The organism is Corynebacterium sp. UD i78 (genome assembly GCF_056280545.1).
In genome coordinates, this window is record NZ_JBWCED010000001.1 from 57,672 (window position 1) to 115,342 (window position 57,671).

The 57,671-nt window shown below is 65.1% G+C and carries 45 protein-coding genes, 5 tRNA genes, 3 rRNA genes and 1 pseudogene (2 of these 54 cut by a window edge); 30 read left to right on the plus strand and 24 right to left on the minus strand.

The window, feature by feature from the left end; translation table 11 throughout:
- Window positions 1–237, minus strand: partial view of an LmeA family phospholipid-binding protein gene (locus tag ACZ9GM_RS00240; RefSeq protein ID WP_291476161.1) — the start only. Its footprint begins 705 nt before the window's first position; the window shows 237 of its 942 coding nt (coding positions 1–237); the start codon lies at window positions 235–237; its stop codon lies off the left edge, out of view.
- Window positions 238–422: 185 nt separating this feature from the next.
- Between ACZ9GM_RS00240 and ACZ9GM_RS00245 the strand changes: the two genes are divergently transcribed.
- The 9 genes from ACZ9GM_RS00245 to ACZ9GM_RS00285 all read left to right on the plus strand — a co-directional run bounded on the left by ACZ9GM_RS00245 (window position 423) and on the right by ACZ9GM_RS00285 (window position 6,867).
- A complete protein-coding gene (locus tag ACZ9GM_RS00245; protein ID WP_291476160.1) occupies window positions 423–1,109 on the plus strand; it encodes a response regulator transcription factor in 687 nt (228 codons plus the stop codon).
- Between the two features lie 2 nt (window positions 1,110–1,111).
- Window positions 1,112–1,909, plus strand: coding sequence for a mycothiol synthase (gene mshD, locus ACZ9GM_RS00250; protein ID WP_476036947.1), 798 nt, complete (start codon window positions 1,112–1,114; stop codon window positions 1,907–1,909).
- Window positions 1,906–2,106, plus strand: a complete 201-nt coding sequence (locus ACZ9GM_RS00255; RefSeq protein ID WP_476036948.1) for a GNAT family N-acetyltransferase — start codon at window positions 1,906–1,908, stop codon at window positions 2,104–2,106. Before mshD ends, ACZ9GM_RS00255 begins: the two co-directional genes overlap by 4 nt.
- Before the next feature lie 140 nt (window positions 2,107–2,246).
- Window positions 2,247–2,387: a hypothetical protein gene (locus ACZ9GM_RS00260; RefSeq protein WP_476036949.1), complete on the plus strand. Its 141-nt coding sequence runs from the start codon at window positions 2,247–2,249 to the stop codon at window positions 2,385–2,387.
- Window positions 2,388–2,424: 37 nt separating this feature from the next.
- The gene (gene pstS / locus ACZ9GM_RS00265; RefSeq protein WP_476036950.1) at window positions 2,425–3,378 is read left to right on the plus strand and encodes a phosphate ABC transporter substrate-binding protein PstS; all 954 of its coding nucleotides are present in this window, start codon (window positions 2,425–2,427) and stop codon (window positions 3,376–3,378) included.
- Between the two features lie 20 nt (window positions 3,379–3,398).
- Window positions 3,399–4,523: a phosphate ABC transporter permease subunit PstC gene (pstC, locus tag ACZ9GM_RS00270; protein ID WP_291476157.1), complete on the plus strand. Its 1,125-nt coding sequence runs from the start codon at window positions 3,399–3,401 to the stop codon at window positions 4,521–4,523.
- A gap of 6 nt (window positions 4,524–4,529) precedes the next feature.
- On the plus strand, window positions 4,530–5,456 hold the full coding sequence (gene pstA / locus ACZ9GM_RS00275) for a phosphate ABC transporter permease PstA (RefSeq protein ID WP_291476156.1): 927 nt from the start codon (window positions 4,530–4,532) through the stop codon (window positions 5,454–5,456).
- 24 nt (window positions 5,457–5,480) lie between these two features.
- A complete protein-coding gene (pstB, locus tag ACZ9GM_RS00280) occupies window positions 5,481–6,257 on the plus strand; it encodes a phosphate ABC transporter ATP-binding protein PstB (protein WP_291476155.1) in 777 nt (258 codons plus the stop codon).
- 73 nt (window positions 6,258–6,330) lie between these two features.
- Window positions 6,331–6,867, plus strand: coding sequence for an AAA family ATPase (locus tag ACZ9GM_RS00285; RefSeq protein WP_291476154.1), 537 nt, complete (start codon window positions 6,331–6,333; stop codon window positions 6,865–6,867).
- Here ACZ9GM_RS00285 and phoU read toward each other — a convergent pair.
- Both phoU and dusB read right to left on the minus strand, forming a co-directional pair.
- The gene (gene phoU / locus ACZ9GM_RS00290) at window positions 6,864–7,601 is read right to left on the minus strand and encodes a phosphate signaling complex protein PhoU (protein ID WP_291476153.1); all 738 of its coding nucleotides are present in this window, start codon (window positions 7,599–7,601) and stop codon (window positions 6,864–6,866) included. The two genes, ACZ9GM_RS00285 and phoU, sit on opposite strands and share 4 nt — an antisense overlap.
- 117 nt (window positions 7,602–7,718) lie before the next feature.
- Window positions 7,719–8,927 (minus strand): tRNA dihydrouridine synthase DusB, encoded by a 1,209-nt coding sequence (gene dusB / locus ACZ9GM_RS00295; protein ID WP_476036951.1) that lies wholly within the window; start codon window positions 8,925–8,927, stop codon window positions 7,719–7,721.
- 311 nt (window positions 8,928–9,238) lie between these two features.
- Between dusB and ACZ9GM_RS00300 the strand changes: the two genes are divergently transcribed.
- From ACZ9GM_RS00300 to ACZ9GM_RS00310, 3 genes are all read left to right on the plus strand, one after another.
- Complete coding sequence (locus ACZ9GM_RS00300) at window positions 9,239–10,741, plus strand: succinate CoA transferase (protein WP_291476151.1); 1,503 nt, start codon at window positions 9,239–9,241, stop codon at window positions 10,739–10,741.
- Between the two features lie 238 nt (window positions 10,742–10,979).
- Entirely contained in the window at window positions 10,980–12,482 is a 1,503-nt protein-coding gene (locus ACZ9GM_RS00305) for an acetyl-CoA hydrolase/transferase family protein (RefSeq protein ID WP_291476150.1), read from the plus strand.
- A gap of 211 nt (window positions 12,483–12,693) precedes the next feature.
- Window positions 12,694–12,766 (plus strand) — tRNA-Lys (locus ACZ9GM_RS00310).
- A gap of 52 nt (window positions 12,767–12,818) precedes the next feature.
- On the opposite strand, the gene ACZ9GM_RS00315 is transcribed toward ACZ9GM_RS00310, so the two are convergent.
- The 8 genes from ACZ9GM_RS00315 to ACZ9GM_RS00350 all read right to left on the minus strand — a co-directional run bounded on the left by ACZ9GM_RS00315 (window position 12,819) and on the right by ACZ9GM_RS00350 (window position 20,470).
- Window positions 12,819–13,307, minus strand: coding sequence for a tyrosine-type recombinase/integrase (locus ACZ9GM_RS00315; RefSeq protein WP_476036952.1), 489 nt, complete (start codon window positions 13,305–13,307; stop codon window positions 12,819–12,821).
- Window positions 13,282–14,025, minus strand: a complete 744-nt coding sequence (locus ACZ9GM_RS00320) for a tyrosine-type recombinase/integrase (protein WP_476036953.1) — start codon at window positions 14,023–14,025, stop codon at window positions 13,282–13,284. Before ACZ9GM_RS00320 ends, ACZ9GM_RS00315 begins: the two co-directional genes overlap by 26 nt.
- A gap of 727 nt (window positions 14,026–14,752) precedes the next feature.
- A complete protein-coding gene (locus tag ACZ9GM_RS00325) occupies window positions 14,753–16,345 on the minus strand; it encodes a hypothetical protein (protein WP_476036954.1) in 1,593 nt (530 codons plus the stop codon).
- Window positions 16,345–17,019 (minus strand): hypothetical protein, encoded by a 675-nt coding sequence (locus tag ACZ9GM_RS00330; RefSeq protein WP_476036955.1) that lies wholly within the window; start codon window positions 17,017–17,019, stop codon window positions 16,345–16,347. Before ACZ9GM_RS00330 ends, ACZ9GM_RS00325 begins: the two co-directional genes overlap by 1 nt.
- Before the next feature lie 40 nt (window positions 17,020–17,059).
- Window positions 17,060–17,533, minus strand: coding sequence for a hypothetical protein (locus tag ACZ9GM_RS00335; RefSeq protein WP_476036956.1), 474 nt, complete (start codon window positions 17,531–17,533; stop codon window positions 17,060–17,062).
- Between the two features lie 783 nt (window positions 17,534–18,316).
- Window positions 18,317–18,655 carry a hypothetical protein gene (locus ACZ9GM_RS00340; protein WP_476036957.1) on the minus strand — a complete coding sequence of 113 codons (339 nt, stop codon included), beginning with the start codon at window positions 18,653–18,655 and terminating at the stop codon, window positions 18,317–18,319.
- Between the two features lie 397 nt (window positions 18,656–19,052).
- Window positions 19,053–19,361, minus strand: a complete 309-nt coding sequence (locus ACZ9GM_RS00345) for a hypothetical protein (RefSeq protein ID WP_476036958.1) — start codon at window positions 19,359–19,361, stop codon at window positions 19,053–19,055.
- Between the two features lie 128 nt (window positions 19,362–19,489).
- Window positions 19,490–20,470 (minus strand): hypothetical protein, encoded by a 981-nt coding sequence (locus ACZ9GM_RS00350; RefSeq protein ID WP_476036959.1) that lies wholly within the window; start codon window positions 20,468–20,470, stop codon window positions 19,490–19,492.
- A gap of 1,075 nt (window positions 20,471–21,545) precedes the next feature.
- Between ACZ9GM_RS00350 and ACZ9GM_RS00355 the strand changes: the two genes are divergently transcribed.
- Together ACZ9GM_RS00355 and ppsA are read left to right on the plus strand one after the other, a co-directional pair.
- Window positions 21,546–22,370: a pyruvate, water dikinase regulatory protein gene (locus ACZ9GM_RS00355; protein WP_291476149.1), complete on the plus strand. Its 825-nt coding sequence runs from the start codon at window positions 21,546–21,548 to the stop codon at window positions 22,368–22,370.
- A 22-nt stretch (window positions 22,371–22,392) separates the two neighbouring features.
- On the plus strand, window positions 22,393–24,819 hold the full coding sequence (gene ppsA, locus ACZ9GM_RS00360) for a phosphoenolpyruvate synthase (protein WP_291476148.1): 2,427 nt from the start codon (window positions 22,393–22,395) through the stop codon (window positions 24,817–24,819).
- A 151-nt stretch (window positions 24,820–24,970) separates the two neighbouring features.
- Here the strand turns inward: ppsA and ACZ9GM_RS00365 are convergent, their stop codons facing one another.
- Complete coding sequence (locus tag ACZ9GM_RS00365; protein WP_291476147.1) at window positions 24,971–25,735, minus strand: DUF3592 domain-containing protein; 765 nt, start codon at window positions 25,733–25,735, stop codon at window positions 24,971–24,973.
- Window positions 25,736–25,788: 53 nt separating this feature from the next.
- On the opposite strand from ACZ9GM_RS00365, the gene pabB reads away from it, so the two are divergent.
- The 6 genes from pabB (at window position 25,789) to ACZ9GM_RS00395 (ending at window position 29,582) form a co-directional block, all read left to right on the plus strand.
- Window positions 25,789–27,963, plus strand: a complete 2,175-nt coding sequence (gene pabB / locus ACZ9GM_RS00370) for an aminodeoxychorismate synthase component I (RefSeq protein ID WP_476036960.1) — start codon at window positions 25,789–25,791, stop codon at window positions 27,961–27,963.
- Between the two features lie 5 nt (window positions 27,964–27,968).
- A complete protein-coding gene (locus tag ACZ9GM_RS00375; protein WP_291476145.1) occupies window positions 27,969–28,757 on the plus strand; it encodes a YggS family pyridoxal phosphate-dependent enzyme in 789 nt (262 codons plus the stop codon).
- Window positions 28,758–28,874: 117 nt separating this feature from the next.
- Window positions 28,875–28,947 (plus strand) — tRNA-Glu (locus ACZ9GM_RS00380).
- A gap of 30 nt (window positions 28,948–28,977) precedes the next feature.
- Window positions 28,978–29,051 (plus strand) — tRNA-Asp (locus ACZ9GM_RS00385).
- A gap of 359 nt (window positions 29,052–29,410) precedes the next feature.
- Window positions 29,411–29,484 (plus strand) — tRNA-Asp (locus ACZ9GM_RS00390).
- A 25-nt stretch (window positions 29,485–29,509) separates the two neighbouring features.
- Window positions 29,510–29,582: transfer RNA gene (locus ACZ9GM_RS00395), tRNA-Phe, on the plus strand.
- A 92-nt stretch (window positions 29,583–29,674) separates the two neighbouring features.
- Here ACZ9GM_RS00395 and epsC read toward each other — a convergent pair.
- A complete protein-coding gene (epsC, locus tag ACZ9GM_RS00400; RefSeq protein WP_291476144.1) occupies window positions 29,675–30,259 on the minus strand; it encodes a serine O-acetyltransferase EpsC in 585 nt (194 codons plus the stop codon).
- Between the two features lie 189 nt (window positions 30,260–30,448).
- On the minus strand, window positions 30,449–31,384 hold the full coding sequence (gene cysK / locus ACZ9GM_RS00405) for a cysteine synthase A (RefSeq protein WP_291476143.1): 936 nt from the start codon (window positions 31,382–31,384) through the stop codon (window positions 30,449–30,451).
- Between the two features lie 111 nt (window positions 31,385–31,495).
- Here cysK and ACZ9GM_RS00410 point away from each other — a divergent pair, with 111 nt between their 5' ends.
- From ACZ9GM_RS00410 to ACZ9GM_RS00445, 8 genes are all read left to right on the plus strand, one after another.
- Entirely contained in the window at window positions 31,496–32,293 is a 798-nt protein-coding gene (locus ACZ9GM_RS00410) for an enoyl-CoA hydratase-related protein (RefSeq protein ID WP_291476142.1), read from the plus strand.
- 3 nt (window positions 32,294–32,296) lie between these two features.
- The gene (locus ACZ9GM_RS00415; protein WP_476036961.1) at window positions 32,297–32,773 is read left to right on the plus strand and encodes a DUF2505 family protein; all 477 of its coding nucleotides are present in this window, start codon (window positions 32,297–32,299) and stop codon (window positions 32,771–32,773) included.
- 215 nt (window positions 32,774–32,988) lie between these two features.
- On the plus strand, window positions 32,989–33,834 hold the full coding sequence (gene ramA / locus ACZ9GM_RS00420) for an acetate metabolism transcriptional regulator RamA (protein WP_014009136.1): 846 nt from the start codon (window positions 32,989–32,991) through the stop codon (window positions 33,832–33,834).
- 27 nt (window positions 33,835–33,861) lie between these two features.
- Entirely contained in the window at window positions 33,862–35,124 is a 1,263-nt protein-coding gene (murA, locus tag ACZ9GM_RS00425) for a UDP-N-acetylglucosamine 1-carboxyvinyltransferase (RefSeq protein ID WP_476036962.1), read from the plus strand.
- A gap of 373 nt (window positions 35,125–35,497) precedes the next feature.
- Window positions 35,498–37,013, plus strand: a 16S ribosomal RNA gene (locus ACZ9GM_RS00430).
- Between the two features lie 362 nt (window positions 37,014–37,375).
- Window positions 37,376–40,472: ribosomal RNA gene (locus ACZ9GM_RS00435) — 23S ribosomal RNA — on the plus strand.
- 116 nt (window positions 40,473–40,588) lie between these two features.
- Window positions 40,589–40,705, plus strand: a 5S ribosomal RNA gene (gene rrf, locus ACZ9GM_RS00440).
- Together the 16S, 23S and 5S rRNA genes form the textbook arrangement of a ribosomal RNA operon.
- Before the next feature lie 525 nt (window positions 40,706–41,230).
- Window positions 41,231–43,786, plus strand: coding sequence for an ABC transporter permease (locus tag ACZ9GM_RS00445; protein ID WP_476036963.1), 2,556 nt, complete (start codon window positions 41,231–41,233; stop codon window positions 43,784–43,786).
- Between the two features lie 447 nt (window positions 43,787–44,233).
- Here ACZ9GM_RS00445 and ACZ9GM_RS00450 read toward each other — a convergent pair whose 3' ends face one another.
- The 3 genes and pseudogenes from ACZ9GM_RS00450 to ACZ9GM_RS00460 all read right to left on the minus strand — a co-directional run bounded on the left by ACZ9GM_RS00450 (window position 44,234) and on the right by ACZ9GM_RS00460 (window position 48,103).
- Entirely contained in the window at window positions 44,234–45,445 is a 1,212-nt protein-coding gene (locus ACZ9GM_RS00450) for a cobalamin-independent methionine synthase II family protein (protein WP_291473713.1), read from the minus strand.
- A 63-nt stretch (window positions 45,446–45,508) separates the two neighbouring features.
- Entirely contained in the window at window positions 45,509–46,714 is a 1,206-nt protein-coding gene (locus ACZ9GM_RS00455) for a cobalamin-independent methionine synthase II family protein (protein WP_291473714.1), read from the minus strand.
- An 88-nt stretch (window positions 46,715–46,802) separates the two neighbouring features.
- Window positions 46,803–48,103 (minus strand): annotated as a pseudogene (locus tag ACZ9GM_RS00460) (aminotransferase class I/II-fold pyridoxal phosphate-dependent enzyme).
- Window positions 48,104–48,124: 21 nt separating this feature from the next.
- On the opposite strand from ACZ9GM_RS00460, the gene ACZ9GM_RS00465 reads away from it, so the two are divergent.
- Together ACZ9GM_RS00465 and ACZ9GM_RS00470 are read left to right on the plus strand one after the other, a co-directional pair.
- Complete coding sequence (locus ACZ9GM_RS00465; RefSeq protein ID WP_291473716.1) at window positions 48,125–49,177, plus strand: alpha/beta hydrolase family protein; 1,053 nt, start codon at window positions 48,125–48,127, stop codon at window positions 49,175–49,177.
- Window positions 49,178–49,183: 6 nt separating this feature from the next.
- A complete protein-coding gene (locus ACZ9GM_RS00470; RefSeq protein WP_291473717.1) occupies window positions 49,184–50,302 on the plus strand; it encodes a PLP-dependent cysteine synthase family protein in 1,119 nt (372 codons plus the stop codon).
- Here ACZ9GM_RS00470 and ACZ9GM_RS00475 read toward each other — a convergent pair.
- From ACZ9GM_RS00475 to ACZ9GM_RS00505, 7 genes are all read right to left on the minus strand, one after another.
- A complete protein-coding gene (locus tag ACZ9GM_RS00475; protein WP_291473718.1) occupies window positions 50,292–50,930 on the minus strand; it encodes a GntR family transcriptional regulator in 639 nt (212 codons plus the stop codon). The genes ACZ9GM_RS00470 and ACZ9GM_RS00475 overlap by 11 nt on opposite strands.
- Window positions 50,931–50,940: 10 nt before the next feature.
- Window positions 50,941–51,243: a hypothetical protein gene (locus ACZ9GM_RS00480; RefSeq protein WP_291473719.1), complete on the minus strand. Its 303-nt coding sequence runs from the start codon at window positions 51,241–51,243 to the stop codon at window positions 50,941–50,943.
- A gap of 67 nt (window positions 51,244–51,310) precedes the next feature.
- The gene (locus ACZ9GM_RS00485; protein WP_291473720.1) at window positions 51,311–53,092 is read right to left on the minus strand and encodes an acetyl/propionyl/methylcrotonyl-CoA carboxylase subunit alpha; all 1,782 of its coding nucleotides are present in this window, start codon (window positions 53,090–53,092) and stop codon (window positions 51,311–51,313) included.
- The gene (locus ACZ9GM_RS00490; protein WP_476036964.1) at window positions 53,089–54,624 is read right to left on the minus strand and encodes a 5-oxoprolinase subunit B/C family protein; all 1,536 of its coding nucleotides are present in this window, start codon (window positions 54,622–54,624) and stop codon (window positions 53,089–53,091) included. Before ACZ9GM_RS00490 ends, ACZ9GM_RS00485 begins: the two co-directional genes overlap by 4 nt.
- Entirely contained in the window at window positions 54,621–55,379 is a 759-nt protein-coding gene (locus ACZ9GM_RS00495; RefSeq protein ID WP_476036965.1) for a LamB/YcsF family protein, read from the minus strand. Before ACZ9GM_RS00495 ends, ACZ9GM_RS00490 begins: the two co-directional genes overlap by 4 nt.
- A 164-nt stretch (window positions 55,380–55,543) precedes the next feature.
- Complete coding sequence (locus tag ACZ9GM_RS00500) at window positions 55,544–56,182, minus strand: DUF3239 domain-containing protein (RefSeq protein WP_476036966.1); 639 nt, start codon at window positions 56,180–56,182, stop codon at window positions 55,544–55,546.
- A gap of 28 nt (window positions 56,183–56,210) precedes the next feature.
- Window positions 56,211–57,671: the 3' portion of a DNA repair helicase XPB gene (locus ACZ9GM_RS00505; protein WP_476036967.1), read on the minus strand. 186 nt of this gene lie beyond the right edge of the window; 1,461 of the gene's 1,647 nt are visible here — the last part of the coding sequence; its start codon lies off the right edge, out of view; the stop codon is at window positions 56,211–56,213.

Here is a 57,671-nt window from a genome sequence, read left to right on the forward strand (position 1 = left end):
AGAGGCGAGCTTTGAGTCATGGAGGATGCGCTGCGAGATCTCGCGCTCCACCTTCGCGGCGAAGAGACTGTCGCCGACCACGGCCACCCCGGCCAGGGCCAGGACCACCACGACGACGGTCACCAGGACACGCACCGGGCGGTGGGGGCGGCGCGTGCTGTCCGTGCTTCCCTTGCCGCCCTCGCTGTCCCGGCTGCGGCGGGGCTCGGCCTGCTCTGGCTCAACGGTCTCGGTCACCGGTCCAGCATAGAGGAGTGGCGGGTGTGGACGGGTGTGCCGGTGGACCGGGTGGCGCGAGTGCAGTGTTACGGGGACGTTTCCGGAGTTTTTCGCCTCGCCTCTCGATGGGAGAGCCACTTTCCACCCGTGTAATCTCGTGGTGGTCACAGAGAAATCGACGTGAAGTGGGAAGGACGCCGGCCGTGAAACTGACCGTGCTCTCGGAGAAGGACGACATCGCGCAGGTCCTGCCTTCACTGGCTCTGCTGTCCCATGAGACCGTGCTGTTGGATTCGTCCGCGGCCTCCGTCCGCGAGGTGGGGGACGCGGAGATCGTCCTCATCGACGTCACCGGCCGGAACCTGCTGGGTATCCGCGACCTCTGCCGCTCCGTCGCCGCCGCGTACCCCACCCTCCCGGTGGCCGTCGCGATCGAGGAGACCAGCGTCATCGCCCTCGACGGGTCCTGGGCGGTGGACGATTTCATCCTCCCCAGCGCCACCCCCACCGAGGTGGATGCCCGGCTGCGGATGCTCATGACGCGTCGCCCCGTCCCCGTCGAAGAAGCCGAGGACAGTCAGGTCGCCTCCATCGGCGGGCTCATCGTCGACGAGGTCACCTACGTCGCCCGCGTGGAGGGACGCCCCCTCGACCTCACCTACAAGGAGTTCGAGCTCCTCTACTTCCTCGTCAAGCATGCCGGCCGCGTCTTCAGCCGTGAACAGCTGCTCCAGGACGTCTGGGGCTACGACTACTTCGGCGGCACCCGTACCGTCGACGTGCATGTCCGCCGGCTGCGTGCCAAGCTCGGTCACGACTACGAGAAGGTCATCGCCACCGTGCGTAATGTGGGGTACAAGGCCGTGGACATCAGCGCAGACGGGAGATAGCGGTGGACAGTTACCGGTGGCTCGAGGACGGGCCCGCAGGACAGCAGAGGACCTGGCGTGAGGAGCTCGCCGAGCTGCTCGACGCGGTCTCCGCGGCAGACGGCGTGCCTGCGCTCTCCGAGGAGTTCGTCCGGGCGCTCGAGGAGGGGACCGGACACCGACATCTCCTCGCCGTCGACAGCGGCAGTGGCGCGGAGCGCGTCATCGGGGTCCTGGCCGTGGACGTCCCCGACGTGACCGATGCCGGTGGTACCGCCGAGATCGCCGTGCACCCGGATTTCCGCCGACGCGGCACGGCCGCCGGCCTGCTGCGTGAGGCGGGAAGGGGCCTGGACCCAGAGTCGCAGTTCAGCATCTGGGCCCACGGCAACCTCGACCCTGCCCGGGGGCTCGCCGCCGACCGGGGCGCTCGCACCGTACGCGAACTGCTGAAGATGACCGTGTACTGCGGTGTCGACGATCCGGCCCGCACACCGCTGGTGGAAGGGGCCGCCGCCGCGCCGACCGCCGTGACGGACGCGGGACTGGAACTCCTCGACTACCCGGCGGCCTGTGAGGAGTTCGGGGCCGACCTGGTCGACGCCGAGTGGCTCCGCGTCAACAACGAGGCTTTCGCCTGGCACCCGGAACAGGGCGGTTGGGATGTCGACCGGCTGCGGCGGGCGCGGGAAACCGACTGGTTCGATCCCCACGGTGTCCTCATGCTGTGGAGCCGCGACGACACAACCAGGGACCGCAGTGTGCCGGGGTGCACTGGACGAAACTTCCGGCAGACGACACCCACGGCGAGGTCTACGTGATCTGTCTCGCCGACGCCGTCCGCGGTCAGGGCCTCGGTGGCCCGTTCACCCTGCTGGGCATCGGGTACCTCATCGACGCAGGCGCACAGGCCGTCGACCTCTACGTCGAGGGCGACAACACCCCGGCCGTCGCGACCTACCGGCGGCTGGGTTTCGAGATCGTCCACCGGGACGTCGTCTACCGCGGCATGGTGTAGCGGGGTCTCCCCACAGCAGTTCACGGAGAGTTCATCCGGGTGGTGGTTGGCGTCCACCTCGGGCAGTTAGGGTCAACGGTGACCATCACGACGACCAGTCACGACGACGAGTCGAGAACCGTTGAAAGAGGAACCATTCCGTGAAGACCGTGAAGTACACCGCTGCCCTGGCCGCAGTGGCCGCCGGCTCGCTCCTGCTCACCTCCTGCTCCAACTCCGGCAACCGGGGATTCCAGTGCGGACGCCACCTCCACCTTCGATCTCACGGGCACCACCGGTGAACTCCAGGGTGAAGGCGCCAGCTCCCAGCAGAAGGCCATGGAGCAGTTCGGTGTGGCCTACCAGTCCGCCGTCCCGGGGGCGTCGCTGTCCTACAACGCCACCGGGTCCGGTGCCGGTCAGAAGCAGTTCATCGCCGGCCAGGTCGACTTCGGCGGCTCCGACTCCCCGCTGAAGGACGACCAGGTCGCCGATGCGGCGAAGCGTTGCGGCGGGAACGACGCCTGGCACCTTCCGCTCGTCGTTGGCCCGGTCGCCGTCGCCTTCCACATCGACGGCATCGACGAGCTCAACCTCTCTGTCGACACCGTCGCCAAGATCTTCAAGGGTGAGATCAGCAACTGGAACGACCCGGCTATCGCCGCAGAGAACGAGGGCGTCGACCTGCCCGACCTTCCGGTCAGCGTCCTGTACCGGGCGGAGGAGTCCGGCACCTCCGACAACTTCCAGGACTTCCTCAAAACCGCCACCGACGGCTACTGGGACACCGAGGGCAAGACCTTCCCGACCAAGGTCGGTTCCGGTGCCCAGGGCTCCTCCGGTGTCGCGGACCAGGTGAAGGCCACCAACGGCGCCGTCACCTACGTGGAGTCCGGCTACGCCGACGCCGCGGGCCTGGGCATCGCGGCCCTCGACTTCGGCGCCGGCCCGGTCGAGCTGAACACGGAGAGCGTCAACAAGGCCCTGGCCGATGTCTCCTTCACCGGTGAGGGCAACGACCTGATCGTCGACTCCGAGGCACTGTTCGCCTCCAAGGAGGCCGGTGCCTACCCGCTGGCCCTGACCACCTACGAGATCGTCTGCTCCGACGGCTACGACGACGAGACCACGTCCCGGGTGAAGGACTTCCTCCACACCATCCTCGACAACCAGAACGATGCTCTCGAGGAGGCCGGCTACGTGCCGCTGTCCGGCACCTTCCGCGACAAGCTGGTCACCGCCGTCGACGCGATCGGCGGGTCCGACTCCGACTCCGCCGGCACCACCGAGTAACCGACAGGACTGCAACCTCCATGTCCAGCACTGAACGTGACGGCCGTGACGGCCGTGACGCCGAGGACGTCGTAGTCGACGGAACCGTCGCCACCGACGCCACCGGTACCGACGACGGGCCCCCGACCGGGGACGCCGCCGAGGCCGCGCCCGAGTCGTCCGACCGGCCCGGCACCGCCGGACTCGCCACGAGGCGATCACGACGGGCCGGTGACCGGATCTTCGAGAGCCTCACGACGGGCTCCGCGGTCCTGATCACCGTCTTCATCGCCGCCATCGCGATCTTCCTCATCGTCCAGGCGGTCCCCGCCCTGGCGAAGGAACGCGACGGTATCGGCGCTTTCTTCACCTATTCCGGCGCCTGGAACCTCAACTACACGTCCAACGACGGCGGGTGGATGGAGTTCGGCATCCCGAACCTCTTCTTCACCACTGTCCTGGTGTCCGCCCTCGCCCTGGCGATCGCCATGCCGGTGGCCCTGGGTATCGCGATCTTCCTGTCGAACTACTGCCCGAAGCGGCTGGTCCGTCCCCTCGGTTTCATGGTCGACCTGCTCGCCGCTGTGCCGTCCATCGTCTTCGGCATCTGGGGCATGCAGGTGCTCGGCCCGTCACTCGGCGGCATCTTCGAGTGGATCCACGGCTGGGCCGGGGGTTTCTTCCTCTTCCAGTGGGACCAGCAGACCTCCCCGGCCTTCTCCACCAGCCGGAATGTCTTCACCGGTGGCGTGGTCCTGGCGATCATGATCCTGCCGATCATCGCTGCGACCACACGTGAGGTCTTCATTCAGACACCCCGCGGGCACATCGAGGCGGCACTCGCCCTCGGCGCGACTCGGTGGGAGGTCGTCCGACTGACGGTTTTGCCCTTCGGACGCTCCGGTTACGTCTCCGGTGCGATGCTCGGCCTCGGCCGGGCCCTGGGCGAGACGATGGCACTCTACATGGTCATCGCGTCCGCCCCGGGATTCCGATGGTCGTTGTTCGACGGAGGCACGACCTTCGCCACCGCCATCGCCAACGCCGCGCCGGAATTCAACGACGACACCAAGGCCGGCGCCTACATCGCCGCAGGCCTGGTCCTCTTCGCCCTGACCTTCATCGTCAACGCGGCGGCCCGCACGGTCGTCAACAACAGGAAGTAGGACGCCATGTCCCTCGGAACGGCATCCCGCAACTCGCCGCACGCCGACCTGGCGCCCAGCGGCTTCACCGACATCGCGGCGTCCCGCAAGCGCAAGGACCGCGCCGCCACCGTCATCGTCTACTCGATGATGGGCGTGGCCCTCATCCCGTTGGTCTGGGTGCTCGTCGTCCTCGTCGCCAAGGGGCTGCCGGCCGTCCTCGACGTCGGCTGGTGGTCTTTCGACATGGCCGGACAGCTGTCCAACCAGGCCGGTGGCGGCATCAGCCACGCCATCATCGGCACCCTGACCCAGGCCCTGGTCACCACCGTCATCTCCGTGCCGGTGGGTGTGCTCACCGCCGTGTACCTCGTGGAGTACTCCCGCGGTGGGTGGCTGGGCAGGGTCACGACCTTCATGGTCGACATCCTCACCGGTGTGCCCTCCATCGTCGCCGCACTGTTCGTCTACGCGCTGTGGATCGCCCTGTTCGGGTTCTCCCGCTCCGGATTCGCCGTGTCCCTGGCTCTGGTGCTGCTGATGGTCCCGGTGATCGTCCGCAACACCGAGGAGATGCTGCGCATCGTGCCCATGGACCTGCGCGAGGCCGCGTACGCCCTGGGTGTGCCGAAATGGAAGACGATCGTGAGGATCGTGCTGCCCACCGCCCTGTCCGGCATCATCACCGGCATCATGCTCGCCGTGGCCCGCATCATGGGCGAATCCGCTCCGGTCCTGATCCTCGTGGGCGCGACGCCGGTGATCAACTGGAACGTCATGGAGGGCAACCAGAACTCCCTGCCGCTGTTCATGTTGGAGATGTACAAACTGCAGGCCAATGATCAGGTGCTCGCCCGCCTCTGGGGCGCGGCACTGACCCTGGTGCTCATCATCGCCGGACTGAACCTCGCCGCCCGGTTCATCTCCCACCGCTTCTCCGTCAAGACCGACTGACCTCCACCGACTAAGGAACACACCATGGCCAAGCGACTCGATCTCAGAGACGTCAACATCCACTACGGCGACTTCCACGCGGTGCAGAACGTGGACCTGCAGGTCCCGCCCCGGTCCGTGACCGCCTTCATCGGCCCCTCCGGTTGCGGCAAGTCGACCGTGCTCCGCTCGCTCAACCGGATGCACGAGGTCATCCCGGGCGCGTACGTCGAAGGGGAGATCCTGCTCGACGGGGAGAACATCTACGACCGGCGGATCGATCCCGTCGCCGTGCGCAACACCATCGGCATGGTCTTTCAGAAGGCGAACCCGTTCCCCACGATGTCCATCGAGGAGAATGTCGTCGCCGGCCTGAAGCTGTCGGGGGTGAAGAACCGGAAGAAGCTCGCCGAGGTCGCCGAGAAGTCCCTGCGCGGGGCCAACCTGTGGGAGGAGGTCAAGGACCGCCTCGACAAGCCCGGTGGCGGACTCTCCGGCGGTCAGCAGCAGCGACTGTGCATCGCCCGGGCCATCGCCGTCGAGCCCGAGGTGCTGCTCATGGACGAGCCGTGCTCCGCCCTGGACCCGATCTCGACCCTGGCGGTGGAGGACCTCATCCACGAGCTGAAGGAGGACTTCACCATCGTCATCGTCACCCACAACATGCAGCAGGCCGCACGCGTCTCCGACCAGACCGCGTTCTTCTCGCTGGAGGCGGCAGGACGCCCCGGGCAGCTCGTCGAGGTCGGCCCGACCAAGAAGATCTTCGAGTCCCCGGAGCGTCAGGAGACCGAGGACTACATCTCCGGCCGCTTCGGCTGATCCGGCGGTGCCGGCAGGGGACCACCCCCGTCCGCTTTTCGTGCCACACTTGAGGCGTCGAAAGGAGTATGTGATGGAACCGGTACACATCGTTCTCATGGGGGTCAGCGGCAGCGGCAAGGCGGCGCTGGCCGAGGAGCTGCAGCGGCGCACGGGGTACACCGGCGCAACCGCCGAGGAACTGCAGCCCGAGGAGGTCCGCCGGAAGATGGCGGAGGGAGGCTTCGTCTCCCCGGACGACCGCCTGCCCTGGGCGTACGCCATCCGTGACTGGCTCACCGGGCAGGCGCAGCAGGGGAACTCGACGGTGGTGGTGAGCCTGGGGCTGGGACGCCGGGCCCGCGACATCTTCCGCGAGGCGGAGGGGTTCGTCTTCTTCGTCCACGTTGAGGGGACCCAGGACGTCATCCGTGAACGCATCCGCCGGAATACCGGGAAACTCCCGGATGCGGCCGAGGACGAGGTGCTGCGGCGTCAGTATGTCGAGCTGGAGCGGCTGCGGGCGGACGAGCCCGGCGTCCGGGTGGATGCCACCCGCGAACCCGAGGTGCTGGCGGACGCTGCACTGGTCGCACTCTCGGTGGCACGCAAGGCCGGCGCCGACACCTAGAAGGCGTCGGAACCGTAGCGGCGGCGGATCTCGTCGAACTGCTCCCGCATGGTCTCCTGCTGTTCCTCGGTCCGCAGGGCGGTCTCGTACTCCTCCGGCTGCTTGCCGGTTGCCAGGTAGACCACCCGGGTACCGATGTTCACGGCGTGGTCCGAGTACCTCTCGAAGAACCGGGAAAGCAGGGTGACGTCCACCGCGACTGACACGGGGAAGGGCCATTCGCGCTTCGTGGTGAGCTGGAACATATGCTCGTGGAGGTCATCGACCGCGTCATCGTCGAGTGCGAGTTCCATCGCCTTCTCCGGGTCATAGGTGACCAGGACGTCGTGGAGCTTCGCGCCGATCTCGTCGGTCAGCCGGGCCATCTCCCGGAAGTAGGGTTCGATCTGCTCCGGCAGGGTGTGGTCGGGGTGGTGACGCCGCGCGGTCCGCGCGACATGCACCGCCAGCGCCGCCATCCGGGCGAGATCCTCGACGATGTAGGTTCCCGAGACGACCTGGCGAAGGTCACGCGCGACCGGGCCCTCCAGGGCCAGTAGCTCGAAAGAGGTCTGCTCCGCCTTCTTCCGCAGCTCCTCGACCCCGTCGATGGAGCTGAGGACCGTCTCGGCCTTCTCGATGTCGGCCTCGAAGAGGGCCAGGCAGGCCTCCGACATCATTGTGCGGACCCGGTCCGACATCACGGAGAGGTCGTGGGCGAAGGCCCGCATCTGTTCCTGGTACACGGTGCGCATGGCGGACAGTCTACGTGGATCGGACGCGCTCGGCCCGCACGACGCGGAAACTTCACGCTCCGTTCATGTAGGAGACGCCGATGGTGGGAATGGCCCACATATGTCGGCGTTCGCCCACTACCCGCCGTTGTTGGCGGCATCCTCCACGTCTTCGGTGACGCCGGCGCAGTCCTCCCACGGATCCTGGAGCCAGTCATGCGGCAGGGAGACCTTACCGGGTGATCCCTGTCGGCCGCGGGCGCTGTCCGCCTCCGCGGCCAGCGCGTCGGACTCCCAGATCGGGTCGAGCACCTCGCGCAGGTCAGCGAGGCTGTTGATGCTCCCCAGCTGACGCCGCATCTCGCCACCGGCCGGGAAACCGCGCAGGTACCAGGCGATGTGCTTGCGGATGTCTCGGCTGGCGTACTTCTCGCCGTCATGGTCGGCGAGCAGCTCGGCGTGACGGAGGATGATGTGCGCGACCTCGCCGAGAGTCGGCTCCGCGGGAATCTCCTCGCCGCGCAGGTGGGCGGAGAGTTCGGCGAACAGCCAGGGCCGGCCCAGGCAGCCGCGTCCCACGACGACGCCGTCGCATCCGGTCTGCTCCATCATCGCTGCGGCGTCCGTGGCCTTGAAGACGTCACCGTTGCCAAGCACCGGGATGCCGGTGCCGTCCATGTGCTCCACGAGGCGGGCGATCTCACCCCAGTCCGCGGTGCCGGAGTAGCGCTGCGCGGCGGTACGTCCGTGCAGGGTGACGGCGGCCGCGCCCTGGTCGGCGGCGATGCGGCCGGCGTCCAGGTGGGTGTGGTGCTCGTCGTCGATGCCGACGCGGAACTTGACTGTGACGGGGATGGCGTCCGGGCCGGAGGCGCGTCCGGCGTCCGCCACGCCCTTGACCGCTGCACCGACGACCGCGGCGAAGAGCTTCCGTTTGTAGGGCAGGGCCGAACCGCCGCCACGGCGGGTGACCTTGGGGACCGGGCAGCCGAAGTTCATGTCGATGTGGTCGGCCCGGTCCTCCTCGGCGAGCATCCGGGCCGCCTTGTAGGTGTACTCCGGATCGGTCGTGTACAGCTGCAGACTGCGCGGGGACTCGTCGGGTCCGAAGGTCGTCATGTGCAGTGTCTTGGGGTTGCGCTCGACGAGGGCGCGGGCCGTGATCATCTCGCAGACGTAGAGGCCGGACGCGGACCCGGTGCGCTGTTCCTCCTGCTCGCGGCACAGGGTGCGGAAGGCGACATTGGTGACTCCGGCCATGGGTGCCAGGACCACCGGGGACGCCAGTTCGAGAGGTCCGATGGTCAGGGCGGGGGTGGACGTTGTCGCCGTGGTTGCTGCAGTCACCGTCCGATTCTCACACCGTGGGCGTTGCCGGGGCAATTCCCCGGCGCTACGTCTGACCTGAATGCTTGTTCAGGGTTATGGACAACGCGGGTGTAGTACCGGGGGTGGGTAAGGGGAACCTCGTTTTCCAGTGATCTCGCACGCCTAACTAGGGTGGGGGTGGAGCGTGTCACAGTCGGCGTTTTGTCGGCGGAAAACCCTGCCGAATCGCCGACGATGCGGTATCGCGTCCCATCTGCCATACTTGGGCGGCTGAGTACGCGTTTGATCAGAAAACAACGATCACGCAGAGATAAATACAAGGAGAGTCAGTGTCAGAGCGCATCAGGAACCAGTCCCTGAAGTCCAAGGTCATGTCCGCCGACGAGGCGGTGCAGTTCATCGACAACGGTGACATGATCGGGACCTCCGGTTTCACCGGTGCCGGCTACCCCAAGGGCATGCCCGCGGCCATCGCCGCCAAGGCGAACGAGGCGCACGCCCGCGGCGACGAGTGGGCCGTGAAGATCCTCACCGGCGCCTCCACTGCCCCGGAGAACGACGGCGTGCTGGCTGAGGCGGACGCCGTGAGCTTCCGCTCCCCGTTCAACACCGACCCGAAGATGCGGGCCAAGATCAACGAGGGCAAGGTCAAGTACACCGACATCCACCTCTCGGAGCTCGGCATGTACGTCCAGGAGGGCTTCTTCGGTCACATGGACGTCGCCATCATCGAGGCCGTCGCCATCCGTGAGGACGGCTCCATCGTCCCGTCCTCCGCCGTGGGCAACAACGTCGAGTACATGGATGCCGCCGACCGGATCATCATCGAGATCAACGAGTGGCAGGACCTCGAGCTCGAGGGCATGCACGACATCTACCGTATGCCGATGCCGGGTTCCCGCGTCCCGCTGCCGATCTGCAACCCCGGTGACCGCATCGGTGGTACCTCCATCGACGTCGACCCGGAGAAAATCGTCGCGATCGTCCACACCGACGGCCCGGACCGCAACGCCCCCTTCCGTCCCGTCGACGAGACCTCCGAGGCCATCGCCGGTCACCTCCTCGACTTCCTCGACGGTGAGGTCCAGGCCGGTCGTCTGGCCTACGACCGCCTGATCCTGCAGAACGGTGTCGGCAACGTGCCGAACGCCGTCCTCGCCGGCCTGGAGGACTCGAAGTTCGAGAACATCACCGCCTACACAGAGGTGATCCAGGACGGCATGCTGGACCTCATCGACTCCGGCAAGATGTCTTTCGCCTCCGCGACCTCCTTCTGCCTGTCGCCGGACGCCGCCCACCGGATGAACCAGGAGGCCGACCGCTACCGCAACCACATCGTGCTGCGTCCCCAGCAGGTCTCCAACCATCCGGAGGTCATCCGCCGACTCGCCCCGATCGGCATCAACGGCATGATCGAAGCCGACATCTACGGCAACGTGAACTCCACCAACGTCGCCGGCTCGAAGATGATGAACGGCATCGGCGGCTCGGGTGACTTCACCCGCAACGCCTACATCTCCTCCTTCGTCACCCCGTCCGTGGCCAAGGGTGGCGACATCTCCGCCATCGTGCCTTTCGCGTCCCACATCGACCACGCCGAGCATGACGTCAAGCTCGTCGTCACCGAGCAGGGCTACGCCGACCTGCGTGGCCTGTGCCCGCGTGACCGCGTGAAGAAGATGATCGACATCGCCGCACCGGAGTACCGGCCGCTGCTGGAGGAGTACGTGGAGTTCGCCTCCAGGTCCAAGGCCCAGCACACCCCGCACGACCTCACCCGTGCCTTCGAGTTCCACACCCGCTTCCTGGAGACCGGTTCCATGAAGAAGTAGCCCCTCCCGCCGCCTCCTGGCGGTACCGGGCCACGGACCCGCCGACGCCCCCGCGTCCGGCGGGTTTCTGCATGTCCGGGGCCAGCGACAGGGTGACTGCCTCTCCGCCACCCCCGAATGGAGCCGATTCGGAAAGTATGTTTCATGATCCATATAATGGACGTCACGTTGATGGACATATCGTGAGTCCCATCACTATGTACGGTGACCACCGAAAACACCAAGGAGAGAGCACACAATGTCAGACAGGATCGCCCACCCCGGACTGCGCGCAAAAGTCATGACCTCTGATGAGGCGGCCACCTTCGTCAACGACGGAGACCTCGTCGGAATGTCAGGCTTCACCGGTGCCGGCTACCCCAAGGTGCTGCCGACCGCGATCGCCAGGCGGGCCAGGGAGTTCCACGACCGCGGCGACAGTTTCTCCATCTCCCTGCTCACCGGTGCGTCCACCTCCGCCGAGCTCGACGGTGAGCTGGCTGAGGCGGACGCGGTGAAGTTCCGCGCCCCGTACCAGTCCGACCCGATCATGCGTGACAAGATCAACTCCGGTCAGATGAAGTACGCGGACATCCACCTGTCCCACCTGGGCATGATGGTCCAGGAGGGCTTCTTCGGGAAGATGGACGTCGCCATCGTCGAGGTCACCAAGATCCTCGAGGACGGCCGCATCGTCCCCTCCTCCTCGGTGGGCAACAACGTCGAGTACCTCGACGCCGCAGATAAGATCATCCTCGGTGTGAACTCCTGGCAGTCCGAGGATCTCGAGGGGATGCACGACATCTACCGCATCCCGCTGCCAGGGCACCGGCAGCCCATCCCGATCACCGAGGTCGGTGACCGGATCGGCAGCCCGTACATCGACATCGACGTCAACAAGGTCGTCGCCGTCGTCGAGACTGATTCCCCGGACCGCAACGCCCCCTTCAAGCCCGCCGACGAGACCTCCAAGAAGATCGCCGGTCACTTCCTCGACTTCCTCGAGGGTGAGGTCCGGGCAGGTCGCCTATCCTACGACCGCTACATCATGCAGTCCGGTGTCGGTAACGTCCCGAACGCCGTGATGGCGGGCCTACTGGACTCGAAGTTCGAGAACATCACCGCCTACACCGAGGTCATCCAGGACGGCATGCTCGATCTCATCGATGCCGGCAAGATGACGGTGGCCTCGGCGACGTCGTTCTCCCTGTCGCCCGAGTACGCGGAGAAAATGAACCGGGAGGCGAAGCGCTACCGGGAGAACATCATCCTGCGTCCGCAGCAGGTCTCCAACCACCCGGAGGTCATCCGCCGACTAGGCCTCATCGCCACCAACGGCATGATCGAGGCGGACATCTACGGCAACATCAACTCCACCAACGTCATCGGCTCCCGCGTGATGAACGGTATCGGTGGTTCGGGTGACTTCACCCGTAACGCCTACATCTCCTCCTTCATCAGCCCGTCGGTCGCCAAGGGGGGCGCGCTCTCGGCGATCGTGCCCTACGTGACCCACACGGACCACACCGAGCACGATGTCATGGTCGTCATCACCGAGCACGGCTACGCCGATCTGCGTGGTCTGGCACCGCGTGACCGTGCGGAGAAGATGATCGCCATCTCCGCGCCGGAGTACCGGCCGCTGCTGGAGGAGTACGTCGACCGTGCGGGTCAGGGCGAGTTCCTGCAGACCCCGCACGAGCTGGCACACGTCTTCGACTTCCAGAAGCGGTTCGTGGAGACCGGCTCGATGTTGAAGTAGGCTCTTCGGCTCCCCCCCGGGGCGAGCTTCCCGGACAGCCACGGTGCGGCTGCCGTGGCGTCCGTGATGAGGGTGGGACATGTCCACTGTGGCTGGTGGCATGTCCCGGTTTCGTGTTCTACCCGGTGTCCTGCACCGTGTCTGCACTGCGTCGGGGGCAGGCGCACACCTGTGGTGGGGTGTGCGCTACACTCTCTTTCGACAGTGGTACGGGCCTTTAGCTCAGTTGGTAGAGCTACGGACTTTTAATCCGCAGGTCGTGGGTTCGAGCCCCACAGGGCCCACCGTCACAACTAAATACCTGGTCAGCATCGGTTTTCGGTTAGATTCTCACTGTCACTCTGCCGTCAACTGACTGCTCCCGCCCGAATCCTCGGGTAGTGGTAGGGAAGCAGGGCCCGACAGCGCCGCAATCACGGCCTCTGAATTCAACGCTACCGCAACCGCGGCTCGGTCTGCGGGCATTGCCCCCACATAGTGTCGAAGGGTCGTGCTCACAGTGCTGTGTCCGAGGTTCGCGGACAACGCCGCAACGGATACACCAGCGGCCACGGACAAAGACGCGTACGAGTCGCGAAGGGTGTGAGCAGTGGCCGGGGGAGTGATGTTCGCTCGCCTACATGCCGGAGTAAGTACACGGTTCCGGAAGTTCCCGTTGGACAACCTGGTACCAGCTGAAGTCTCGAAGACCAGAGCTTGTCCTTGCTTGCCTCTAGTCGCACTAACTGGCCACTGCAACAGCACAGAACCATCACCGTAGCGATCCGACCACAAGGCCAGCAGGCGAGACCTCACCACATCAGGCAGGAACACCCCGACGCTCATGAGTCTTGGTTGGCCCCAGCTCCACCGGCGTTTCTGCTCCTACCCGGTACGCCTTGTCAACACTCACCACGAAGCCCTCCTGCTGAAAGTCTGACCAGCGCAAAGCAGTTGCTTCACCCCAACGCAGGCCGAGATAGGCCAAGGTGAGGATCAGAACCTTGTCCTGCTCAGTGCCCACCTCATGAACAAGAGCAGCGATCTGCTGATGAGACAAAGGACGAGGCTTGCCTGGTTTCACGCCATGAACCGTGACCTTCGCCACTGGATTGACCGACAACGCCCGATCATCAACCGCGGTAGACACCACCGCCCGAAGAACTCCCAGAGCGAGCCTCGCTGTACTCGGTGACCTACGCTTCGTCAGTTCATTGACCCACTGCTGTACCGCAGCGCGAGAAATCATCTTCACCGGCAAATTGCCGAACTCGGGGAGAACATGATTACGCAGCAGACTATCCTCACGCTTGACAGTGGCAGGTGCCACCTCCGGTCGCAGATCAACATAACGATCCGCCCACCAGGAGACCGGACGACGCGCACCCACAACGTCGAGGAGACCCTCACCACGTTCCAGACGGCGCTTCTGCTCACGCTCAAAGGTGGCTGCGTCCTCACGACGACTGAAGGTCTGGGAGACCGCCGGCTTCCCACCAACCCAGATGATCACTCGCCAGGTGACTCTGCCCGTATGGGCGGACACACGCTTCTCAATGCTCACCGGATCACCACCTCCGGTCCTGATAGCGGGATCTGCGCGGCACCGGATCAGGTGAGGATGGCTGAGAGTGATCAGGGTCGGCCTGACGGGCGATCCGCGCCTCAACATCCGAGAGCCGCCAGCGCAGACGAGCACGACTACCCGTAGACAAGCGCACAGGAGCTGGATCACCGTCCTGACGGTGGGTAATGAACCGACGACGGACGGTCTCAGGGGTTGAACCGAGGAGCTCGGCCACAACACGGGTCGGGACCAAGGACTCCGCTGTCTCAGGTTGACTCTTCATCGCTACTTCCTCTCTACGGCCCGGCTTCCACCGAGCGCTACCGCGCCAGACTCCGTCTGGCTTGCTTCATGGACAAACACCCCGCCAGCGACACCGCCGGCCAACGGGAAACACACCACCGGACACACACCCAACCGACGTTTCCGGGGAATCATCAGGTCGCCTGCACGGGGCACACAAGGGTCGGCCCGCTCCTCTCCTCCGGCCCTGCGCGTGCCCTTTCGCTTCGCACGGGCACGCTCCGGACCATCGGCCCCCGCGGACCTCCGGCAACCCTCCGCTTCGCTCCGGGCCGCCAGCGGCCACACCCGCCTCGTGCACCCCTCACCCGGCCACCACCACGGTCCCCGCCAAGAACCACCCGACGAACACCAGGCACACACGCCCAGTACTGCCACGCACTCGACAGGAACCACGACGACGACCACAACCAGAGACCCCTCAGTCATCCTCACCATCAGGCGAAGAAGGATCAGGAGAACCAGAAGAAGGAGGCTCCCAACCCCAACCAGCATCACCAGCAGAAGAAGAAGCAGGACCAGACTTCGGCCTACCGTACTGAGCAAGAAAAGCCTCGATGTTCTTCTCCGGCATGTAAAACGCACGGGCCTGAATTAAATCACCAGACTCACTGCCAACCACACAGGCCCCGATATTTTCAGCGCTGATTTCCGTCGGAGATGGTGCACCGTCTGGAGTTTCTCCCAGTACCATAAGTGCCTGTTCGCGCGTAGTGCACCTAAAGGCCACCCTCCTGCCGCATAAGTCTCTAATGGCGGTAGGAATCGACGAAGAGTCCGGCTTCTGGCTGGCCAGGAGCACGTGGACTCCAGCCGACCGGCCCCTTTTCACCAGGTCTTTCACCAGCGCAATAACCCGCTCAATAGACTCCTTTTCCTTCTTCGACCTCCCAGAGGATTCGAAAAAAGCCTGACATTCATCGATAACGATAAGTTCAACCGGACGCTCAGAAGTAAGTTCAGAATTCCAAAAATTTGACTGTCCAGTTAGAACCTTATTCGTCTGAACTCTTTCACACATCAGAGACTGTTTACTCTCTAGAATCTCGATAAGAGAATCGAAATCAGTATCGTCATTGAAGAATAGATCTACATCCTTTTCGAGCGACTCATAGTCACTCGCCCCCTTGCCGTCGATGACCGTCACATTAACACGAGGATCGCAGAGTAAAGGTGTCAAAAAGGCAGAAATCATTGCTGATTTCCCCGATCCCGGGAGCCCCGCGACCAGGCTGGCTGCATGTCCTGACAGAGATAGAGGTTGGGACTTGCCGAACTCGTCATAGAACACGTACACGGACATGGTGTCCCAGTCCACCGCAGGGGGCATCGTGATCACCTGAGGTGAATCCAGAGCCGTGACCCTCTTCTCGGTGAAGAAGTCGATCTCCCAGACAGAGTTCGTGACGCGTCGGAGCTGGAAGTCCGCGGCCTGGACAACAGGTAGAGCCAACTCCACCTTCTTGGCGACGTTCTCCTCGGTGGCACCCGCCAAGGGCAGGTCCATCCACAGCATGTTCTTGTCGAAGTCGAAGCGCGCGGGATACTCGCGCTCGTCAGACCAGGAGACGAGGCCCATCTCACGCAGCAGCGCGTTGCCGAACTCCAGTTCCTTGCGGACACGCCGACGGATCAGCAGACGGTGAATGTCACCACCAACCGGTGCTCCGTAGAGCACCCAGCGGATAGCCCGGTTGTCGTACGAGACCTTCAGAAGCTGGCATGCCAACCAGGTGAAGAAGAGGACGACGCCGAGGGTGAACACCCAACCGCCGAGAAGGCCCGCGGCCACCAACCAGATCAAGGTGACGTACGAATGAGTGACCACGTAGACGACGATCTTCAACCACCAGATGAGCCCAAAGTCGGGGTACGGCTGTTCTCGGAGACGAGCACGACGATCAAGATCATCAGCACGGGTACGAGCATCCCGCCACTCCTCACGAGCAGTGGGACGATGCTCCGGACGACGAGCATCATCATCGCCGAACAACCCCTCGAACAACCACGCCATCAGAGTCGTCCCATGAATCCGGCTCGTGCGAAGAACTCCGCAGCATCGGAATGGTGACCCGCACGACGCTCCGAGCGAGTGCGATCAGCCACCGTCCGAGCCACAGCCCCCAGCTCTCCATCGGTCTCCAGGGCGAAATGATAGGTGGCCCGATCCATCTCATCGCCCGACACAATGTCGTCAGCCAAAATATCGTCGGCGCGGAGGATTTCGCTATCGCGAGGCTCACGAATGACGCGCTCAAAAACCCGGGTCAGAGCCTCGCTGCTGATGCGGTGCTCGCCCCCGGTCCGCAACGTCACCATTGCCGGCTGACCGCTCTGCGTCCACACCAGGACACGCAGACGCACCCGAATGGCCTGTTCAACCGGATTTTTCAGCCACCCCGTGTAGTCCGCCTCATAGAAGATCTCATCTGGGATGTGCGCGAGCGCCTCGACACAGTAAGACAGCTGGACGGGACCATCCGCGGTCTCGTACGTGACCTGCCATCCACCACCCACACGCAGCACATCGACATCGACCACACCACTGAGATCAGGGGCAGGAATCTCGCAAGCCGCGTCGTACTCCTCCACGGCCCGCATCGAGGCACGATGCGGCTTTCCGTCAGCAAACACCCGCTCAAAGAAAACGTGGTCACGGGCAGAAACAGGGACATATCCAGAGGTCATAATGTACTCCTAAATAGAATCGTAAAGTGAAAAAATAGATCTAGTCTTCGAGAATCGCCTCAGCGCTGTAGATATACGCCTGAATAAGGTCCTCCTGGACCGCAGTCGTCGCCCACTCGACGAAGACCGGCAGCTCCTCCCCGTCAGTCAAGCCGGCGATCCGCCGAGCCTCCCGATACACCCGCTCAACCAGCCGCGGGAAAGTGTCCGCCTCTACGGCAATGCCCTGCCCCTCGACAGTCCCGATGTACCGGCCCTCGTCGCACATGGCCTGAGCACACACACCACGCCGCGTCACACGCCGCTCCACCGCATCACGCACCGCCAGCGGAGTATCCAGCCACACAGCGGAAGGGATTTCCTGGATGCTAGAGCCGAGACGCATACGCACGGCGTCAGCCCTCTCGTCGTAAGCAGTCTGACGAGCCTCCAGCGCCGCCCGCTCCCGAGCCACAGCAGCAGGATCGACGTCGAAACGCTCCCTGAGCTGGTCGTTCGTCGAGTAGTCGGACATCACGCCGCCTCAATCTCGCCCTCGAACCACATGCCGGTCCGTGCCCGGTCGCCCTGAGCCATGCCCCACGGACGAGCGATGACAGAGTCGCCGACGAATCGCACGCATCGCCCGGAGAGAAGTCCGGCTTGACCTGCGAATATGGCTTGAGATCGAGCTGCGCGAGACCCTCACCCGGGCGCTGCACCAGCAGCGTCAGGAGCCACCGCGGCGTCCCGTCGGATTTCCGCGTCTGCTGGACCGCCTGACCTGCCACGAACTGTGTGACAGGCGTCACATCAGCCACCTGGATACTCCAGTCGTCCGTAGACACGGCGACCGCCTCGATTTTCTGGATAGCCATCAGGGCTCCGATCAGTAGATGTCGTACCCGGCCGGATGACCGGGCACGCACACCACTGTGGCATGCTGCCCCCACTCTACCGCCGCTCCGCACTGTGCTGAACTGGGAAAACGTGTCGACAGGACCAGTTTTCTACCCCCGAAAATACGCCAGATTTTTCTCGTTAGAGTCCCCAATCTCGATCCATGTATAAGAAATTCAAATTCACATGGCGCGATGTATCAAATTCTCCTGTAAGGTTCGGACGCCCTGCCGCCTCCGCCACGACCTCCGCCGTTCAAGGCAGAATCACCCCCGAACACACCAAAAGCCGCCGACAGGCCCCAACGGCCCAAAACCGTCCCAAATTATCTATATTTTTAGAACTAGACCGATAGATACAAGACCTCTCAACCTCGCCCTGGAAGCTCACCCCGAACTCTGGCGAAGTACTGACGACCCTACCCAGACGCTCCGCCCACTCCTGACCCAGCCGAGCCCGGTCCCCCCTCGTCGAACGCCTTCAAGCGCTCCATCAAGCCAGACGCTCCCTCAACCGTCTTCCGAGCTAGCTCATCAAACCGCTCATACGCTTCCCGCTCAGTCTCCATGCGAGGCCCCTCCAGAATCTCAACAAGAATGTCAACCTCATCAGCATCGATGCCTGCCTGGTAGGCAATCGCCTCACGCATCTCCTCAGCCGCACCACTCAAACTCTCGGTCTGAGAAACCGCCCCCACCTCAGCACACTCCAACACCCACACATCACCGGTACCCCGCTGAGCAGTCACAGTGAACACCCGTCGTCCCGTACCCCTAGTCACATCCATCATCCTTCCAACTCACTCCGAGTCCCTCGGTGAATCGAACGTAGTCTCGAAGCACATTTATCACGATGCCGACCCCCTCGATGGAAAGTGTTGCTTTCGTTCAGCTCTTCGCCCAGCAACGACTGATTGTCGTCGAAGAGCCTGTCGACGCCAGACCGCACCAGATCGGTGCAACCTCTTTCGTCTACTTGGATGAAGCGACGTTCTTTTCCAGCATTATTGGTCATATTCATCATCCTCTCCTAGAAAACTGTCCCTGAACAGCCGTGATCTGCTGAGAACTCAGCCCATTGGTGGCGACACGACGGCGCAGCTCTGCCGCTCGCGGAGAGCTGCCGTACCCCCGACGTTCCAGCAGTTCTGCGTCTCAGAACAATGCCACGACAGACATCGCCGCACTACAGGCAAGGGTCAAAGCCAGCACCTTTAAGTACCACTGCCACGTTGTGTCTGTGGCATGAGCGCGGCGGAACAGCGCCGCTATCGGCCAGAGAAACACGATGTGCGCGACGACAGCGACAGCGAGCCAGACCAGCGAAGCTTGGAGCAGGAAGGTTGCCAGAAACGGAAGAACGATGATGGAGTAGAGGATCGCGACAACGCTTTGAAGCACTGGTCCAGACAGAAAAGCATCGAACGCAGCCGACAACTCTTCTCGTGGCGTTCGCTTGCGCATGTGCCTACCCATGTGCGGAACCTACCCTTGCCTGTGAATCGTGGTTGAATTGAAACTTGGTCTCGACCCATATCGAGGGGATCAGATTGCCGTGCTCAAATCAGCTCGTGAGTGATCTTGAATTATTCCTAGAACAACCTGCCCTGAACAGCCGTGGCTTGCCGTGTCAGCACACTCCCTTGCACCAGCTTACGACGAAGACCCTCACGCCAAGCCCGCTCACGCTCCATACGCGACCACACCCGCCGAGAAGTGGTCACCTCACGATCCTCCAGACGCTCATCCACCGCAGATCTGGAGACCATAACCATGGTGTGTTCAATGCCCAACTGGGTCAGCACCTCATGGCTCACCTGCACCGCTTCCTGCGGAGACGACGCGGCGGCCACAGCCTCCACCACCTCCAGGCGCAACGGGACATTCGACTGAATCTTCCGCCACTGATCCGCGGTCACCTCAGCCACCGTCCACGACTCGACCTGCTCCTCACCAGCCTCGACCAGCTCCTCATCGGTCAGATCAGCGATGCCAAGAGCCTCCTTCGCCCTCTTAGACCAAGCCATCTGCCGACGACCCCTACTACCCTGCTCCCACTCCCGCCACAACGCCACATCCTCCCGATCAGGCCGCTGACCAGCACGACGAGCCTCACCAATGTCGAGCAGAATCTGAAACGGCGTCCTGGACTTCTTCCTACCGACCTTGCCAAGACCACCTGACATCTCAGCACCCAGAGACTGAGCCATGCCCTTAGCGACATACCCAGCCACATCCTCAGCATCTTGACCAGTACCCGCCTGACGAAGATCAACACCATGCTCATCAGAAGGAGCATCCAATCCCTTGCGCTCAGCCGCCGCTGACCACCGGTCGAAGAGTCTCTGGCGCAGCTGGACCAGCTCCAGGTCGCGGAGCCGGCGGTCAGTCAGAAGCAGAGCATGAATATGCACATGCCAACCATGCCTACCGATTGTCGCTTCTACCGACTTGATGAAGTGAACAATCCCGAAGAGAGCTTTGTCGCCCTGAGACCGAGCACCACCACGCCATGCCGCAGTACCGGTCACTCCACGCCAGCAGTAAGAGAGAGCATCCCAGAGAGTCTTCAACGACTGAGCCTTCCTATGACGAAGAGTGAGAGTAAGAAACTGGACACTGTGACCAGGTGTTTTAGTCCAGTTCTGAACAGCAGCGGTGGTTTCAGCAGTACGCAGAGACGCAATGTTCGCCGCGGACACCGGAGAGGCCCACACAGAGTGAGAGTCCTGAAGAGAGGCCCACCGGGCAGACCCCTCACCCCGCCACTGCAAACTCGCCTGAGCAGCACCAGGGGCACGCCACCGGTGACACCCAGCGAGCGTCTTGTTCTTGGTGACCGACCACATCGCCTCCTGAGCCAGCCACAGACGACGGCGATAGTCACCGGCAGCGACCTGCTGCTGCTCCGCTGTTTCAGAGGTACCTAGGCGGCGCTCCGCGCCGCTGTTCAATGCGCCAAAAGTAGTCTGTTCGCCACGGGTAGACCGATGTCCGGTCGCCGGGTTACGCTTGGTCCGTGCGGGTGTACTCCGCATGGCATCGCCTTTCGGTTGGCGATGCTGACGCTCGGGTGGTCTGTGGTAGGTCCGCCCTGGAGCCCAGTGGCCCCGATTACGCCTAGTTCGCGTAATCGGGGCACTTTTACGCCCTCACGGACGTGCCCCAGGCGACTAGAAACGGCCTTTTAATCCGCAGGTCGTGGGTTCGAGCCCCACAGGGCCCACAGTCAGTGAATGCAGATCAGAGGGTCTGTCGGGAAGTCCCGGCAGGCCCTCTCCTGTGTGCTCTGGGCCTCGGCGCCTGAGTGTCATGAGGAAATCGCGGGCGGATTCAGAGGGCGGATTCAGAGGGCGGATTCAGAGGGTCATGGAAACAGTTCCCGTCAGAAAGGACTGCCATCCATGTCTGTTTCGAAACTCATGACGGGAATCCCTCAGCATGTGGCGGGCGAGGGGTGGGAGAGCGGGACCCGCAGCGGCTCGCGTGCGTCGGGCGACCCCCGTCCGGGGTTGAGATCCCACAGTGGCCACAGAAAACAGACAGATACCGCTGCTACCCTCGGGGGCACTTTCAGCCTCGACGGAATGCTGACGGGGCGCCGATGGAACGACCCACGACCAGAGCCCGACCTCAGTGAGGACGCACATGGTGGAAACGACAGGACGCTCTGTCTACTTCGTCTCCGACAGCACCGGCATCACTGCGGACACTCTGGGAAATGCACTGCTCGCACAGTTCCCGGACCTCGACTGGCGGCGTCACCACCTGCCCTTCATCGAGTCCGTCGAGACCGCCCGTCGTGCCGTGGACCAGATCACCACGGAGAGCGCCGAAGGTCCCGGCCACGCCCCGCTGATCTTCGTCACCGTCCGCGACACCGCCGTGGCCGCGGAACTGAGCAAGGCCCCCGGTGAGGTCATCGACCTGCTCGGCACCCACCTTGCCCGCATGGAGGACATCCTCGGCACCGAACGCTCCGGCAGGGCCACCGCCTACCACCGTGTCGGCAACATGGAGCGCTACCACGACCGCATCGACGCGGTGGAGTTCTCCATCGCCCACGACGACGCCGCCGACCTGCGACACCTGGAGACGGCGGATCTCATCCTCCTGGCCCCGTCACGGTGCGGCAAGACCCCCACCGCCATGTATCTCGCGCTGCAGCACGGCCTGCGCGTCGCCAACTACCCGCTCACCGAGGAGGACCGGCCCGGCGAACTCCCGCCGGCGTTGACAGACCACAAAGACAGGCTCTTCGGCCTGACCACCACCGCCCAACGACTCAGCGAGGTCCGGGGCGAACGAAGACCCGGCAGCGGCTATGCCAGTCCCGCCCGTTGCCGGGCCGAACTCCGCCAGGCAGAACAGCTCTACCGGACCCACCGCATCCCCTACATTGACTCCCACGCCATGAGTGTGGAGGAGATGGCCAGCATCATTCTCACCACCATGGACCTGCGCCGCACCTGAGCAGGAATGAAAGGACCACACCATGTCCGGAAACAGCACTGACAAGACCCGGAACGTCATCCCCTTCGACCACCTCGGCATGGACGACGTCCCCGAGGTCGGCGGAAAGAACGCCTCTCTCGGTGAGATGGTCGTCAACCTCGCCGACGCCGGCGTCCACGTCCCCGGTGGTTTCGCCACCACCGCCGACGCCTACCGTGATTTCCTCGCCCTCGACGGTCTCGACAGGAAGATCAGTGAGGCTCTCGCCGACCTCGACATCGACAACGTCAACGAGCTGACGAAGCGCGGCGAGCAGATCCGTCAGTGGATCCTCGACCAGCCCTTCCCCGAGGCGCTCGAGCAGGATATCCGGGACAACTACGCCGACCTCGTCGACAATGACCCCCACCCCGAGGAGGTCACCTGGGCGGTGCGGTCCTCCGCCACCGCCGAGGACCTGCCCGACGCGTCCTTCGCCGGCCAGCAGGAGACCTACCTCAACATCGGCGGGATCGACAACATCCTCGAGGCCGTGAAGTGGGTCTTCGCGTCCCTCTACAACGACCGCGCGATCGCCTACCGCGTCCACCACGGTTTCCACCACGACGATGTCGCGCTCTCCGCCGGTGTTCAACGCATGGTCCGCACCGACATCGGTGCCTCGGGTGTCATGTTCACCGTCGACACTGAGTCCGGTTTCGACCGCGCGGTCTTCGTCACCGCGTCCTACGGGCTCGGCGAAGCTGTGGTCCAGGGGGCGGTGAACCCGGACGAGTTCTACGTCTCCAAGCCCGCCGTGCGTGACGGGAAGACCGGGAAGGACGCCGTCCTCTCCCGCACCGTCGGCGGCAAGGCCGTCGCGATGCGCTATGCCGAGGGGACCGGCATCGAGACCGCCACCCGCTGGGAGGATGTCGCCGAGGACGACCGGAACCGCTTCTGCATCACCGATGAGCAGGTCACCGAACTTGCCCGTCACGCCGTCGCCATCGAGGACCACTACGGCCGACCGATGGACATCGAGTGGGGGCTCGACGGCCAGGACGGACAGCTCTACATTCTGCAGGCCCGCCCGGAGACGGTCGTGTCGCGCCGGGAGGGGCAGTCCCTGTCCCGCTTCGAGTTCGCGGCGGACGCCACCACCGGTGCGGAGGTCCTCGTCGAGGGACGCTCCATCGGCCAGCGGATCGGCGCCGGTCCCGTGCGGGTGCTGCGTTCCCTCAAGGACATGGACAAGATGCAGGTCGGTGACGTCCTCGTCGCCGAGATCACCGACCCCGACTGGGAGCCGGTGATGAAGCGTGCCTCGGCCATCATCACCGAACGCGGTGGCCGCACCTGCCACGCGGCGATCATCGCCCGCGAGCTCGGGGTCCCCGCCATCGTCGGTACCGGGGACGCCACCTCGGCGCTCGCCGACGGCACCGAGGTCACCGTCTCCTGTGCCGAGGGTGACACCGGACGCGCCTACCGGGGCGTCCTGGACTTCGAGGAGAAGACCACGGACCTCGGGGAGATGCCGGAGATCCCGGTGAAGCTCATGATGAACGTCGCCACCCCTGACCAGGCGTTCGCCTTCTCCGCCCTGCCGAACAGCGGTGTGGGTCTGGCGCGCATGGAGTTCATCATCAACCGGCAGATCGGGGTGCACCCGAAGGCGCTGCTGGAGCGCGACAGCCTACCTGTGGACCTGCAGGCGCAGGTCGACGAGATCACCGCGGCCTACCCGGACCCGGAGGAGTTCTTCATCCGGCGCGTCGTCGAGGGTGTCTCCACCATCGCCGCGGCCTTCGCCCCGAAGCCTGTGATCGTGCGCCTGTCGGACTTCAAGACCAACGAGTACGCCAACCTCGTCGCCGGTGAACGCTACGAGCCGGACGAGGAGAACCCGATGCTCGGCTACCGCGGTGCGGCCCGGTACGTCTCCGAGGAGTTCCGTGACTGCTTCGCCATGGAGTGTGAGGCGCTGCGCCGCGTCCGCGAGGACATGGGTCTGGACAACGTGAAGATCATGGTGCCGTTCGTCCGCACCACCGACGAGCTCGACGAGGTGCTGGAGGTCATGGCGTCCCACGGGCTGAATCGTGGTGAAGGTGCCGGTGAGGACGGCCTGCAGGTCGTCATGATGTGCGAGATCCCGGCGAACTACCTGCTCGCCGACGAATTCCTCGACCGGGTCGACGGTTTCTCCATCGGCTCGAATGACATGACGCAGCTGGTCCTCGGTGTCGACCGTGATTCCGGCCTCGTCGCACACGACTTCGACGAGCGCAATCCCGCGGTGCTCAAGGTGCTGGCGTCCGCTATCTCTTCGTGTACCGCGCGCGGCAAGTACGTCGGCATCTGCGGCCAGGGCCCGTCGGACCACCCTGACCTCGCCGCATGGCTGGTGGAGCAGGGCATCGAGTCGATGTCGCTGACCCCGGACACCGTGGTGAGGACCTGGCTGTCCCTGGCGGGGGAGTAGCCGTTCAGTCTGTCGTCGCGAGTCGTCCGATCTCCGCGACGACGAGGTCGGCGGCCATCCGGGACAGAGTGCGCCCGCCTCGAGGACGACGGTCACGTCGGGCGTGCCGGCGTCCGTGTACCGCCGGCGAAACACTGGCCCGGTGTCCCGCTCAGGGCAGGCGTCCGGGCCCGCGCTGTCGGCGCGCCCGTCCTGTGGCCCGGTGTGCCGCCGCACTTGTCCAGTCGACCGAGATACTCCGCCGACGCCCGGGGTGGTCCGGGTCGAAGTGGACCGTCACGGCGTCCCCCTCTTCCACGAGGCGGACGTTCCTCGGTGCGAGACGCCTGACCCACCGTCGCGTCCCCGAGGTGTCGGTGAATCGGATCGTCGCGCGGTGTCGTAGCCGGCGCTCGTCCTCGACGAAGCTCCACACACCCGTGACCTGACCCGGGGACCCGGCACCGTGGAACCGGATCTCGTCCCGGTGACGCTGTAACGCGGCGCGGTAGGCGGTGATCAGCCACGGCGCGGCAAAGAACAGGACGCCGACGACCGTCACAGGCAGTGCCCAGCTCAGGGTGGCGTGATGGTGTTCACCGGACAGGGTCGACAGACCACCGACCCCGATGCTGAGGGCCACCGTCCCCAGGTAACGGAAGACGTCGTAGCCGACGGACCACACGCCCTCCCGGTTCCGCACGAGGAAGACCATGAGCAGCAGGAGGATCAGTCCCGATGTCCAGGATGCACTGAGCCAGACCCCTGGTTCGTCCTGCAGGGAACCGGTACCGGAACTGCTCCACGCCGTAGGCTGTCCCATCACGCGTCCGGTCCGGACACCGACCACAGCGACCGGGACCCACAGCAGGACCGCCACGGCCACCGCACCCCGCGGCATCCGCCAGAATCTGTTACCTGGATCACGTGTGGTCATGGTGTCGACTCTATCGGGAGAGCGCAGGGGGCGGCGGCGGTAATCTCAGCGGCATGATCAGGACGCTGCTCGTCGACAACCACGACTCCTTCACCTTCAACCTCGTCCACGACCTCATCCGGGTCAACGGTGAAGAGCCCGTCGTCGTGCCGAACGACTGGGACCGGTGGGACATCGACGGTGCCGCTCTGCTCGACCGTATCGACAACATCGTCATCTCCCCGGGGCCCGGCACACCGCTGAACCCGGACGACGTCGGCATCTGCCCGGCCGTCATCACCGCCGCCGTCGAACGAGGCATCCCGGTCCTCGGCATCTGCCTCGGTCACCAGCTCATCGCCCACCTCTACGGCGGTACCGTCGGGCCCGCGGATGAACCGGTCCACGGCAGGTCCTCGCAGGTCACCCATGGCGGCCGCGACATCTTCCGTGGCGTCCCCTCGCCGTTCGAGGTGGTGCGCTACCACTCCCTGGCCGTCACCGGTCTCCCCGGTGCCGTCACCGTGGACGCCCGTAGCGACGACGGCACGGTCATGGGGCTCAGCGTCCCCGGCAAGCTGCTGTGGGGAGTGCAGTTCCACCCGGAGTCGGTGAAGACCGGGCACGGGCCGGAACTGCTCGCCAACTTCGCCGACCTCACCCGCGCCCACGGCCGTATCCGTACCGTCCGCGACAAGGTCGTCCCACTCACCGGGTTGGACGCGGCGGGTACCCGCAGGCTCTCCCAGGACCTTTTCCGCACCCTGTACGGGGACGTCACCGGCCCCGCCGTCTGGCTCGACGGCAACGCGGACTCCGATCCACGGGCGAGGTTCTCGGTCATGGGGGCGGCCACCGGCGACCATGCCGGCCCCTCGGCCCGGACCGTCACCGCGGACGTGGACGCCGGAACGGTCACTGTCTCCCGCGGCGACAGCGGAGCGGAGGAGATCCGCACCGAGCAGGCGGACATCCTCGACTGGCTGCGGTCCGACCTGGAACGGTGGAACATCCGTGGTGGTGGACTCGACGATGACCTCGCCGGTGAGCCGCCGTTCGCCTTCCGCCTCGGCTGGGTCGGCGTCCTCGGCTACGGGGTGAAGGCTCAGTGCTGTTCCGGCGAGGGTGGACCGAACCGGCATCCGGCTGCGGAGGTCGGCCAGCCGGACGCGGCGTTCGTCTTCCTCGACCGGGCGGTCGTCATCGACCATGAACAGGCCGAGGCACACCTGCTGTGCCTTGACCGTCCGTTGGCGAAGGACGCCGGCCCCTGGGCCACCGCCGCCGAGACCGCCTGGGTCGAGCAGACCGCGGCGGTGGTGCGGAACCTGGTCAACGGAGCAGAGGGTGCGCAGAGGGGTGCGCAGAGGGGTGCGCAGAGGGATGAGCAGGGGGATGCGCGGGACGGGACCGCTCCGGTCGCGGCGTCCGTCACCATGCACGGGCGGGCCGACTACCGGGCAAGCGTCCGGAAGATCCAGGACCTCATCCGCGCCGGGGAAACCTACGAGGCCTGCCTCACCACCACTCTCGACGTGGCGTCGGCGGCCGACGACCTCGACATCTACACCGCGTTGCGGCGCGACAATCCCGCGCCCTTCGCGTCCTTCCTGCGACTTCCCGGTGTGACGGTGATGTCCACCTCCCCGGAACGGTTCCTGCGGGTCTCCGTCGACGGACTCGTCACCTCCTCTCCGATCAAGGGGACCCGACCGGTCGGCGACACCGAGGAGGCGGACCTGCGCATCCGGGCGGACCTGCAGCACAGTGAGAAGGACCGGGCGGAGAACCTCATGATTGTCGACCTGGTGCGCCACGATCTCGGCCGCGTCGCCGCGCCGGGCACCGTCCAGGTCCCCGAACTGTTCAGCATCGAGAGCTACGCCACGGTCCATCAGCTGGTCAGTACCGTCACCGCGCGTCTGGGGGAGGGACGCACCGGAGTGGACGCCGTCCGGGCGTCCTTCCCGCCGGGATCGATGACCGGCGCCCCGAAGGAACGCACGATGCGCATCCTCGAGGAGCTGGAGGACGCCCCGCGCGGTGTGTACAGCGGTGCGGTCGGTTACTTCTCTCTCGACGGTGCGGTCGATCTGTCGGTGGTCATCCGCACCCTCGTCGCCGCCCGGAACGGTCAGGAGCGTCGGCTGAGCTACGGCGTCGGAGGGGCGGTGGTGACCCAGTCCGATCCGGACGCCGAGTACGACGAGACGGTGATCAAGGCCCGGCCGGTGCGGCGACTAGGCTGAACAGTGTGACTGAGACTGATCTTTCCCCTGAGTCCCGCACCGGGACGTCCGCAGATTTCCGTGCCCGGTGGGACGCGGTGCGCGCCCGCGTCGATGAGGCGGCCCGCGCCGCCGGCCGTGACCCTGCCGAGATCCGCCTGCTGCCGGTGAGCAAGACCGTGCCGGTGGAGCGGCTGCGTCTGGCGGTGGACGCGGGGATGACCGAACTCGCGGAGAACAAGCCGCAGGAGATCGGACGGAAGGCCGTCGAGATGGCTGACCTGCCGGTCCGGTGGGTCGCGATCGGACACCTGCAGACCAACAAGGCGAAGATCATCGCCGAGCATGCCGCGGAGTTCCAGGCGCTCGACTCGGTGCGACTGGCCGAGGCGCTGCAGCGTCGTCTGGAGGCGCTCGATGAGTCGGCGGACGGGTCTGCGGGAGGTCCGCCGGACGGCCCTGCGCGGACACTGGATGTCCTGGTGCAGGTGAACACCTCGGGGGAGGAAGCGAAGACCGGGGCGTCCCCCGAGGAGGTCGATGAGATCCTCGATGCGGCGTCCCGGTGTGACCGGCTGCGGGTCCGTGGATTCATGACGGTGGCCGTGCACAGTGAGGACGAGTCCGAGGTGCGGGCCTGTTTCGTGCAGCTGCGGGGGATCCTGGAGCGGGCGCGTGAGCGGGCCGTCGTGGATCCGGCGCTGCTCACCGAACTGTCGATGGGGATGTCCGGGGACTTCCCACTGGCCATCGCGGAAGGCGCGACCTGTGTTCGGGTCGGCACGGCGCTGTTCGGTGCGCGCGACTACCCGTAGGCGGAGTTGAACCGCCTGGTCAGGGCATATTTTTGTGTATGATCGGGCGGTGGCCTATTCTAAACGAGCTGCCGACCTGAGCGGCCCGGTCAACGGGTTGTCTTCGGTAGAGGTAGAGCTCCCATCGTCTAGTGGCCTAGGACTCCGCCCTTTCACGGCGGCAACACGGGTTCGAATCCCGTTGGGAGTACTGTGGACACACAGTTTCCACTTCTTGTCTGGCCCTGTGGCGCAGTTGGTTAGCGCGCCGCCCTGTCACGGCGGAGGTCGCGAGTTCAAGTCTCGTCAGGGTCGCAACATGGACGGCGGGTCCCCACTTCGGTGGGGCCCGCCGTTTGTCGTGTGCGTGGATGTCGGGGTGGTGCAGACCCTCTGGCCCTGTCTGGCCCTGTCTGGCCCTGTCGCGCGTACACGATCATCACGTCTTCGGACCTGGCGTTGTACCGACTGCCCCGATCCGTGATGATCGTGTACGGACGGTAGTGCGCCTCGGACCCGGCGGGTATGTGCCGGGTAGGTGCCGGGGCGTATCTGGGATGCGTCTCGGATGGAGCCTGTTAAGGGGCGTCCTACATGCTGGTTTGCCGGTTCTACGGGGCCTGTGTAGAGTATCGCCTCGTGCAAGGGACACGCCGCGAGGCGATCCGCAGCACGGCCCTGTGGCGCAGTTGGTTAGCGCGCCGCCCTGTCACGGCGGAGGTCGCGAGTTCAAGTCTCGTCAGGGTCGCTGAAGAGGGGTACGCCCCTTTTCTGCCCAGATAGCTCAGTTGGTAGAGCGTACGCCTGAAAAGTGTAAGGTCCCTGGTTCGATCCCTGGTCTGGGCACACTGAACAATCCCCCGCGGAACACTCCGCGGGGGATTTCGTGCGTCCGGAGCCCGGTCGTGTCCCCGGTGTGAACCGGGGACGCGGCGCCCTCAGATGTTGTTCTGGAGGTCGTCCACGTAGGACGCCGGCTCGACCAGGGGGGTGTGCTCGTCTGCCTTGCGGGGGCGGATCTTCGCCGGGATACCGACGAGGATCGAGTTCTCCGGGGCGTCCTTGGTCACCACGGCGTTGCCGCCGATCGCGGAGCCGGCCCCGATGGTGATAGGGCCCAGGACCTTCGCGCCCGCACCGACCATCACGCCGTCGCCGATGGTGGGGTGACGCTTGCGCTGGACGAGCTCTGAGCCGCCGAGAGTGACGCCGTGGTACAGCATGACGTCATCGCCGATCTCGGCCGTCTCACCGATCACCACGCCCATTCCGTGGTCGATGAAGAAGCGGCGTCCGATGGTGGCGCCGGGGTGGATCTCCACGCCGGTGAGGAAGCGGGTGAACTGGCTGAGGATGCGGGCCGGTCCCTTGGCACCGCGGACCCACAGTCTGTGCGCCAGACGGTGGCTCCAGATGGCGTGGAGGCCTGAGTAGACCAGGGCGTTCTCCAGGTCACCGCGCGCTGCGGGATCGTGGGTCCTGGCGTTCGCCAGGTCCTCCTTGAGGGTGCTGAGCAGACTCACCGTCGAGTCGCCTCCTTGTGTTGTCCTTGTGTTGTCCTGTGTTGTCACTGCAGTTGTCCTGCGGCTGTGGTTTCCTCTGTCACACGGTACCGTCCCTGTCACGACCGACGGCCCCGTACCGCCACTCCGTGCGGGAGAGGCGGTGCGGGGCCGTTGTGCGGCATGTGTCCCGGGGGACGGTCCTGTCGACTAGTCGCGCAGGTCGTCGAACAGGAGGGTGGAGACGTAGCGCTCGCCGAAGTCGGCGACGACGGCGACGATCAGCTTGCCCTCGTTCTCCGGCTTCTTGGCCTCCTCGACGGCGGCCCAGATGTTGGCACCGGTGGAGATACCGACCAGGATGCCCTCCTTGGCGGCGATCTCGCGGGCGTACTTCACGGAATCCTCGATGGTGGCGTCGTACACCTCGTCGATGATGTCCTTGTCCAGGTTGTCCGGGAAGAAGTTGGTGCCGATGCCCTGGATCTTGTGCGGGCCGAACTTGCCCTCGGTCAGCAGCGGGGAGTCCTTGGGCTCGACGCCGACGATCTTGACGTCCGAGCTCTGCTCCTTGAGGTACTTGCCGGCGCCGGAGACGGTGCCGCCGGTGCCGATGCCGGCGATGAAGACGTCGACCTTGCCGTCGGTGTCGGCCCAGATCTCCGGACCGGTGGTCTCGTAGTGGGCCTTCGGGTTTGCCGGGTTGGCGAACTGGCGGGCCAGGACGGCGTTCTCGGTGTTCTCGACGATCTCGTTGGCCTTGTCGACGGCACCCTGCATGCCGGCGGGCGGCGGGGTGAGGACGAGCTCGGCACCGAGGGCGCGCAGCATGATGCGACGCTCGAGGGACATGGACTCCGGCATGGTCAGGATGACCTTGTAGCCGCGGGCGGCGCCGACGGTGGCCAGGGCGATACCGGTGTTACCGGAGGTGGCCTCGACGATGGTGCCGCCGGGCTTCAGGGTGCCGTCCTCGACAGCGGCGTCGATGATGGCCGCACCGATGCGGTCCTTGACGGAGTTGCCGGGGTTGGCGGACTCGAGCTTGACGGCGACGGTGCCGGGAAGACCCTCGGTGAGCTTGTTCAGCTTCACCAGAGGGGTGTTGCCGATGAGGTCGGTGATGTTCTCGTAGATCTTTGCCATGGCTGCTGCAGGCCGTCCTTCCGGGGGAATCGAGTGGCTAGACCGATCGGTCTGTCCGTTTCGTGGCAAGTGTACATCAGTCCGACCCGGGGTGTCGACGGCCGTGACACAATGGCCACCATGACTGACTCAGAAACCACGTACGAGATGATCCTCACCTCCGTCGCCGACGGCGTCGCCACCGTCACACTGAACCGGCCCAAGGCACTCAACGCCCTCAACCAGACCGTCATGGAGGAGGTCGTCGGCGCGTTGGAGCTCTTCGACGCCGACCAGACCGTCGGGGCGATCGTCATCACCGGCAGCGAGAAGGCCTTCGCCGCCGGCGCCGACATCACCCAGATGAAGGACCAGACCTGGCCCGACATCAAGCTCAAGCGCTTCTACGCCCAGTGGGAGCGGGTCGCGAACATCCAGACCCCGGTCATCACTGCGGTCCAGGGCTTCGCCCTCGGCGGCGGCTGTGAGCTCGCCATGATGGGCGACATCATCCTCGCCAGCGAGAAGGCGAAGTTCGGCCAGCCCGAGATCACCCTCGGCGTCATCCCCGGTATGGGCGGTACCCAGCGCCTCACCCGTGCCGTCGGTAAGTACAAGGCGATGGACCTCATCCTCACCGGCCGCATGATGGGCGCCGAGGAAGCCGAGCGGGCCGGTCTGGTCTCCCGGATCCTGCCGGTCGAGGGCTTCACGGATGCGGTAGCCGACGTCGCACGCAAGGTGGCGTCCTTCTCCCGCGTGGCGTTGGCCGCCGCGACCGAGACGGTGGACGCCGCCCTCAACACCCCCCTGACCGAAGGGATGCGCCAGGAGCGCGAGGCGTTCTGGGGCCTGTTCGCCACCGAGGACCAGAAAGAGGGGATGGCGGCCTTCGTCGAGAAGCGCGATCCCGAGTGGAGGCACCGCTAGATCATGGCTACCAGGGCAACCACCGTCGTCCGCGAGATCGCCGTACCGATCGAGCGCGTCCGCGAGGTCACGGTCTCCGAGGAATTCCTGCTCACCCTGGACACGGATGACGCGGCGATGCGCATCCGCGACGGCCACCGGGAGGTCCATGAGGACGGTTCGGTGGACGCCACCGTCACCGCCGTCGTGGGGGAGGGGGACAAGGAACTGGAGATGATCCAGAAGACCGAGGTCTCCGAGGTGCGCGAGGACGGCTCCTTCAGCATCTTCACCTCGGTGCCGCTGCCCAAGGACATCGGCACCATGGCCACCAACCAGGTCTACCGGCCCGAGGGGGACGCTACGCTGCTGGAGTCCACGGTCGCCGTCGAGGTGCACATCGCGCTGGTCGGGGCGAAGATCGCCTCGAAGGTCCTCGAGGGTGCACCGTCCTCCACGGAGAAGGGTGTGGCCCGCATTCTCAGGCTGGCGGAGCAGTAGAAGGCGCCACAGGGAGCTGACGGGGGCGGGGACGCAGAGTGCAGAGCCTGCGTCCGCCCTCCGGTCGGGGGTGGAACGGGCCCCGGAGGAAAGACACGGGGGCGATTTGGGGGTGGCCAGGGGGGTTGCCTATACTCAGGAATGAACACTGAGTGCCCCCGTTGTAGGGGGTCAAGTCCACCTGGGGTAGCGCAGGTGCTGGAGAAAGGCGAGCCGTGGAGCAGCAGCGTCACCGCGATGACGAGGACGCGATCCGGTCGGCACTGTCGTCCCTCAAGAACTCGACCGGTATCCCGGTCACGATGTTCGGGGCGTGCCAGTCGGACGGTCGTATGGTGATCAACCAGTGGGTGGGTCTGCGGACTCCGGCCCTGAACAACCTCTCCATCGAGGCCGGCCAGGGTGTCGGTGGCCGGGTCATGGCGACCCGACGGCCGGTCGGTGTCTCCGACTACATCCGGGCGAAGTCGATCTCCCACGAGTTCGACCGCCCGATCCGGGACGAGGGGCTGCACTCCATCGTCGCCGTGCCGGTCATCGTGGGCCGTGACATGCGTGGCGTCCTCTACGCCGGTGTGCACTCCCCGGTCCGCATGGGGGACAAGGTGCTCGAGGAGGTCACCATGACCGCCCGCACCCTGGAGCAGGACCTCGCGGTCAACGGTGCCCTGCGTCGTGCGGACGCCGGCCCGCGGGAACCCGCGGTCAAGCAGGTGCGTTCGATGTCCGGTGCGGAGTGGGAGCAGGTCCGTGCCACGCACTCGCGGCTGCGGATGCTCGCCAACCGGGTCGAGGACGAGGAGATTCGTCGCGATCTCGAGGTGCTCTGCGACCAGATGGTCAGCCCGGTGCGGGTCAAGCAGACCACCAAGCTCTCCGCCCGTGAACTCGATGTGCTGTCCTGTGTGGCTCTGGGGCACACCAATGTCGAGGCGGCCGACGAAATGGGTATCGGCGCGGAGACCGTGAAGAGTTACCTGCGGTCGGTGATGCGCAAGCTCGGCGCCCACACCCGGTACGAAGCCGTCAACGCCGCACGACGCATCGGGGCGCTGCCCTGATCCAGCCGGACCGTTAGGGTGGGGGGCGTGAAAGAACATTTCCTGGTGACCGGAGGCGCGCGCCTCGTCGGATCTGTGATGGTGGACGGGGCCAAGAACAGCGTCCTCAAGCTCATGTCCGCCGCCCTTCTCGCCGAGGGGACGACGGTACTGCACAACATCCCCGACATCTCTGATGTGGGATACATGGTCAAGGTGCTCGAGGGGCTCGGATGTGAGGCACACATCGACGGGGACAGCGTGACGGTCACCGTGCCGGCGGAGATCTCCTGGAATGCCGACATCGATCCGGTACGTCAGTTCCGCGCCTCGGTCTGCGTCCTCGGTCCCCTGACCGCGCGGTGCCACCACGCCGTGGTCGCCCTTCCCGGCGGGGACGCCATCGGCAGCCGGCCGCTGGACATGCACCAGTCGGGCCTGGAGAAGATGGGTGCGGTCACCCGCATCGAACACGGGTGTGTCGTCGCCGAGGTCGAGACGCTGCACGGGGCGGAGATCTCCCTCGACTTCCCGTCGGTGGGTGCCACCGAGAACATCCTCATGGCGGCGGTACTCGCCGAGGGCGAGACTGTGCTGGACAATGCGGCGCGGGAACCGGAGATCGTGGATCTGTGCCACATGCTGCAGGAGATGGGTGCACAGATCGAGGGGGAGGGGACGAACACCATCACCGTCACCGGTGTACCCAGGCTCAGTCCCGTGGAGCACCGGGTCGTCGGGGACCGGATTGTCGCCGGTACCTGGGCCTACGCCGCAGCCATGACGCAGGGCGACGTCACCGTGGGTGGAATCGACCCGGTGCACCTGCATCTTGTCCTCGAGAAGCTCAAGCTCGCCGGCGCGACCGTGGAGACCTACCCGACCGGGTTCCGGGTGATCCAGGAGCGTCGCGCCACTGCCGTGGACTACCAGACCCTGCCTTTCCCGGGATTCCCGACGGACCTGCAGCCGCTCGCCATTGCGCTGTGCACGGTGAGCGAGGGCATGAGTGTGATCACCGAGAACATCTTCGAGTCCCGCTTCCGGTTCGTCGATGAACTCACGCGCCTGGGGGCGGACGCCACTATCGACGGTCACCATGTGGTCATCCGCGGTCGTGAACAGTTGAGCTATGCACCGGTGTGGAGCTCGGACATCCGGGCCGGGGCCGGCCTGGTGCTTGCCGGACTGTGCGCTGACGGCGTGACCCAGGTCTACGACGTCCACCACATCGACCGCGGTTACCCGGGGTTCGTCGAGAACCTGTGCCGCCTCGGTGCGCAGGTTGAACGCGTCCAGGGCGACGAGTGACGCACTGAAATGCGTCATGACCAGCGAAGTTGTGGCGGTGCTGGCGCATGTGTAGATTGGTTCAGGTCGCCGCGACCGGCTGGGGGAACAAACCTGGTCCGTAGCGGTGTGCGGATGTTGTTTGAGAACTCAATAGCGTGATGAATCAAGTTTTTTGTCGCATGGTCGGCAGATGGTGACTTGGGTTGGTGCCGGCACGTGGGTGACTGCGTGTTAAATACTGAATCTCAGGTCTGTTCTGTCGGTTGTTGTGACCGGCGCATGGTTTCCCGGTCCCCCGACCGGGAGCATGCGTGGATATTCATTTTTTTGGATGTCAGCAGTTCAGTATATTTATTTTTGCCAGTGATGGCTCTTTATGGGGTTTATTGCTTTTATGGAGAGTTTGATCCTGGCTCAGGACGAACGCTGGCGGCGTGCTTAACACATGCAAGTCGAACGGAAAGGCCCTGCTTGCAGGGTACTCGAGTGGCGAACGGGTGAGTAACACGTGGGTGATCTGCCCTGCACTTCGGGATAAGCCTGGGAAACTGGGTCTAATACCGGATAGGACCATCGTTTAGTGTCGGTGGTGGAAAGTTTTTCGGTGCAGGATGAGCTCGCGGCCTATCAGCTTGTTGGTGGGGTAATGGCCTACCAAGGCGTCGACGGGTAGCCGGCCTGAGAGGGTGGACGGCCACATTGGGACTGAGACACGGCCCAGACTCCTACGGGAGGCAGCAGTGGGGAATATTGCACAATGGGCGCAAGCCTGATGCAGCGACGCCGCGTGGGGGATGAAGGCCTTCGGGTTGTAAACTCCTTTCAACCATGACGAAGCGGAAGTGACGGTAGTGGTAGAAGAAGCACCGGCTAACTACGTGCCAGCAGCCGCGGTAATACGTAGGGTGCGAGCGTTGTCCGGAATTACTGGGCGTAAAGAGCTCGTAGGTGGTTTGTCGCGTCGTCTGTGAAATTCCGGGGCTTAACTCCGGGCGTGCAGGCGATACGGGCATAACTTGAGTGCTGTAGGGGAGACTGGAATTCCTGGTGTAGCGGTGAAATGCGCAGATATCAGGAGGAACACCGATGGCGAAGGCAGGTCTCTGGGCAGTAACTGACGCTGAGGAGCGAAAGCATGGGTAGCGAACAGGATTAGATACCCTGGTAGTCCATGCCGTAAACGGTGGGCGCTAGGTGTGGGGGTCTTCCACGACTTCTGTGCCGTAGCTAACGCATTAAGCGCCCCGCCTGGGGAGTACGGCCGCAAGGCTAAAACTCAAAGGAATTGACGGGGGCCCGCACAAGCGGCGGAGCATGTGGATTAATTCGATGCAACGCGAAGAACCTTACCTGGGCTTGACATATGCCGGATCGGCGCAGAGATGCGTTTTCCCTTGTGGTCGGTATACAGGTGGTGCATGGTTGTCGTCAGCTCGTGTCGTGAGATGTTGGGTTAAGTCCCGCAACGAGCGCAACCCTTGTCTTGTGTTGCCAGCACGTTATGGTGGGGACTCGCGAGAGACTGCCGGGGTTAACTCGGAGGAAGGTGGGGATGACGTCAAATCATCATGCCCCTTATGTCCAGGGCTTCACACATGCTACAATGGTCGGTACAGTGGGTTGCTACACCGTGAGGTGGTGCTAATCCCTTAAAGCCGGTCTCAGTTCGGATTGGAGTCTGCAACTCGACTCCATGAAGTCGGAGTCGCTAGTAATCGCAGATCAGCAACGCTGCGGTGAATACGTTCCCGGGCCTTGTACACACCGCCCGTCACGTCATGAAAGTTGGTAACACCCGAAGCCAGTGGCCCAAACTCGTTAGGGAGCTGTCGAAGGTGGGATCGGCGATTGGGACGAAGTCGTAACAAGGTAGCCGTACCGGAAGGTGCGGCTGGATCACCTCCTTTCTAAGGAGCTTTATTTTTTGTGCATTCCGCGTCAATACGGGCGTCGGGTGTTTTTGTTTATCCGGGTGGAGATCAGCCCGTTTGTGGGTCGTTTGTCTGTGATTGTGTGACTGCTTGGTTCGTTGCGTTGTTGGGTGTCTGGAACAGCAGCTGTGTGTTGTTTGTTTCTGTTGGGGTTCTTGTGGCTGGTCGTGCATGGTTGTGTGTGGTTGGTTGTGGGTGCTCCGGGTCCTTTGTGACTGTGTTGTTTGAGAACTGTATAGTGGACGCGAGTATCTTCTTTTTTGATGCAATTTTGTAAGTGTCGTGTGAATACTGATTCTGTGGTTTTTCTGCAGGTTTGTGTTCATCTGATGCGTTCTTAGTGTTGTGTGTTAAGGGCGCACGGTGGATGCCTTGGCATGATGAGCCGATGAAGGACGTGGGAGACTGCGATATGCCTCGGGGAGTTGTCAACTGAGCGTTGATCCGAGGATGTCCGAATGGGGAAACCCGGCCGTGGTTATGTGCGGTCACCTGCCGGTGAATGTATAGCTGGTGTGGAGGTTACGCGGGGAAGTGAAACATCTCAGTACCCGTAGGAAGAGAAAACAATAGTGATTCCGTGAGTAGTGGCGAACGAAAGTGGATGAGTGGCTAAACCGGTCATGTGTGATACCTGTCAGGGGTTGCGTGGTCGGGGTTGTGGGGTCTTGTTCGACTGGTCTGACAGTCAGTCGCCCGGTCATGTGTGCTAGCGGAAGTGGTTTGGAATGGCCTGCCGTAGACGGTGAGAGTCCGGTACGTGAAAGCATGTGTGGTTGGGTTACGAGGTGCCCCGAGTAGCAGCGGGCTCGTGGAATCTGCTGTGAATCTGCCGGGACCACCCGGTAAGCCTGAATACTCATTGTGACCGATAGCGGATAGTACCGTGAGGGAATGGTGAAAAGTACCCCGGGAGGGGAGTGAAATAGTACCTGAAACCGTGCGCTTACAATCCGTCAGAGCCGTGCTGCACTGTGTGTGGTGGTGATGGCGTGCCTTTTGAAGAATGAGCCTGCGAGTCAGCGGCACGTCGCGAGGTTAACCCGTGTGGGGTAGTCGTAGCGAAAGCGAATACTAACTAGTGTGTTGAGTGGCGTGTCCTGGACCCGAAGCGGGGTGATCTACCCATGGCCAGTGTGAAGCGACGGTAAGACGTCGTGGAGGCGCGAACCCACTTAGGTTGAAAACTGAGGGGATGAGTTGTGGGTAGGGGTGAAAGGCCAATCAAACTCCGTGATAGCTGGTTCTCCCCGAAATGCATTTAGGTGCAGCGTCGTGTGTTTCTTGCCGGAGGTAGAGCTACTGGTTGGTTTAGCGGGACTATCATCTTAGCGACATCAGCCAAACTCCGAATGCCGGTAAGTGAGAGCGCGGCAGTGAGACTGCGGGGGATAAGCTTCGTAGTCGAGAGGGAAACAGCCCAGATCGCCGGCTAAGGCCCCTAAGGGTGTACTAAGTGGAAAAGGATGTGGGATCGCGAAGACAGCCAGGAGGTTGGCTTAGAAGCAGCCATCCTTGAAAGAGTGCGTAATAGCTCACTGGTCGAGCGGTCCTGCGCCGACAATGTAGTGGGGCTCAAGTACACCGCCGAAGCCGCGGAGCTCGCATTCTGGTTTGGCCAGTGTGTGGGTTGGTAGGGGAGCGTCGTGTGGCCGTTGAAGGTGCGGGGTGACCCAGTGCTGGAGGCTATGCGAGTGAGAATGCAGGCATGAGTAGCGAATGATGAGTGAGAACCTCATCCGCCGGATGACCAAGGGTTCCTGGGTCAAGTTAATCTTCCCAGGGTGAGTCGGGGCCTAAGGCGAGGCCGACAGGCGTAGTCGATGGATAACGGGTTGATATTCCCGTACCCGTGTGTGTGCGATCATGATGAATCGGTGATACTAACCGCCCTGAAGTTTTCTGCCATGGTCTTTGGCTGTGGTGGTTGATGGATGCGTGGGACCTGAGCTGGTAGTAGTCAAGTGATGGGGTGACGCAGGAAGGTAGCCGAGCCACTTAGTGGATTGTGGTGTAAGCGTGTGGCCTGTTGTCCAGGTAAATCCGGGCGACGTGAAAGGTGAGGCGTGATGCGTACCCGTTTGCGGGGATGTCGGTGATCCTATGCTGTCGAGAAAAGCCTCTAGCGAGTGCACATTCGGCCCGTACCCCAAACCGACACAGGTGGTCAGGTAGAGAATACTAAGGCGATCGGGTGAACTGTGGTTAAGGAACTCGGCAAAATGCCCCCGTAACTTCGGGAGAAGGGGGGCCCGTGCTGGTGATGGATTTTTACGGTTCTGAGCTGGTGTGGGTCGCAGAGAATAGAGGGAAGCGACTGTTTACTAAAAACACAGGTCCGTGCGAAGACGGTAAGTCGATGTATACGGACTGACGCCTGCCCGGTGCTGGAAGGTTAAGAGGACCTGTTAGGGCTTTTGTCCGAAGCGGAGAATTTAAGCCCCAGTAAACGGCGGTGGTAACTATAACCATCCTAAGGTAGCGAAATTCCTTGTCGGGTAAGTTCCGACCTGCACGAATGGCGTAACGACTTCCCTGCTGTCTCAACCACAGGCCCGGCGAAATTGCAGTACGAGTAAAGATGCTCGTTACGCGCGGCAGGACGAAAAGACCCCGGGACCTTCACTATAGCTTGGTATTGGTGTTCGGTTCGGTTTGTGTAGGATAGGTGGGAGACTGTGAAGCGGCCACGCCAGTGGTTGTGGAGTCGTTGTTGAAATACCACTCTGATCGTATTGGATATCTGAACCTCGGCCCATGATCTGGGTTAGGGACAGTGCCTGGTGGGTAGTTTAACTGGGGCGGTTGCCTCCCAAAGAGTAACGGAGGCGCCCAAAGGTTCCCTCAGCCTGGTTGGTAATCAGGTGTTGAGTGTAAGTGCACAAGGGAGCTTGACTGTGAGACTGACAGGTCGAGCAGGTACGAAAGTAGGGACTAGTGATCCGGCACCGGCTTGTGGAAGCGGTGTCGCTCAACGGATAAAAGGTACCCCGGGGATAACAGGCTGATCTTCCCCAAGAGTCCATATCGACGGGATGGTTTGGCACCTCGATGTCGGCTCGTCGCATCCTGGGGCTGGAGTTGGTCCCAAGGGTTGGGCTGTTCGCCCATTAAAGCGGCACGCGAGCTGGGTTTAGAACGTCGTGAGACAGTTCGGTCTCTATCCGCCGTGCGCGTTGAAACTTGAGAAAGGCTGACCCTAGTACGAGAGGACCGGGTTGGACATACCTCTGGTGGGCCAGTTGTCACGCCCGTGGCATGGCTGGTTGGCTACGTATGGGAGGGATAACCGCTGAAAGCATCTAAGCGGGAAGCCTGTTTCGAGATGAGGTTTCGTTTGAGGTTCCCTGTAGATTACGGGGTTGATAGGCCGGATCTGGACAGCATGTGAGTGTTGGAGGTGACCGGTACTAATTGGCCGAGCGCTGCATTAAGAGCGTTGTGCTTGATTGTGTTGATTGAAGCGTATGTTGCGTCCACTGTGCAGTGTCTGGAATGGCACGGCATACTGGCCACTGTGGTGGTTGGGTGTGTGTTGTTTCGTGTGTTTTGTCGGTGGTTTTAGCGGTGGGGTCACGCCCGGTCCCTTTCCGAACCCGGAAGCTAAGCCTGCCTGCGCCGATGGTACTGCACCTGGGAGGGTGTGGGAGAGTAGGACGCCGCCGGCATTCAACTTGGAATTGAGGAGTGGGAGAACGATCTTGGGATTGTTCTTCCACTCTTCTTTTTTGTGCGTGTGTGGGGGTCGGGTCTGGTCGGTCATCTTGTGGGGTGGTCGGCCGGGCCCGGCCCCTTTTTCTGTGTACCCGGATGGTGCCTGGGGGTGGGCTGTTGTGGGGTGGGGGTTGGACCACCATAGCCGGGCATGGATCCGGCGAAGTAGTGACTTCGCGCGTTGTGGGTTCAGTTCCGTGCGGTCTCGGGTCCTGTCTGACGCGATGTGCGGTCACGGCAGGATCGCGGTGCCGCTCTGGCCTCATCTACCGGCGTCGCAGTGCGGGGACCACTAGAGTGGAGAGGTCTGCAGCGTCCTCACGCGCTGAACGAACCTGCCTCGACCGGCCCCTCACCTCCGGTCGCAGGTGGCCGACCATGAAGGATGACCGACTCTCTCCATGCCACGTCACTCCGCGTCAGCGACCAGTCCTTCGTCCGGAGCCTCTCCAGATCCCTCGTCGGGGGTACGCGCACTGATGGCCGTCCTGCGCGTCACCCTGCGGACGTTCCGCAGTCATCTCGGCAGACTGATCCTCACGGTCAGCGCCGTCGCCGTCGCGGTCTCCTTCCTCACCGGCTCACAGATGCTCTCGGGCGTGCTCAACGGCACCGTGTCCACCATGATGTCCTCCGAGTACGAGGGCGTCCCGCTCGTCGTCCGCCCGGCCGAGGGCCATCCCTCTCTCGCACCGGACAGTCCGACCGTCGTCGGTGAACTTCCGGAGGTCGACCGCGTCAACATCGACGACCGACGTAGCGTCCTCGTCACCGCAGCGGACGGCAGCGCGGTCGACAGTGGAAAAGACAGGATCCACGTCGTCCCCTGGTACTCGCCGGAGGATGCTGTGGGGCCGGCGGCCTCGGACGGCAGTCCCGGTCCGGCACCGGGAGAGGTCCTGGTCTCCGAGAACGCGGCCAGAGGTGGGCTTGCCGTAGGAAGCCTGGTCCATGTCAACGACGGCAGCGAGGACTACGACCTCACTGTCGCAGGGACAACGCCGGATACCGAGCAAAGGAGCACCGGCACCGGTATCGAACTGGCGGTGAATCTGGGGGACTTCACGGCACGCTATGCGGAATCCGGACTCCCCGCGCTCCTGGTCGAACCGTCACCGGATGCGGACACGCAGGAGACCATGGACGCCATCGGTGCTGCGCTCGACAGCCCCGACCGCGGTTTGCCGGATGTGCGCACCGGCGACGAGCTCGTCGAAGAGTCACAGGACGCCACAGAGTCCGCCCTGGGGTTTGTCCGCTATCTGCTCTACGCGTTCGCGGGTGTCGCCCTGCTGGCGGCACTCTTCACCATCGTCAACACCTTCCAGATGACCGTCGCCCGTCGGCACCGGGATATCGCGCTGCTGCGGTCCCTGGGTGTCTCCCGACGCCAGGTCACCGGCTCGGTGCTCGGCGAAGCTCTCCTCTGCGGGATCGTCGGCTCGGGATTCGGCGTCCTGCTGGGTGTGGGGGCCGTCAACGCCCTGCTCCGCGTCATGCGCTCCATGTCCGACAGCGTCGACATCGCCACCCCTGAGGTCTCCACGGTGACCATCGTGATCCCGTTGATCGTCGGTACGGTGGTGACGCTGCTCGGTGGACTCCTCCCGGCACGTAAGGCAGGACACGTCGCCCCGCTGGAGGCACTGCGTCGGGCGGATGCTCCACAGCAGCGTACCGCTCCCTGGCGCGTAGTCGCCGGTGCCGTGGTGCTCGCAGCCGGGATCGCGCTGTGCGGTATCGCCCTGTCCCGGGACGCCGCGGTCACCTCGTCCCGCGCCTCCCTCGCCGGAACAGGTGCGGTGACCGGGTTCCTCGGCGTGTACCTGGCATCCCCGGCGATTCTCGGGACGGTCACCAGGGTGCTCAACTGTCTGCCGCACCGACGGCCGGCAGAACGGCTGGCCACCGCCCAGGTATCTCGAACCCCTGCCCGCTCCGCCGGCACCGCCTTCGCGCTCACCCTGGGCCTGTCCCTGACGACGGTCACCGGAATGCTCGGTGCTTCCGTGGTCAACGCCGTCGAGGAGACGGTCACCACGGAGGTCACCGCCGACCTCGTCGTCGGAGCGGTCGACGGCCTGACCGGCGACCCTGTCCCCGGAACAGCGAGTGCGGCGGTGCGTGAGACGCCGGGCGTCGGCTCGGTCTACTCCGTCGGCAAGGCCCCGGTCGTCGTCGGTACGGCGGAGGACGGGGTGAACCTGGTGTCTGTGAGCAAGGGAGATCCGACCACCGCCCTCGACGTCGGGGAGGTCACCGGCGACCTCGACCTGTCCTCGGGGGAAGGGCTGACGATGTCCGCGTCCTTCGCCGAAAAGCACGGACTGCAGATCGGGGATCTCGTGGAGGTCGGTGTCCCCGGCCAGTCGTTCACCAGCTGGTTGCCGCTGCAGGGCACGTACGGTCATTCCCGTCTTCTCGGCGACGTGGTCGTCAGCTCGACGGCGTTCTGGCGGCTCGCTCCCGGCGACCGTGGTCTCGGTGGGCACCGCACCCTGGCGGTCGCCGTCACCGGGAACGGCAGCGTGGACACGGACACGCTCCGTGAACAGCTGGAGGACGCCACGGCGTCCTCCCCGTCGGTGGTGGTGCAGACCCCGGCGGAGTTCGCAGGACGCCAGACAGAGCTGATCGACCGGATCATCGCGGTGGTCTACGCACTGTCCGCGCTGGCTGTGATCGTCGCGGTGCTGGGGGTGGCGAACACTCTCGCACTCTCCGTCGCCGAACGACGCCGCGAGATCGGCATGCTGCGGGCGATCGGGGCGACCCGGGGGCTGATCCGCCGGACCATCACGGTCGAAGCGGTGATGACTTCGTTCTACGGCGCAGTGGTGGGTGTTCTCACCGGACTCGGGGCGGGGTTCGCGGTCCTCGGCGTCCTCGAGGACGTTGGTCTGACGACTGTCATCGTCCCCTGGGCCGTGGTAGCCGGGGTGCTGGTGGGGTCCGTGGTGGTCGGGGTGGTGTCCGCCCTGGCACCGGCGGTGCGGGCAGCGAAAACGCCACCGCTGGATGCGGTGGCGGAATAGCCGGCTGCGTGGCGGGACCGGCTTTACGGGGTGTACGGGCCTACTCGGCCACGTACTCCTCGAGAATCGGTGGCATCTTGTCCATGCCGTAGTCGTAGGCCTGCGGGCATCGACGCGATCTTCTCGTTCCCCGGCCCGGTGGTGGGGGAAGGCGTCGGTCGAGCTGCTCGAGGTGCTGTCGGCGTTGGTTGAGCCGTTCGAGCTGTCATCGTCGTCAGAGGAACAGGCAGCGGGGCTGACGGCCAGGCCGCCGGCGACGACAGCGCCGGTGAGGGTGCGGAGGATCCGGGTGCGCACAGGTGGAACGTCGTGCTTTCCGAGCGGGGTGTCCATATGCGTAGCCACGCCTGATGTGCGGGGGTTCACCGCGGATACACCGAGCCCCGACAGTGCCAGGTGCGGCGCCGCCGGGGCCGGGGAGAACGCCGGGGGTGACCCGGTGCCTGATCAGCCGAAAAGCTGCTTCGAGGCGATCTCGGCACCCTTGACCAGGGACTCGAGCTTCGCCCAGGCGATCTGGTGGTGCAGGCGTCCGCCCAGGCCGCAGTCGGTGGAGGCGACGACGTTCTCCGGGCCGACGACCTCGGCGAACTGGGTGATGCGGTCGGCGACGAGCTGGGGGTGCTCGACGACGTTGGTGGAGTGGCAGACGACTCCCGGGTAGATCAGCGAACCGGCGGGCAGCTCGTGATCCTGCCAGACGCGCCACTCGTGGGCGTGGCGGGGGCTGGAACCCTCGAAGGTGAAGCCGCCGACCTCGGCGCGCAGCACCTCGTCGATGATGTCGCCGAAGGGGATGTCGGTGGTGTGGGGGCCGTGCCAGGAGCCCCAGCAGATGTGCAGGCGGGTCTGCTCCTTGGGCAGGTCCTTGATCGCGTCGTTGAGGGCGTCGATGCGGATCCGGATCCAGGCCTGGTAGTCGGCGACGGTCGGTTCCGGGTTGATCTGGTCCCAGGCCTCGGCGAGGTCCGGAGCGTCGAACTGCACGGTGAAGCCGGCGTCCGTGATGGCCCTGTACTCGTGGGAGAGTGCCTGGCCACAGGCCTGGACGAGCTCCTCGTCGGTGTCGTAGGCCTTGTTGGCCAGGCGGGCGGCGGAGCCGGGGGCGATGGCGGCGACGAAGGCGTCGGACCGGTTGTGGCCGACCTTGTCGAGGGCTCTGGTGAGCAGGTCGACATCGGCGTCGACCTCCTGCTGGCCGATGTAGGTCACCGGGCCGGTGAACTCCGGGTTGCCGACCTTCGCGCGGCCGGTGAAAATGCCGGACTCCGGGTCCTCGTAGGCCTCGTTGAAGGCGGCGCGGTCACGACGGTCCGGGAAGCTGGTGAGCTTGATGTTGCCCGGGGTGGAGCGCACGACCTCGGCGTTGGCCCACCGGTCGGTGTCGGTCATGGTCAGGCCGCCCAGGCGGGTGAAGGTGTAGTTCCACCAGGCGCCGTAGTCGACGGCACCGGAGGTGATGTGGCCGTACTCGCCCTCGTTGATGATGTCCAGGCCGAGGTTGTGTTGGCGGGCGACGACCTCGTCGACGCTGTTCTGGAGGATCTCCAGGAACTTCTCGCGGGTGATCTCCCCGGCGGCGAAGGTCTGGTTGGCCTCCAGCAGCTCAGGGGTACGGGGCAGGGAACCCACGTGGGTGGTACGGATCTTGTTGACCATGTACTGCGTCCTCTTCTCAGGTGCTTCTCGGGTACTTTTCGGTGATATCTACAGGGTGGAACTCTAGCGTTCGTAGATTTCGCGGGACGCCAGGGCCGCCCCTTCGACGAGCGCCTCGAGCTTTGCCCAGGCGATCTGCGGGTGGAGACGTCCGCCCAGGCCGCAGTCGGTGGACGCGATGACGTTCTCCGGGCCGACGATGTCGGTGAACTGCAGGATCCGGTCGGCCACCAGGCGAGGGTGCTCGACGACGTTGGTGGAGTGGCAGACGACACCCGGGTAGATCAGGGTGTTCTCCGGCAGTTGGTGCTCGGACCAGACACGCCACTCGTGGGCGTGGCGGGGGCTTGCACCCTCGAAGGTCAGGCCGCCGACATTGGCGCGCAGACACTCCTTGACGATGGCACCGAAGGGCACGTCGGTGGTGTGGGGGCCGTGCCAGGAGCCCCAGCAGATGTGCAGCCGGGCCTTGTCTCGTGGGATGCCGTCGAGGGCGGTGTTGATCGCGTCGATGCGCTTGCCGATCCAGGCCTGGTAGTCGGCGATGGACGGCTCCGGGTTGATCTGGTCCCAGGCCTCGGCGAGGTCAGGGGCATCGATCTGGACGGTGAATCCGGCGTCCGTGATAGCCCGGTACTCCTCGTTGAGGGCGCGGGCGGCGGCGTCGAGCAGCTCATCTTCGGTGTCGTAGAACTTGTTGAGCAGGCGGGCTCCGGAGCCGGGGGAGACGGCGGCGACGAAGGCGTCCTCTGTGGAGTGACCGGCCTTGCCGAGGGCAGCGGTGAGGCCGTCGACGTCCGCGGCGACGGCGTCCTGGCCTACGTAGGACAGCTCGCCGGTGATGGCGGGGTGGGCGAAGCCGCCGGGCTTGCCGCCGAGGACGCCGGACTCCGGGTCCTGGTAGGCGTCACGGAACAGGGTCCAGTCGCGCCGGTCCGGGAAACTGGTCAGCCGGATGTTGCCGGGGGTGGAGCGGACGGCCGGCTCCTCCTCGTCGACGAGTTCCAGTCCGGCGAGCCGGGGGAAGATGTAGGACCACCAGGCGCCGAAGTCGATGGCTCCGGAGGAGAGGTGGCCGTACTCGCCGTCGTTGATGATGTCGATGCCGAGGTCGTGCTGGCGGCGGACGACATCGTCTACGGAGGACTGGAGGATGTCGTTGAACTCGGCCTTCTCGATCGACCCGTCGGTGGTGCGGGCGTACGCCTCAAGCAGTTCAGGGGTACGGGGCAGTGAGCCCACGTGTGTGGTGCGGATCTTGTCGGCCATGGGTGCTCCTCAGTGGTAGTGCGCAGTGGTCATGCGGCAGCGGTGTGTTACTCAGTGGTGAATAATAGACCGAGCGGTTCAGTGAACCCTATTCGCCCCCGGTCAGCCTGTCCCGGGACGCCGTCCTTCAGCCGCCCGGCAGCGGTCGCCAGGGTGGTGTCGTTCTTGCAGAACGTCCAGCGCACGAGGGTGTGTACCGGGTCGGTCGGGTCGGCGGCGGCGTCCGCTGTGACGAAAGCGGTGACCGGAATGCCGGCCACACCCACTGCCCCCGGCAGACGCCGGCAGAACTCCTCGCCGGACATGGGCTGCCCGCCCACGCCGGTCAGTCCGAGCGGGGCGATGTCGGTGATGACGTAGTAGGTCCCGTCGGAACCCAGGACCTCCATGCCGGCGTCCTCCAGTGCATGGACGAGGGTGTGCTTGCGCTGCCGGAGGGTCTCGCGCCAGCCGTCCGACCAGTCGTCGGCGTTGTCGAGCGCCCACGTCACCGCCGGCTGCAGCGGAGTCACACCCACATAGGTCAGGAACTGCTTCGCGGCGGTGACCGGTCCCAGCAGGTCAGGGGAGGCGATCGCCCAGCCGGTCTTCCAGCCGGTGACGTTGAAGTTCTTGGACCGCCGAGGAGATCGTCACCGTCTGGTCGGCCATCCCCGGCAGCGTGGCGAAGGGGACGTGTTCCTCACCGCTCTCACTGAACACCAGCCGCTCGTAGACTTCGTCGCTGATCACGACGGTGCCGGTGCCGCGCACGCAGTCGGCGATGAACTCCAGGTCTGCGCGGGACAGCACCGTGCCGGTGGGGTTGTGCGGTGTGTTCAGCAGGACGGCGGCGGTGGTGTCCTCGGCGACGGCTTCGGCGAAAGCCACCCGGTCCAGCGACCAGCGGCGGACACCGTCGCTGTCCGGCTCCAGCTGCAGTCGGACAGGGCGCTCGGTCGCCCCGGCCAGGCCGATGCATGCGGTGTAGGCGTCATAGGTCGGTTCGAGGGTGACGACCTGGCGTCCTTCATCGACGAGGCCGAGGACGGACGCGGCGATGGCCTCGGTCGCGCCGACGGTGATCAGCACGTTGTCGGCGGTGACCTGCTGGCCCCACCGGTCGCGCCGGTCACGTGCGACGGCCTCGCGCAGGGCAGGGTCGCCGGGGCCGGGGCCGTACTGGTTGTTCCCGCCGGTGATCTGGTCGGCGGCGATGCGCAGCATCTCGGCGGGGCCGTCGTCGTCCGGGAATCCCTGACCCAGGTTCGCGGCCTGCGTGCGGACGGCTTCGGCGGTGACGGTGGCGAAGATGGTCGGGCCGATGCCCGCGACGCGGTGCGCCGGGTGGTGGGTGGGAGGAGTCGCCGGGTGGTGGGTGGGAGGAGTCGCCGGGTGGTGATCAGTCATGCCCGCCATACTATGGACGTCATGACTGAGCTGATACGTCCCACCCCGCTGACCGCGACCGACGAGGCCCCTGATTTCGTTGAACCGTTGGTGGCCACCGACCCCGCTGACCTGCCGAAGGGTCATCCGGCTGACGCCATGGTCGGCCACGACAAGCTCAGCCCCCGGGCGCAGCTCGATCTGCTGCTGCAGAACTTCAGTGACTCCTACCCGGAGATCTTCACCTCACTGACGACTGACGAAGGTGCGGGTCTGTCGGTTTCTGCGGAGCTCAAGGACGCCACGGAGCGGATGTGGGCCCGGGTGCCGGACCTCATCACGCACTGCAGTCTGCTGGTGCTCGGTGCGGGGCTCGACCACGCGATGCCGGGGGTGGCGTTCCTGAAGACCGGTCCGTCGGCTGACGAGGTGTCGGTGGCGGGGCTGCGGGGCACGGTACTGCGTCCGTCGGAGCCGACGGGTGCGGTCGCGGTGAGTCTGCACGGCGGTCCGGGCTGGTTCGGCGACGCGGAATCGCACGACCAGCTGTGGCTGCCGCTGTTCGCCGCGCTGGCCGAGAAGTCCGGGGTGACGGTCGTCGATCTGATCTACCCGCTGCCCGGCTACGGTGACGGAACGCCGGCGGCGACGGAGGACGCGGTGGCGGCGGCGTTCGCGGAGGTGCGTGAGCGTGCCGGGGAGTTCGTGGGTGAGGGTGTGGCTGCGGCGTCGCCGGCGGCACCGGACCGGGTCGGCCTGGTGACCTTCGGCTCCGGGTTCACGGTGGCCGCGCAGGTTGTGGAGGACGCCGCCTTCCTGCTGGCCATGACGCCGCGGATTCCGGCTGATCTGTCCTACGACCTGTCCGGTGTGCCGACGCGTGTGTCGGTGGCGTCGGAGGATTCGCGGGGGACGGCGGCACAGGCCGTGCTCGACTGGTTCGGGGCGCATGCCGGAGTGCCCGGTGAGGTCACGGCCCCTGCGGCGGGGTCGGGTCTCGAGTACGCGGAGTACCTCTCCGAGCACATCATCGGGGTGCCGGAGGTGTGGCGTCGTCGCGTCTCGGATGATGCGGCGTGGCTGGCGGGGCGGTAGGCCTGCATGAGTTCCGCGCTTGAGCCCCACGACATCAACCGCTACAACGCCGACGCCCGACGCTGGGCCGCCGAGGCGATCCGTAAGGTCCAGGCTGACCAGCAGCGCTCGGCGGACACCCATCTGCTGAAGATGCCGTTGCCGGATGACTGGGGCGTGGACCTCTATCTCAAGGACGAGACCACCCACCCGACCGGTTCGCTGAAGCACCGGCTGGCCCGGTCGCTGTTCCTCTACGGTCTGGCCAACGGCTGGATCCGCAAGGACGCACCGGTGGTCGAAGCGTCCTCCGGATCCACGGCGATCTCCGAGGCGTACTTCGCACGGCTCATCGGCGTCCCCTTCATCACCGTCGTCGCTGCATCCACCAGTGCGGAGAAAGTGCGTCTGATCAGGTCCTACGGGGCCGAGGTGCGGTTTGTCGATGATGCATCCACCGTCTACGCGGTGGCGGCGCAGACCGCCGAGGAGACCGGCGGGCACTACATGGACCAGTTCACCTACGCGGAGCGGGCGACGGACTGGCGCGGGAACAACAACATCGCCGAGTCGATATTCCGCCAGATGTCGATGGAGCGCTTCCCTGATCCACGCTGGATCGTCGCGACCGCCGGCACGGGCGGCACGTCGTCGACCCTGGGCCGCTACGTCCGCTACACCGGCCGGATGACCGGGCTGTGCGTGGCTGACCCGGAGAACTCCGCCTTCTTCCCCGCCTGGTCGACAAACGACCGCGCCCTGACCACGGATGCCCCGTCCCGGATCGAGGGTATCGGACGCCAGCGCGTGGAGCCGAGTTTCACCGGCCGGGTCGTCGACCGGATGACGAGCGTGCCGGATGCCGCGGCGATCGGTGCGGTCCATGCCCTGGAGCAGGTCACCGGGATCCGCGCCGGCGGTTCGACCGGGACCGGCCTGTGGGCGGCACTGCGTCTGGTCGCCGAGATGAAGGACGCGGGGGAGCAGGGCAGCGTGGTCTCGCTGATCTGCGACTCCGGCGAGCGCTACCTCGACAAGTACTACGCGGATGTCTGGCTCGCTGAGCAGGGGATTGACACTGCGCCGTACCGGGACTGCGTCCTGGAGTTCCTGGAGTCCGGGGACACCGGAATGCTCACGGACTGACCGTCGACGCCAGGGTTTCCCCGGTCTCCACGAGGGACGCCCGGAGTGCCGATGCTGCTCCTGCACGGTCGCCGGCACGCAGCAGAGTGACGATCTGCCGGTTCACCGGGACAAACTCACCGTGCAGGCCGGGTCGGACCCGCTCCACAGTGAGGAACACCAGGCGCATCCGGGCGAGCAGCCGGTCCATCTCCTCGTTGAGCAGGCCTGAACCGGCGGACTCCACGACGGTCCGGTGGAAGAGCTGGTTCGCCAGGGCGGTCTCAGCTGTCTCAACTGCGGATTCCGGCGAATCCGTGGATTCTGACACTTCGGCGTCAGTGACGACCCGGTCAAGGGCATCCACATCGAGGGCGTCCCCCCACAGCAGCGCGCCGGGTTCGACCACGGCACGCGCCCGGTAGAGATTCCGGATGTCTTCGGCGCCGGGGGACGCGATGAAGACGCCCCGGTTGGGAATCCGGTCGACGATACCGTCAGCGGCGAGGGAGGCGAATCCCTCACGCAGGGTATTGCGGGAGATCCCCAGCTTGTCGGCGACGGCGACTTCGTTGAGCTTCTCGCCGGGGGAGTATTCACCGGCGGACACGGCATGTCGCAGGACGGCGGCGACGGACTGGGCACGCATGGCGGTCAGTCTATCTGAGCCTTCTGACGGTGGCCGAGGGGTTCTGGTCAGTGGTCGCTCCGTCGGTACTCCTCGACGATGACGCCGGATCCGAAACTGCGGCACTGTTCCAGCCCTGGATCACCGTGCCGAACCTGTCCAGCGGAGCGTCCATCCCGATCGCGGACAGGACATGGGCTGGGACAGCGTCGGCGAGCTCACTGAGCAGGACAGGCATGAGGTCGCCCTCGACCGGGAAGGCGTCGAAGCTCCCGTCCGGTGCGGCGATGTATCCGTCCAGTGATACTGCGACGAAGTAGACCAGGTCTCTCATCACGGTTCCCGTCGGTGCATGGGTGGTGTCTGTCAGCGGATACCGCCCACGCTACGGAACGCGGGCCCTACTTCACAGCCCCCAGCACCGCGCCACGTCCGGCATGCTCGCCGGCGTTCAGCGCGATGTGGAGGACGCCGTCAGCCGGGGCGGTGACTGCGCGTTCCATTTTCATCGCCTCGACGGAAACGATGGTGTCGCCCTTGCTGACCTGGGCCCCGTCGGCGACCTTCCACTCAACGACGGTGCCGTCGAACGGCGAGGTCACCGGGGTGCCGGATGTAGATGACGAGGACGCAGTGGACGCAGTGGACACAGTGGACGCAGTGGAGTCCGCCACAGCGCCCAGTGCACCTGCCGGGATCCCGACCCGGTGCAGCCGCCCGTCGATCTCCACCGAGATCTCGGTGCGCTCGAGGTAGGCGTCCTCGATGTCGCCGTTGTCTCCGCAGGTCGCGGCACCGGGAACATAGTGGGAGTCCACCCAGTCGGTGTAGACGCCGAACTCACATGTCGATCCGTCAGCAGCTGCCGTGGTGAACTCCGGGGCACGGACATGGTCGCGGTGGAAGGGCAGCACCGTGCGCACCCCGGAGATGACGAACTCGTCCAGCGCAGCCTCGGCACGGCGCAGTGCGACCTCCCGGGTCGGACCCCACACGATGAGCTTGCCGAGCATCGAGTCGTAGAACCCCGGGATCGTGGAACCGGAGACCACCCCGGCGTCCACCCGGATACCCGGACCCGTCGGGACGCGGAACTCGGTCACCGTGCCGGGGCAGGGGACGAAGCCGTTGGCGACGTCCTCGGCGTTGATCCGGAACTCGATGGCATGGCCGGAGGACGCCGGATCCAGCGGCTCACCCGCAGCAACCCAGCTCAATGTCTCCCCGAAGGCGATGCGGAACTGCTCGGCGACGATGTCCACGCCACTGGTCACCTCGGTGACCGGGTGCTCGACCTGCACACGGGTGTTGACCTCCAGGAAGGAGACCGTCCCGTCGGCGGCGACGATGAACTCCACCGTGCCCGCACCGACATATCCGGCCGCGGCACAGATCGACCTCGCCCCCTCGGTGATCTGCTCACGCTGACCAGTCGTCAGGAACGGCGCCGGTGCCTCCTCGACGAGCTTCTGGAATCGACGCTGCGTCGAGCAGTCCCGTAGGCCGACCACCGAGACATGGCCGTGGGTGTCCGCCAGGACCTGGGCTTCGACATGCCGCGGGGTCTCAAGGAATTTCTCGACGAAGCACTCGGTGCGTCCGAAAGCCTCGCCCGCCTCACGGCCGGCGGAGAGGAAGGCGTCCTCCACCGCGTCGAGCCCGTCCTCGCGGGTCACGATCTTCAGCCCGCGACCGCCACCGCCGAACGCGGCCTTGATGACGACAGGCAGACCGTGCTCTTCAGCGAAGGCGTGCGCCTCCTCCCAGGACTGCAGCGGTTCGGAGGTGCCCGGGGCCAGCGGTGCTCCCACCGACTCCGCAAGCTGACGGGCGGCCATCTTGTCGCCCAGGGTGTCGATGGTCTCCGGGGTCGGGCCGATCCAGGTCATCCCGGCGTCCGCCACGGCACGCGCGAAGTCCGCGTTCTCCGAGAGGAAGCCGTAACCGGGGTGGACGCAGTCCGCACCGACGCGGGCGGCGATGTCCAGCAGCGCGGGGCTGTTCATGTACGTCTGCGCACCGGTGGAACCCTTCAGCGCCCAGGCTTCGTCGGCGACGCGGGTGTGCAGTGCGTCGGCGTCGGCTGAAGAGTAGACGGCGACCGACCGGATGCCCAGGTCACGGGCGGCGCGGGCGATCCGGACGGCGATCTCGCCACGGTTGGCGATGAGGACGGTAGTCATGGCAGCTCCTGGTATTCGACGAAGGTGACCTGCGCGCCGGGCGCGAGCTGCGCGGCGGCGTCGAGGTCCTCGGGGATGACGGTGGCGATGACGGGGTAGCCGCCGGTGACGGCATGGTCGCGGAGGAACACGACCGGTTCGCCGTTCGGCGGCACCTGGATCGAACCGGCGATCATGCCCTCGCTGGGCAGTTCGCCCTCATGGACGCGCACGACGGGATTCTCGCCGGTGAGCCGCAGGCCCACCCGGTTGGAGGTCGCACTCACGGTCCAGGTCGCACCGGTCAGGGCCTCGGCACCCCCGGCGAACCACCCGTCACGGGGACCGGGGACGACCCGCAGGACGCCGTCGGTGCGCACCGGCGCATCGACCCGGCGGACACTGCCACGCGCCGGGCCGGCGTACACGGTGTCACCCTGTTCCAGCGGGGCCGGGCCCAGTCCGGAGAGCAGGTCGGTGGAGGCCGACCCCAGCACGGATTCGGCCACGACACCGCCGCGCACCCCGATGTAACTGCGCAGACCCTCGGTCGCGCTGCCGACGGTGAGTGCGGATCCGGCGCCCAGCAGCAGCGGGACGCCACGGTCTTCCGCGCGTCCGTCCACACTCACCGGGGCGACGGCTCCGGTGACGACGACAACGGTCTCGACCAGTGCGTTGAGGGTCAGCCCACCGATGTTCTCCAGCACTGCGGCATCCCGGTTGTTGCCGAGCGCCTCATTCGCGGCCTGTGCGGACCCACGGTCGGCTGCACCGGAGCCGGTGACACCCAGATCGCCGAACCCGTGGCGTCCGGCGTCCTCGACGAGGACCTGCAGGCCGGGGTCATCGATGCGCAGTACCGGACGGCGGACCCCGCTGACCGCGGACTTCTTCGTGGATGTGGTGACCTCGACCCGCTCGGTGACAGCACGGTAGTGCACCCGGTCGCCGGGGAAGAGCAGGGCAGGGGACTCGGCCATGTCGTCCCAGAAGGGCTGCGTCGTCGAGCCGATGAGCTGCCAGCCACCCGGTGAGGTGCGTGGGTAGACCGCGGAGAAGTCCCCGGCCAGGGCGACGGAACGGTCGGGGACCGCCGGACGCGGCGACGGGTGACGCGGCACGTCGAGCGCACGGGTGGCGTCCTCCGGGACGCAGTAGGTGAAGCCGGGGGCGAAGCCGCCGAAGGCCGCGGTCCAGGTCGTCCCGGTGTGCCAGTCGATCAGTCCGTCGCGGGTCATCGACAGGGACCCGGCGAGGCTGTCGAGATCCTCACCGTCGTAGATCACGTCGACGGTGATGTCCCGCGGCTCAGTGGCCGTGGCGTCCCCCGGAAGAAAACCGGGGAGGACGCACCGGGCGGTGTCCGTGGCGGAAGCCGACCTGAACCGGACCAGGACGGTCCGTGCGGCGGCGCCGACGGAGGTCTGGCCCGGCAGGGGAGCGCTGCTCAGCGCGGTGTGCCAGGCCATGGCGGTGGAGAGATCGGGCAGGTCGACGAGCAAAGCCCGCGTCCCGACGCGATGAACAGGGACTGAGGTGGGGACGGTCACAGGAAGCTCCTGATCTCGATGCCGTCCTTGACCAGTGCTTTCACGATGCTCCGGGTCAGGGCGACGGAGTCCGGCGAATCGCCGTGGACGCAGACAGACTCGGCGTCCACCTTCACCACGGTGCCGTCGACGGCGGTGACGGAGCCGTCTTCGGCGACCTGGCGGACGCGGGCGGCGACGAACTCCGGGTCTGTGACGACGGCGTTCGGCAGGGTGCGGGAGACCAGGGTGCCGTCCGGGTTGTAGTTGCGGTCAGCGAAGGCCTCGCGGATGACGCGCAGCCCCTTCCGCTCGGCGATGTCCACGGCGACGCCACCCGGGAGCAGCATGACCGGGATGTCCGCGGAGAAGGCGTGGATGCCGTCGATCACGGCGTGGGCCTGGGCCTCGTGGTGGACGATGGTGTTGTAGAGGGCGCCGTGCGGTTTCACGTAGCGGACGGCGGTGCCGTAGCGGCGGGCCAGGGCTTCGAGCGCACCGATCTGGTAGAGCACCTCGTCGGCGAGCTGGGACGGGTCGACCTCCACGGGGGTGCGGCCGAAGTTCGCCGGGTCGTTGTACCCGATGTGGGCGCCGACGGTGACACCCTTCCCGGCGGCGGCCCGGACCGTGTCGGCGATGGAGTGCGGGTCACCGGCGTGGAACCCGGTGGCGACATTGGCGCTGGTGACCAGCTGGATCATGGCGTGGTCGTCGGCGACGGCGACACCGTCGGTGGTCTCGCCGAGGTCGGAGTTGAGGTCGATCACGGTCATGGTGGGCCTCCTGTGGTGCTGTGCTGTGACGGCATGGACTTCGCCAGGGGAAGATTGTTGAACAATCTAAACTTTAATGCATCAGCGTGGTCTGCGCCACAGGGAATCCGTCAGAGTGTTACCGGGGCAGGTGGGACGGATGGGGCTGACGGGGCCGCTCCGACCTACAGCTCGATCAGTCGGCGTTTGGAGGCTGAGACCTCGTCGACGCGTCCGACCAGCCCCTCCAGCTTCTTCCACTGCCGGTCGGAGACGGCCTTCTCGGCCGAGGCGATGACCGCACGGTCCTTCGTCCCCCAGGCCACCGGCATCGGGGAGATCTCCTCCCAGTGGTTCCGGTTGCGGGTCGTCCGCATACCGGTGACCGCCACCGACGGCACCTTCTCGCCGACGACCCGCCGGATCCCCGGCACCGAGGTCACGGTCCGCACCGCCAGCGCAGGAGTCGACGGCTCACCGGTGCCGGGCACCGCGGTGTCGACCAGCGACAGCAGGACGACATCGCGCGGATTGACCTTCGCCACGACGGTCGGCACCAGGTTGTAGCGGTCGTAGTAGGACTGCGGGGAACCCAGCTGCTTCGGCATCACCGGCACCATGATGAAGCACAGCAGGGCCATGATGCCGGTCGCGATGCCGATGACCACGGTCAGTCCCGACCCGATGAGGACCAGCACCACGGTCGCCACCAGGAACAGGATCCCGAGGATTCCCGCGGACCACTGGAACCGCTTCGCGTCCCGGAAGAACTCGTTGTGGGTGCGGGCGAACGTCTCGTCCACGGTGAAGTTGAACTCGGTCACTGGAATAACCCTCTGAACCTCGTGACCTCTACAGGTCGATCGAATCGATGATGCGGTAGCCGTAGCCCTGCTCGGCGAGGAAGCGCTGGCGGTGGGCGGCATAGTCGGCGTCCAGTGTGTCACGGGTGACCACGGAGTAGAAATACGCCGCCGACCCGTCCGGCTTCGGACGCAGGATGCGTCCCAGCCGCTGCGCCTCCTCCTGACGTGAGCCGAAGGTGCCGGAGATCTGGATCGCCACCGACGCACCCGGCAGGTCGATGGAGAAGTTCGCGACCTTCGACACGACGAGGACGCTGAGCTCACCGGCGCGGAAGGCGTCGAACAGCTCCTCGCGGCGCTTGTTCGGCGTCCTCCCGTCGATGACCGGGGCGTCCAGCTCTTCGCCGAGCTCCTCGAGCTGGTCGATGTAGGCGCCGATGACCAGCGCGGGCTCGCCGGCGTGCCGGGCCAGGATCTTGCGCACCACATCGGTCTTCACCGGCGAACACGCCGCCAGCCGGTACTTCTCGTTCTGCTCGGCGGTGGCGTAGATCATCCGGTCGTTGTCGCCGAGCTGGACGCGCACTTCGGTGCAGTCCGCCGGGGCGATGAAGCCCTGCGACTCGATGTCCTTCCACGGTGCGTCGTACCGCTTCGGGCCGATGAGGCTGAAGACGTCGTCCTCCCGGCCGTCCTCGCGCACCAGGGTGGCGGTGAGCCCCAGCCGACGCCGCGACTGCAGGTCACTGGTCATCCGGAACACCGGCGCGGGCAGCAGGTGCACCTCGTCGTAGATGATGAGACCCCAGTCACGGGAGTCGAACAGTTCCAGCGCGCGGAACACACCCTTCGTCTTGCGGGTGACGACCTGGTACGTGGCGATGGTGACCGGGCGGATCTCCTTGCGCTCTCCGGAGTACTCGCCGATCTCGTCCTCGGTCAGCGACGTGCGGCGGATGAGTTCATCGCGCCACTGGCGTCCTGCGACGGTGTTGGTGACGAGGATCAACGTGGTCGTCTTCGACTTCGCCATCGCCGCGGCACCGACCATCGTCTTGCCTGCACCACAGGGCAGCACGACCACACCGGAGCCGCCGGACCAGAACGATTCCGCGGCCATCTCCTGGTAGTCGCGCAGCTCCCACTGCTCGTGCTCGGTGGACAGCTCGACGGGGTGCGCCTCACCGTCGACGTAGCCGGCAAGGTCCTCGGCCGGCCAGCCGACCTTGATGAGTTCCTGCTTGATCCGGCCACGCTCGGAAGGGTGGACGATGACGGTGTCCGCGTCGATCTGCTCGCCGAGCATCGGCCGGATCTTCTTGTGCCGCCGGATCTCGGCGAGCACCGCGGGGTCCGAGGATTCCAGCACCAGGCCGTGCACCGGGGACGTCGCCAACGTCAGGCGGCCGTAGCGGTCCATGGTCTCGGCGATGTCGATGAGCAGGGGCTGCGGCACGGGGAACCGGGAGTAGGTCTCGAGGACGTGGACGACCTGTTCGGCGTCGTG

Bases quoted from the DNA above. Each gene is read 5' to 3' on its own strand.
- ACZ9GM_RS00475 (WP_291473718.1), bottom strand. From the start codon at position 50,930: ATGCGTGCCCAGTCCGTCGCCGCCGTCCTGCGACATGCCGTGTCCGCC.
- pstS (WP_476036950.1), top strand. From the start codon at position 2,425: ATGGAGCAGTTCGGTGTGGCCTACCAGTCCGCCGTCCCGGGGGCGTCG.
- ACZ9GM_RS00465 (WP_291473716.1), top strand. From the start codon at position 48,125: ATGACTGAGCTGATACGTCCCACCCCGCTGACCGCGACCGACGAGGCC.
- ACZ9GM_RS00410 (WP_291476142.1), top strand. From the start codon at position 31,496: ATGGCCACCATGACTGACTCAGAAACCACGTACGAGATGATCCTCACC.
- phoU (WP_291476153.1), bottom strand. From the start codon at position 7,601: ATGCGCACCGTGTACCAGGAACAGATGCGGGCCTTCGCCCACGACCTC.
- pstB (WP_291476155.1), top strand. From the start codon at position 5,481: ATGGCCAAGCGACTCGATCTCAGAGACGTCAACATCCACTACGGCGAC.
- ACZ9GM_RS00455 (WP_291473714.1), bottom strand. From the start codon at position 46,714: ATGGCCGACAAGATCCGCACCACACACGTGGGCTCACTGCCCCGTACC.
- ACZ9GM_RS00450 (WP_291473713.1), bottom strand. From the start codon at position 45,445: ATGGTCAACAAGATCCGTACCACCCACGTGGGTTCCCTGCCCCGTACC.
- ACZ9GM_RS00315 (WP_476036952.1), bottom strand. From the start codon at position 13,307: ATGAGCGTCGGGGTGTTCCTGCCTGATGTGGTGAGGTCTCGCCTGCTG.
- ACZ9GM_RS00365 (WP_291476147.1), bottom strand. From the start codon at position 25,735: ATGACCACACGTGATCCAGGTAACAGATTCTGGCGGATGCCGCGGGGT.
- cysK (WP_291476143.1), bottom strand. From the start codon at position 31,384: ATGGCAAAGATCTACGAGAACATCACCGACCTCATCGGCAACACCCCT.
- ACZ9GM_RS00480 (WP_291473719.1), bottom strand. From the start codon at position 51,243: ATGAGAGACCTGGTCTACTTCGTCGCAGTATCACTGGACGGATACATC.
- ACZ9GM_RS00285 (WP_291476154.1), top strand. From the start codon at position 6,331: ATGGAACCGGTACACATCGTTCTCATGGGGGTCAGCGGCAGCGGCAAG.
- ACZ9GM_RS00325 (WP_476036954.1), bottom strand. From the start codon at position 16,345: ATGGCGTGGTTGTTCGAGGGGTTGTTCGGCGATGATGATGCTCGTCGT.
- ACZ9GM_RS00345 (WP_476036958.1), bottom strand. From the start codon at position 19,361: ATGCGCAAGCGAACGCCACGAGAAGAGTTGTCGGCTGCGTTCGATGCT.
- pstA (WP_291476156.1), top strand. From the start codon at position 4,530: ATGTCCCTCGGAACGGCATCCCGCAACTCGCCGCACGCCGACCTGGCG.
- ACZ9GM_RS00330 (WP_476036955.1), bottom strand. From the start codon at position 17,019: ATGACCTCTGGATATGTCCCTGTTTCTGCCCGTGACCACGTTTTCTTT.
- pabB (WP_476036960.1), top strand. From the start codon at position 25,789: ATGATCAGGACGCTGCTCGTCGACAACCACGACTCCTTCACCTTCAAC.
- ACZ9GM_RS00305 (WP_291476150.1), top strand. From the start codon at position 10,980: ATGTCAGACAGGATCGCCCACCCCGGACTGCGCGCAAAAGTCATGACC.
- pstC (WP_291476157.1), top strand. From the start codon at position 3,399: ATGTCCAGCACTGAACGTGACGGCCGTGACGGCCGTGACGCCGAGGAC.
- ppsA (WP_291476148.1), top strand. From the start codon at position 22,393: ATGTCCGGAAACAGCACTGACAAGACCCGGAACGTCATCCCCTTCGAC.
- ACZ9GM_RS00445 (WP_476036963.1), top strand. From the start codon at position 41,231: ATGGCCGTCCTGCGCGTCACCCTGCGGACGTTCCGCAGTCATCTCGGC.
- ACZ9GM_RS00470 (WP_291473717.1), top strand. From the start codon at position 49,184: ATGAGTTCCGCGCTTGAGCCCCACGACATCAACCGCTACAACGCCGAC.
- ACZ9GM_RS00495 (WP_476036965.1), bottom strand. From the start codon at position 55,379: ATGACCGTGATCGACCTCAACTCCGACCTCGGCGAGACCACCGACGGT.
- ACZ9GM_RS00355 (WP_291476149.1), top strand. From the start codon at position 21,546: ATGGTGGAAACGACAGGACGCTCTGTCTACTTCGTCTCCGACAGCACC.
- ACZ9GM_RS00485 (WP_291473720.1), bottom strand. From the start codon at position 53,092: ATGACTACCGTCCTCATCGCCAACCGTGGCGAGATCGCCGTCCGGATC.
- ACZ9GM_RS00415 (WP_476036961.1), top strand. From the start codon at position 32,297: ATGGCTACCAGGGCAACCACCGTCGTCCGCGAGATCGCCGTACCGATC.
- ACZ9GM_RS00335 (WP_476036956.1), bottom strand. From the start codon at position 17,533: ATGTCCGACTACTCGACGAACGACCAGCTCAGGGAGCGTTTCGACGTC.